A 57,671-nucleotide genomic window follows, 5' to 3' on the forward strand; every position below is an offset into this window, starting at 1 on the left:
ACTGACGACACGCCTAAGCGTTTCGAAGCGTATGGCTGGCACGTTATCCCTGCTGTTGATGGTCACGATGCTGATGCAATCAATGCGGCTATCGAAGCTGCGAAAGCAGAAACAGGCCGTCCTACGCTGATTTGTACCAAAACCGTTATCGGTTTCGGTTCTCCAAACAAAGCAGGCACGCACGATTGCCACGGCGCACCGTTGGGCGCAGACGAAATCGCAGCTACCCGTAAACAGCTTGGTTGGGAACACGGCCCGTTTGACATCCCTTCGGATATCTACGGTAAGTGGGACGCAAAAGAAGCGGGTGCAGCGAAAGAGTCTTCTTGGAACGAGAAACTGGCTGCGTATGAAGCGGCGCATCCAGCGCTTGCGGCTGAATTCAAGCGTCGCGTAAACGGCGAATTGCCAGCGGAGTGGGATGCAAAAGCAAACGCAATCATCGCTGATCTTCAAGCAAACCCTGCGAACATTGCATCACGTAAAGCCTCTCAAAACGCGCTAGAAGCGTTTGGTGCGATGCTCCCTGAATTCATGGGTGGATCTGCTGACCTTGCACCGTCAAACTTGACCATGTGGTCGGGTTCGAAAGCGGTAACAGCTGAAGACGCATCAGGCAACTACATCCACTACGGTGTGCGTGAGTTTGCAATGACAGCGATCATCAACGGTATCGCGCTGCACGGTGGTTTTGTCCCTTACGGTGCAACCTTCCTGATGTTCATGGAATACGCACGTAACGCAATGCGCATGGCTGCACTGATGAAAATTCAGAACATCCAAGTGTACACGCACGACTCGATTGGTCTGGGTGAAGATGGCCCAACGCACCAACCTGTTGAGCAAATCGCATCGCTACGCCTAACGCCAAACATGAGCACTTGGCGTCCATGTGACCAAGTGGAATCTGCGGTTGCGTGGAAACTGGCGATTGAACGTAAAGATGGCCCAACATCACTGATTTTCTCGCGTCAAAACTTGGCTCAACAGCCACGTGATGCAGAGCAAGTAGCAGACATCGCGAAGGGCGGTTACGTCCTGAAAGATTGTGCAGGTAAGCCTGACCTTATCTTGATCGCGACAGGTTCTGAAGTGGAACTGGCAGTCGAAGCTGCTGAACAATTGGCAGCTAACGGCACACAGGTTCGTGTTGTGTCTATGCCAGCCACTGACGTTTACGACCAACAAGACGCGGCTTACCGCGAGTCAGTGCTTCCTTCAGACGTGACTGCACGTGTTGCGATTGAAGCGGGCATTGCTGACTTCTGGTACAAGTACGTGGGTTTTGACGGCCGTATTATCGGTATGCACAGCTTTGGCGAATCTGCGCCAGCTGGCGAACTGTTCAAGATGTTCGGTTTCACCGTAGAAAACGTGGTTGAAACGGCAAAAGAACTGATCGCGTAACAGCACGACAGTGATAATGAGAACCGAGCCAATGGGCTCGGTTTTTTTTCGTTTGAAAAAGAGCAGAGCGCAATGGCACTGCGTATGTAATTTAAAGAGAAACAGCGCGCTAAGGCCTAGCCATTTTAATGAAAGCGCTTGCTTCTAACAGATACGATTCTACGGATGCGATTGTGATCCGTATCATGTAATATCTAAGACAATAAATTCGTGTTAGGACACAGGGTGCAATGCTTAAGGTAGCGATCAATGGATTTGGGCGTATCGGCCGCAATGTTTTACGCGCCGTATACGAAAGCGGAAAAAGTCAGCAAATTAAAGTGGTGGCGGTGAATGAACTTGCCCAGCCTGATGCGATGGCTCATCTTCTGCAATATGACACCAGTCATGGGCGATTCCAGAAAAAAATCACCAATAATCAGGAACACCTCTATGTCCATCACCAAGATGGTGATTACGACACCATTCGCCTTCTTCATTTACCTGATATTGAATTGCTTCCTTGGCGAGACCTAGACATTGATATCGTGCTCGATTGTACCGGTGTATATGGTAACCGAGAGCATGGTCAGGCACACATTGATGCAGGCGCAAAGAAAGTGCTGTTCTCCCACCCAGGTAGCAATGACCTTGATAACACCATCATCTTTGGTGTTAACGAAGATTCATTGACCTCATCTGACGTGATCGTTTCAAACGGTTCTTGCACCACAAACTGTATTGTTCCCGTGATAAAAGTACTGGATGAGCAGTTCGGCATTGAGTCGGGAACAATCACAACAATTCACTCTTCGATGAATGATCAGCAGGTGATTGATGCATATCACCCAGATTTGCGACGCACACGTGCTGCAAGTCAGTCTATTATTCCTGTCGACACAAAATTACATTTAGGAATTGGAAGAATATTTCCGAAATTTTCTGACAAATTTGAAGCAATTTCAGTTAGAGTTCCTACCATAAATGTCACAGCGATGGATTTGAGCGTCACAGTTAACACAAAAGTGAAAGTTAATGACGTAAATCAATCACTCGAAGAGGCTGCTCGGTGTACATTGAACGGCATCGTCGATTATACCGAGGCACCGTTAGTCTCGATTGACTTTAACCATGATCCCCACAGTGCCATTGTCGATGGCTCGCAAACACGGGTGAGTAACCACAACTTGGTGAAAATGCTGGTGTGGTGCGATAACGAATGGGGATTTGCTAACCGGATGTTAGACACCGCGTTAGCCATGGATGCAGTTTCCAGTGGCTCGAAGGCTTGAGTCACGGCTTTTACTCCGTAAGAGCTAAAGCAAATTTATTAATTTTTGCAACTTTAGAGAGAGGACGAAAATGTCTGTAATTAAGATGACTGATCTGGATCTGGCTGGCAAACGCGTATTTATCCGTGCTGATCTGAACGTACCAGTAAAAGACGGCAAAGTAACTTCTGACGCACGTATTCTAGCGTCAATCCCAACCATCCAAGCCTGCCTAGATGCTGGCGCGAAAGTGATGGTAACTTCTCACCTAGGCCGTCCAACTGAAGGTGAGTACGCGGAAGAGTTCTCTCTACAACCTGTTGTTAACTACTTGAACGACGCGCTTGATTGCGACGTTAAACTAGCAAAAGACTACCTGAACGGCCTAGAGCTGAACGCGGGTGAGCTAGTGGTTCTAGAAAACGTTCGCTTTAACAAAGGCGAGAAGAAGAACGAAGACGACTTGTCTAAGCAATACGCTGCACTGTGTGACGTATTCGTGATGGATGCATTCGGTACTGCTCACCGTGCTCAAGCGTCTACTTACGGTGTAGGCGTATTCGCACCTATCGCGTGTGCGGGTCCTCTTCTTGCCGCTGAACTTGAAGCACTAGGCAAAGCAATGGACAACCCAGAGCGTCCATTGGTTGCTATCGTTGGTGGTTCTAAAGTATCTACTAAGCTGACTGTTCTTGAGTCTCTGTCTAAAATCGCTGACCAATTGGTTGTTGGCGGTGGTATCGCGAACACCTTCATCGCAGCGGAAGGCCACAATGTGGGCAAATCACTGTACGAAGCTGATCTAGTAGACACTGCTAAGAAGCTAATGAAAGACTGTGCGATTCCAGTCGCGACTGACGTTGCATGTGCAAAAGCATTCGATGAAAACGCAGAAGCTGAAATCAAAAACGTTGCTGACGTTCAAGATGACGACATGATTTTCGACCTAGGTCCTCAATCAACTGCAGCACTTGCTGAAATCATCGGTGCAGCGAAAACTATCCTTTGGAATGGCCCAGTTGGCGTATTCGAATTCAAGAACTTTGAAGCGGGTACTGCAGGCATTTCTAAAGCAATCGCTGAATCTGCAGGTTTCTCTGTAGCGGGTGGTGGTGACACATTGGCAGCTATCGACAAGTTCGGTATTAAAGCTGATGTTTCTTACATCTCAACTGGCGGTGGTGCTTTCCTTGAATTCGTTGAAGGTAAAGTTCTTCCAGCAGTAGAAATGCTAGAAGCGCGCGCTAAAGCGTAATTCATGAAGCGGAGGTTAATAGCCTCCGTTTTTTTATGTGTCTTTCGCCGAGAATTACGCGCGAAGATGCATACACCAAAGACAAAAACTAATGTGTTTGGTGAGACGTTTGGGTACAATGCGCAGCGCTGATCGCAAACGTTTGCCGATTTAGCCGAGTTGGTTGGGATATAGCCAGCTTGGTACTGATTCATTCAAAGACTACAGAGTAAATAGGACTATTGTCATGTCTAAGATTTTTGATTTTGTAAAACCTGGCGTTATCTCTGGTGACGACGTACAGAAAGTGTTTGAAATTGCTAAAGAGAACAAGTTCGCTCTTCCAGCGGTAAACGTAGTAAACACAGATTCAATCAACGGTGTTCTAGAAGCTGCTTCTAAAGTGAAAGCACCCGTTGTCGTTCAGTTCTCTAACGGTGGCGCAGGCTTCTTCGCTGGTAAAGGCGTTAAGCTAGAAGGTCAAGGTGCACAAATCCTTGGTGCTGTTGCTGGCGCGAAATACGTTCACGCAGTAGCTGCTTCTTACGGTGTTCCAGTTATTCTGCACACTGACCACGCTGCGAAGAAACTTCTTCCTTGGATCGACGGCCTTCTAGACGCTGGTGAAGCGCACTTCGCTGAAACTGGCAAGCCACTGTTCTCTTCTCACATGATTGACCTGTCTGAAGAGTCTCTAGAAGAAAACATCGAAATCTGTGCAGCTTACCTAGCGCGCATGGAAAAGATGGGCATGACCCTAGAAATCGAATTGGGTTGTACTGGTGGTGAAGAAGACGGCGTAGACAACTCTGATATGGACGCGTCTGAGCTATACACTTCTCCAGAAGACGTTGCATACGCATACGAGAAACTGAGCGCTATCAGCCCACGTTTCACTATCGCAGCATCTTTCGGTAACGTACACGGTGTTTACCAAGCTGGTAACGTTGTACTGACTCCTACTATTCTGCGTGATTCTCAAGCTTACTGTGCTGAGAAATTTGGTATCGCACCAAACGCATTGAACTTCGTATTCCACGGTGGTTCTGGTTCTTCTGAAGCAGAAATCCAAGAGTCTATCGGTTACGGTGTTATCAAAATGAACATCGATACTGATACTCAGTGGGCAACGTGGGACGGTATCCGTACTTACTCTGCAGACAACTTTGATTACCTGCAAGGTCAAATCGGCAACCCAACTGGCGAAGCTGCTCCAAACAAAAAATACTACGATCCACGCGTATGGCTACGTGCAGGTCAAGCGTCAATGGTTACCCGTCTAGAGAAAGCATTTGCTGACCTAAACGCAATCGACGTACTGTAAGTTCGTTTTTTAAAAAAACGGATTACAAATCTCTCAAAACCCGCTAAATTTAGCGGGTTTTTTTGTGGCTGAAATTTAGTCATATGACCAAGCCAATTCTGATTGTTGGAAACAGCAGACGGGGTTGGCTTGTGTGATCTTAAATTGAGAGAAAGAAATGACTGAGCAAAATGCGATGCTAGCTGTTGAAGAAACAGCAAATGAAGCAATGAGTTGGTTGGCGTCAAACCATGAACTGATGATTCAGTATGGCGTGAATATTGTTACCGCAATCATGATCATGGTTGTGGGTAATTGGGTTGTTAAGAAAGTCGCTGGCTCTGTAGCCGTTGTTCTGAAAAAGCGTGAGTTGGACCAAACGGTTGTCGATTTTATCGAAAACTTGGTTCGCTACGTGATGTTTACCATTGTACTGATTGCAGCTCTAGGCCGCGTTGGTGTTGAAACTGCGTCTATCGTTGCGGTGATTGGTGCGGCAGGTTTAGCCATCGGTCTAGCGCTTCAAGGTTCACTGTCGAACTTTGCTGCAGGCGTATTGATTGTGACGTTCCGTCCATTCAAGTCTGGCGATCATGTAGAAGTGGGCGGTGTATCAGGTTCGGTTGCGTCGATTCAGATCTTCTCAACTATCTTGACCACTCCAGACAACAAAATGGTTGTCGTGCCTAATGGCACCGTGATTTCTAGCCCGATCACGAACTACTCACGCCATGATACTCGCCGTATTGATTTCGTTATCGGTGTGTCTTACAAGGCTGATCTTAAGAAGACCAAAGAAGTGCTAACACGCGTTGTTAAAGCTGACCCTCGTGTTCTGCAAGATCCTGAGCCAACCATTGGTGTGCATGCATTGATGGATTCTTCAGTGAACTTTGTGGTTCGCCCTTGGGTAAACACAGCGGATTACTGGGCAACGTACTTCGATTTGATGCAAGCCATCAAAGAAGGCCTAGATGAAGCGGGTATTGAAATTCCATTTCCACAAATGGATGTGCATTACCATGCAGCGGCTGCAGAAGCGAAAGCAAAAGCCGCAGATAGCAGACAGTTAGCAGAAGCCGTTTAATTACGACTGAGCATCAAAAAGCCCTACTGAAAAGTAGGGCTTTTTTCTTTTGGAGGATCAGATAAGTCACAAAAAGATCAGTTCGATTGTTTTAAATTTGAGACAGCTTTCAATGCTGCTTAAACTGTAAACTCTCTCCTGATTTTTACCTGCGTAACTGAGTCAGGTAATTGAGGTGCATCGGCTCTCGGATGTATTTCAGGAAGGTTTAGTTAATTAAAATTATCAAGGACATAGCAATGGAAGATGCAACTCAAGGAGCGGTTAACTGGTTTACAGAAAACCAAGACATCCTACTGCAATATGCAGTGAACACACTGTCTGCACTCGTTATTCTCATCGTCGGTAACTGGGTCGTTAAAAAAATCGCGAACACTGTGGCGAAGGTTTTACGTAAGAAGCAACTTGATGAAAGTGTTATCGAGTTCGTTCACTCTTTTGTTCGTTACCTACTTTTCGTTATCGTTATCATTGCGGCACTTGGCAAACTGGGCGTTCAAACAGCGTCAGTGGTTGCTGTTATCGGTGCGGCAGGTTTGGCGGTTGGTCTTGCACTGCAAGGTTCTCTTTCTAACTTCGCAGCGGGTGTGTTGATTGTTGCATTCCGTCCATTCAAGTCTGGTGACTACGTTGAAGTGGCTGGTGTTGCGGGTTCTGTTGAATCTATTCAGATCTTTTCAACCGTGCTGACCACGCCAGACAACAAAATGATTGTTGTGCCTAACGGTGGCGTTATCTCAAGCCCAATCACTAACTACTCACGTCACAACACACGTCGTATCGACTACGTGATTGGCGTGTCTTACAGTGCTGATTTGAAGAAAACTAAAGAAGTGTTGGCGCGTGTTATTGCTGCAGAATCTCGTATTCTTCCAACGCCAGAGCCAACCATTGGTGTGGTTGAGCTTGCGGATTCTTCTGTAAACCTTGTTGTTCGCCCTTGGGTGAAAACAGCAGATTACTGGGGCGTGTACTTTGACCTTCTTCAAGCCATTAAAGAAGAGCTTGATAATGAAGGTATCGAAATTCCGTTCCCGCAAATGGACGTTCACGTTCAGAAAAACGACGCATAATGTAGTCTGTTTTTCCTAGAAAAACGCCAGCTTCCTCTTTGGGGGGCTGGCGTTTTTTTGTCTGGTTTTTACGCAGAGGTGGTGTGTGTAAACATTATGGCTTTGTTGCTCCAGTGGTGCTTTGAGGGATTAACCCTTGATCGAGTTAAAACAATTGAGGGCGCGCTAAGGAATTTTCTTGCGTAGACGCGAAGGCTTTCCTAATTTGCGTATCTGAGGTGATGTCCCTAGCTTCTTTGAGGTGTAGGCTTCCGTTTGAAGTGTTGAGCTTGATCATCAAGCATGACTTTGATGTGGTGGTGGGATCGTCGACGGCACACAGTTAAGAGATAGCAGCGCGTTTACATAGAAGGAATTTGATTTATGAGCAATATCCCATCTGAGCTGAAATTTACGGCCTCTCACGAGTGGGTACGACCTGAAGGTGACGGCGTATATTCTGTGGGAATTTCAGACCATGCACAGGCCCTACTTGGCGATATGGTGTTCGTTGATTTACCCGACGTTGGTGACACGGTTGATGCGGGCGATGATTGTGCCGTTGCAGAGTCAGTTAAAGCAGCATCAGATATATACACACCATTGACGGGCGAAATCGTTGCAGTGAACGAAGATTTGGACGGTTCGCCTGAATTGGTTAACTCTGACCCATACGGCGATGGTTGGCTGTTCCAGATCCGCATCTCTGATAGTTCAGAACTTGATGAGTTGATGGATGCTGAAGCGTACACCGATGCCATTGAAGAAGACGACGAATAAGGTTGTTTTCTTAGAATAAAAAAACACCGCGGGCTCCGCGGTGTTTTTGATCAAGCGATGTGTCCAAATGGACACTCAAAGTTTGGCGCTCCGCGCCCCTAGTGCTGCTGTTTCAGACGTTTAATTTCAGCATTGATCTCACTGACCGTGCGGTAGTGCTCAATGTCTGCATTAGACTGTGCTTGCACCATTCCCTGATGAAATTCGAAATCTCCTCGACCGTCGATATAAATACGTCCTTGAAACAAACGGTAGACGTGTTTAGCTATCATGGTAGGGACATAACGATTAAACATCCGCATTACGTAATTCCTTTTTCGTTTTTATGTCCGTGCCTCACGGCACTGCTAGCCAACCGCTTAAAGTGCAGAGTAAGATTCTGCATTTTTGGCGGGCGGCATTATAACGATGCAGTGATGACTACAATGTGACATACAAGGCACTTAGCCCAAGAAAAATAGAAAGACTTGTACGAATAAGCGATTGGTCACATTCCAGAAAGTTAGACAGGCGTTGTGTTATCTAGCACGTAAATCTGCCACTTGCTGGATGACAGTGCGCTGAATGGTTTGGCGGATCCACGTATTCTTCGCGTTATTGTCGTGTTTCTTGTGCCAAATCTGACGGATAACGAAATCGCTGACGTTAACGGGGGCTGGGCTGATTGCCAAAGTGTCGTTGAACATTTCGAGTTTTGCCATTAATTCGGCAACGGTGCAGAGTAGGTTGCGGCCGGAGAGCAAATGCCTCACCGTGAGGAAGCGTTGTGAGCCCATGACGACTTGTCGGTCACACCCTAAGGCACGCAATGTGTCGTCCACAGGGCTACTGAGTTGACCATCAACGGTCACAAGGGCGTGCGGTGTTGATGTGTAGCTCTCTAAGCTCAGAGGGCTTGAGAGGCCGGTAGAGCGCGGGTCAAACAGGCAGACATGTCGCTCAGTGTACAAATCTTCCATGATAAGCGCCGTGTCTTGTGGCTCTACTGCCCCTAATACGACGTCGACATGATCTGATTTAAGCGCTTCGCGATAGTTCACGCGATCAATAGGGCGGCAGCTTAACTGGCAATGTGGCGCTTGGCGGCGGAATTCATCAAAAAGCACTGGGGCAAAAACCAGTTCGGCGTAATCGGTCAGCCCGATGCGAACTGGCCCATCATAGTGCTCGGGTTCAAAACGTACTGGTGTCAATATGTCGCTGGCGATGGTTTCAAGAAGCTGTTCGACGACAGGTACGAGTTCTAACGCTCGGGTCGTCGGGAGCATTTCATTCCCTTGCCGATGAAACAAAGGGTCATCAAGCAAGGTGCGTAAGCGAGACAGGTTGTGGCTCATGGCAGATTGGCCGATAGACAACTTTTCAGCCGCGCGGGTCACGCTGCGTGATTCCATCAATGCAGAGAATGCGACCAACAAGTTGAGGTCGACGCTGCGCCAATTTACCTGCTTCAAGCAGAGTTAGCTCGCGTCTTCTCGTCGAATATCTGCAACGATAGGGTTGCACAACTCGACAAGATCTTGATAGGCCATTTCCACGCCCGCCATAGGCGAACCGCTGCTGATATTGATCAGCTCAAATTCACTGAGTGCCGCATCAAAGATGATGGGGTACATCTGATTGACTGCCACAGGCGTGACCATGCCTGGCGCATAGCCTGTCATGGAAATAACGTGTTTGCTCTCAACACAGGTCATGCGTCTAAGCCCCATGACGTCGCGGACTTTGTTTGGGTCAACCGATGATGTTCCCGGAACACACGCCAACACGATATTGCCACCCATGTCTTTCATCAACATGGACTTCACCATTTGGCGAGGGTCAACACCGCGCTGTTGAGCGGCATCGGCAATGGTGGTTGCTTCTGCTTCATGAGGCAAAATGCGGTGTGCAATCTCGTGATAGCGAAGCACCGATAAAATCGGTGTATCAAAATCTGTCATTCTAAAACCGTGAACTCTCTAAGTTGGTCTGTCGATTACGCGTCTTCTAGGCTGTACGGCAGCGGCAATTTCTGCCAAATCTCCGATGCATCAGCAAGGCGGAATTGGGTGTCATCGTCGAGGTTGTTTGGCATAACAACCAGAGCCAACGCTTGACCATTGTCGAACTGATAGCCAGACAAAATCGTGCCGCCTGAACGCCAGTTTTCCCCCACGCTTCGCTCCATTGCATCCCCCGCTTTAGGTGCCGTGCTTGCTTCACCTTGCAGTAGGTAGGTCGCGCGTTTGTTGATGCCACGATATTTAGCGCGCGCCACGGTTTCTTGGCCGGTGTAACACCCCTTCTTAAAGCTGATGGCATCCAAGGCTTGTAGGTTCAATGACTGAGGAATGAACTCGCTGGAGGTTGACGCTGAAAGGGCAGGGATTGCAGCACGAAGCTCTAGCAGATCCCACAGGGCCGCGTCGCTTAACGTTGCGCGCTCGCCAAGCTCTGACAACAATTGGTCCGCTTCAGATGCTTCAATGGCCAACATCCAACGGTTTGGCGCAAGACGAACAGCGGTGCCGGTTTGCGTTGCGCGCACATCACCGTCACCAATGTAACGAGATAGCATGGCGTTATCGGCTTTCTCACCGGCTACGCCGAGCAATACCAGTTCGCTTGTTTCAAACGTCACTTTAGAAAAAATGCCGTATTTTTTAATTTCGGTAAGCTGCTTTTCTGCGATAGAAGAGGGCTGGGTATAAGCAATACCATCTAGATGGTGGAACATTCGCAGTGCAGACCACACCTTACCTTTTGCATCACAGTGTGCTGCAAGGGTTGACGCGGTTTTATCGAGAGAAACCAAATCACACGTTAGCTGACCTTGAAGGTAACTGATGGTGTCATCACCTTTTGCGGTGATCAGCGTGAGCGTATCAAGCGCGATCACTGACAGTGCTGGTAACTCGCTGTCCGGAGAAAGTGGCAGGCGTGGGAAGTCGTGCTGTTGGTACCAGTTTGTCATGGTATTTCTCGCTTCATTTTCAATGCTGTTATGTTAATGCTGCCATGGCGTAAAGTCAGCACTTTACATCTTCTAACTTTTTAAGTGAGGGTGAGTTAACTAGATCACAAGGTCTAAAGGTGTCTGATAATGGAAATAGCGCCGCACGCAAGGCACTGATACTATTTGTGTCAGAATTTTTATTGATGTTTAACGAGGTAATCATGCTGACCGCAGAAGATAAAGCGCGGGTCAAATGGGCATGCCGTCGCGGTATGTTGGAATTGGACGTTATCATTATGCCTTTCTTTGAAGAGTGTTTTGATGATTTGACCGAAGCCGAAAAACGAGATTTCGTTGCTTTACTTGAGTGTGATGACCCTGACTTATTTACATGGTTAATGGGACACACACGCAGTGAATCACCCGTGTTGTCAGCGATGACGGACAAGATCATTGCTCATAACCGAAGCAAGTTGCGTTAATACGTCTATCGGTCAATCCCGCTGGCTTGCACGCAGTGTGGTGGTGGGATTTGTGCTGACGGGAACACTTCTGTTCTCCGTCAGCGCCTTACCTATTGAAGCCAAAGCGCTTTGTATTCTCTTCCTTTCTAATGAGTATCGCCGTCTTTCTTGGCGACTGTCATCGACAGAACTCGTTACGCTTCAACTTGATACACAAGGCCGTTGTTTGCTGAATAGCCATGTGTGGCATGTCCATCGTGTTCACTTCCTTAGTGGTTGGTTGATGGTGGTTGATCTTCATAATGGTCAGCAACGACGCCGACTCCCTTTCTTTAAAGATGCCTTTTCCGAATCCACCTATCGCCACCTCAGTCGGGTATGTTTGGCAATAAAGGTGTGACTTTGATCTCATAACCTTGTCGTTTATCGTATAACGTCCCTAAAAAAACTAATCACTATGTCGATAAATGGGGATGCGTTTGTGAACACTCACGCGCCCCAAGACGTTTATAGGGAAGACACACGATGAAAATAAGAACCAAGCTCTACGCACTTACTGCATTCTCTGCTGTGTCCTTGATACTGTTTGCAACCATAGGGTGGCAGGCTTCTGACAGGTTGGTTGAACTCAAAACCAAACAAACACTCATCTCCGATCTAGAAGTGCGTTTATTGAATTTAAGGCGTAACGAGAAAGACTTTTTAGCGCGATTGGATGAAAAGTACGTGGATAGGTTCGCCAATAACGTGGCGACATTTGATCAAAATCTAGAGACGCTAAACCAACAAGCGAAAATGCTATCCCTTGATTTACCGCAATTGAGTGCCGTTTCTCGTGCCATGGAAAGCTACAGCAATGGCTTTAAAACATTGGCGAGCAGTTATAAAACACTGGGTTTGCGTCGCGACTCAGGCACGTGGGGCGAGCTCACCAAGGTGAATACCGCACTGCTTTCTGAGCAACCCAATAACGCAGACATCGAGCATGCGGTAACGCTTGCTCGTTTGTTGGTTGCTGATACAACAGAAACGCGTTTTGACGAGTACCTATCATCATTGGACGAAATCGCATCGCGCATTAATGCACCTAAGCTTGATGAGCAGCGTGCATTGGTCTCACGTTACATGCAATTAAAGCGTGATGTCGGGTTGAACCATAAATCAGGTTTGCTTGGTAGCATTCGCGGTCAAACCCATCAGGTTGAAGCTGACTTTGATTCAATGCGCACACAATTGAACCAAGAATTGTCCTCTTCAGAGAAAAGTCTGGTTGTGTCATCTGGCAGTGTGCTGGTGGTGATTTCACTTCTGCTGATCGCGTGTTGTATGTGGCTAAACCGAGACATTCAAGCACGTTTGAAAACGCTGACGAATACCATGGAAAAAGTGGCATCAGAGCGAGACCTCACCCTTCGTGCCAATGAATCAAGCAATGATGAAATTGGTTTGGTGGCGAGAGATTTCAATACCGTGCTTCAGCATTGTCAGACGCTTATTGCTGGTGTGAAAGTGTCGATCACCACGTTAAATGCAACGGCATCCGATGTGCGTTCAAGAAGCAGTGATGCAGAGCGCGCGCTTGATAAGCAGCAATCTGAGGCTGAAATGGCGGCGACGGCAGTGAATGAAATGGAAGCAACCATTCGTGAAATTGCGTCGAACACTGAATCCGCTGCGGCTAACGCAGATCAAAGTCTGTCTCGTGCTCAGAAAGGGCACAAAACCGTGCAGGCAACGCGTGATGCCATTGTATCGCTTTCTGACGGTTTAGGCTTGGCAAATACTGATATTCATAGCCTTGTTTCACTTTCCCAAGAGATTGGCAGCGTGGTGGATGTTATTCAAGGTATCTCAGAGCAAACCAATTTGCTTGCGCTGAATGCGGCGATTGAAGCGGCACGCGCGGGTGAGCAAGGGCGTGGTTTTGCCGTGGTTGCGGATGAAGTACGCTCACTTGCAACACGTACTCATAAATCGACGGAAGAGATTGGCACTATGATTACCTCGCTTCAGCAGCAAACCAATCAAGTGGTGGCGCGTATCGCGACATGCCAAGAGCAGAGTAATACGTCGGTCAACTATGTGGAAGATGCGGCTTCTGAACTGGATAACATCATCATCGATATGCAGCAGATCATGGATGTGAGCACGCAAATTGCGGCGGCAATTGAAGAGCAAAGCATGGTGGCGAGAGAAGTGAACGTGAATGTGCACTCTATTCAAACCATCACATCTCAAAATACTGAAACGACAGGTGAGAACGCACGCGCTGCTTATCGTGTCGCGGAGCAAAGTGAAGAGCTGGAGCGTTCGATTGCCGCCTTCCGATCTTAAGAGATAGCCGTTACTTGCATGTGTCAGTAAGACATGAAAAAGCCCTCATTCGAGGGCTTTTTGCTACCGTGGCGTTGGCCATTTACCTTTTAGGAACATGGCAACTCAAAAGCTCAACAAGGAAAGTCAGGCACCAAAATCGTTGGACCACTGTTTTCAAGCTTATCGGGATAATCGATGGTGTAGTGCAGTCCTCGGCTTTCTTTTCTCGCCATCGCACAACGCACCATCAGTTCAGCCACTTGCAACAAGTTTCGCAGTTCCAACAAGTTGTTAGAGACACGGAAGTTGCTGTAGTACTCATTGGTTTCTTGCTTGAGCAATTCAATGCGTCGGAGTGCGCGCTCGAGACGCTTGGTGGAACGCACGATGCCCACGTAATCCCACATAAACAGGCGCAATTCATGCCAGTTATGCTGGATCACCACCTCTTCATCGGAGCAACAAACAAGGCTGTCATCCCAATGGGGGAGGGAAGGTGGCACTTCTGCTTCAGACGCATGTTCGCCAATGTGCATCGCCGCTGCCCACGCGTAAACCACGCATTCGAGCAGTGAATTAGACGCCATGCGGTTTGAGCCGTGTAAGCCAGTGTAGCTGACTTCACCGATGGCATATAAACCACTCAGATCTGTTTGACCATTCCTGTCTACCATCACGCCACCACAGGTATAGTGTGCGGCTGGCACAATAGGAATGGCATCTTTGGTTAAATCAAACCCGAAGGTCAGTAGTTTTTCATGGATGGTCGGGAAGTGCTTGGACACAAACTCAGGATCTTTATGGCTGATGTCGATGTACATGCAGTCTGCACCCAAACGCTTCATCTCGTAGTCGATAGCACGTGCCACTACATCACGAGGGGCAAGTTCCGCGCGCTCGTCAAAATCAAGCATGAAACGGGAACCGTCTGGGCGGCGCAAATAGGCGCCTTCGCCGCGCAGGGCTTCTGTCAGCAAGAAGTTACGTGCGTCTGGGTGAAACAAGCACGTTGGGTGGAATTGGTTGAATTCTAGATTGGCGACACGGCACCCTGAACGCCATGCCATGGCAATACCATCGCCGGAAGACACGTCAGGGTTAGAGGTGTATTGGTAAACTTTGGATGCGCCGCCAGAGGCTAATACCACGAATTTCGCTCGTACTGTTTCTACCGCTTCTCGGTCGCGGTTCCAAACATACGCACCTAACACACGGTTCGCACCAGAAATGCCAATTTTCTTACGCGTGATCAGGTCAAGGGCGTTGTGGCGCTCAAGCACGGTAATGTTTGGGTGTTGGTGAACGTTTTCTTGAAGTGACGTTTGCACCGCCATGCCTGTGGCATCGGCAGCATGCAGAATGCGGCGGTGACTGTGTCCACCTTCTCGCGTTAAGTGGTACTTTGGCGAATCATCGTTGTCGTTCTCTTCGCGGTCGAAGGGTACGCCACCATCAATGAGCCACTGCACACAATCTTTTGCGTTCTCAGCAATGAATGTCACCACGTCTTCGTCACAAATGCCGTCGCCAGCAATTTGAGTGTCTTCAACGTGTGATTCCACGGAATCGCTTTCATCGAAAACGGCAGCAATGCCGCCTTGCGCGTAGTAGGTCGCGCCTTCGTTTCGAGGTCCTTTACTTAACACCATGACTTTTTGCGTTGGCGCGAGGTGAAGCGCCAAAGAAAGTCCTGCTGCGCCGCTGCCTATAACCAGCACGTCACAAATATGTTCTTGGTGATTGCCCATCGATTATGTATTCCTTTCACTCGAACGAATTGGCACCCGCATTTCCTGTGTCCGTCCGAGACAGCGTGATTTATTCTGAGATATCAAGCCAGTTTACACGAAACCGTGTAAACGGAGAATGTTCACATGCTAGAGACATTCGCATGACACAATGCTTTACTGTGGGTATATACCTAGACCACGCAACATTGAAGCGAATGATAGGCACTGAACCCTTCATCTTGAGGTTATTGGGTGTATCGCATGTCATGGTTTGACGGTTACAGAGTAGCCGTTCGATCTGGTAGACTTTGCGAGCTGGATCAGATCACGAGATGATTTCAGCGTCTAGTGGGAACTTTTCATTTTCTGCAAACTCTGACAATGTGCTCATTCATAAATGACTCGCTGTAAATATTATGCAGCAGAGCGCAGTGGCATAAGAGCATAAAGAAATACCAAACACAGACATGATGTCGATGAAGAACTGTAGGTTATGCATTACGCAGTACCTCTAGTGTATTGGTATCAATAATAAGGAGAAGGCGCTCGAATGAGCGAGCAGTTTACTGATCAAGCGCTAATCGAACGCGTACAAAACGGTGATAAACAAGCGTTTAATCTTTTGGTCATCAAATATCAGAATAAGGTGTGCAACCTTATCTCTCGCTATGTAAACAATAGCGGTGATGTGCCAGATGTGGCTCAAGAAGCCTTTATTAAAGCGTATCGTGCCTTGCCGGGTTTTCGCGGAGAAAGTGCCTTTTATACGTGGTTGTATCGCATTGCCGTCAATACAGCGAAGAATTATTTAGTCGCTCAGGGGAGACGTCCGCCAGCCAGTGATATTGATGCAGAAGATGCAGCAAATTACGAAAGTGGTGGGGCGCTAAAAGAAATATCGAACCCTGAGAACCTTATGTTGTCAGAACAATTGAAACAGGTCGTTTTTAGTACAATCGAGGCTTTGCCTGACGACCTGAAAACAGCAATTACATTGCGTGAAATCGATGGCCTAAGCTATGAAGAGATCGCAGAAGTAATGGACTGCCCGGTAGGAACAGTACGTTCGCGTATTTTTCGCGCCAGGGAAGCAGTGGATAAACGTGTTCGTCCGTTGATGAACCACTAGCGAATGACCTGTTTAATAACGGTGAAATAAATGGCTGAAAAAGAAAACCTATCTGCATTGTTTGATGGTGATACGACAGATCGTCGGCTGATTGATGCCCTCGAAAGCGATGTGTCGGCGCAAGAAGCATGGAAGAGCTTCAGCGTCACCCGCGATGTGATGCGTGGCGATGCCCCTCAAAGTCTTAATTGGGATATCGCCGGCAGTGTTGCCGCTGCGTTGGAAAATGAGCCGACATACTCAGGTGAAACAGCAGAAAACGTTGTACCCATGCATGTCTCTCAACCAACACCAGAGGTTGCGCGTAGCGGTATGCCATCTTGGCTTCAGCAAATGACCCAAGTGGGTATGGCCGCTGCGGTTTCGTTGGCAGTGATTGTTGGTGTGCAGCAATACAATGGCGGCTCGGTAACGGATCCTGTATTAGCCGGTGCACAGCCTCCAGTGCTGCAAACTATTCCATTGTCTGGTTCTGCAGAACCTGTCAGCTTGAGTCGTGAACCTTTGCAATCCACGTCTGACGAAGCTCAACTGATGGAACAACGCCGCCGTGTAAACGCGATGTTCCAAGACTACGAACTGCAGCTTCGCTTAAATGCTGATGATATTGCTGATAAAAACGATCTGCTAACCCCGGAAGTGAGCATACAAGATTGATGAAACCCCTCCTGATCGGTGTCGTTGCACTGGTCAGTCTGGTTGCGAATGCCTCGACGGATGAAAGTCCGGCCGAGGCATTGTTGCATCAAATGGGCCAGGCTACCGAGCAACTAAATTACGAACTCTCGTACATCTTGGTTCGAAAGAACAGTATCGAACCGTTGCGCTACCGCCATGCATTGGTGGAAGGCGAATCCTTTGGGCATATTGCCTACCTAAGCGGTCCCCCTCGAGAAGTGATCCGTCGGGGTGACGAAGTCAGCTACTTCGAGCCAGGCGTTGATCCGTTTACGATTAAAAGCGCACAGATGGTTGCGCCTTTGCCTTCTATTTTGCAAACCGACGTGAACCACCTTGCCACCATGTACGACTTTGTCCCGCTAGGGCGTGCTCGTGAAGCGGGTCTTGCGTGTGATGTTGTGCGTGTGTCACCAAAAGACGGTGCGCGCTATTCTTATGTAGTTTGGATAGATCAAGGTTCTCGCTTGCTGGTTCGCGCAGATTTGCTCGACCGCGATGGTGATCCTATCGAGCAATATCGCGCATTGTCATTGGTGGTTTCACCGCAATTGAGCGATGCCATGAGCAAACTTGCTGCATTGGAATTGCCGCCAGTGGTGCAAGTCCCTAAGCAGCAAAAATCGGAATTACGTTGGCAGGTCACCGCACTTCCTAATGGCTTTAAACCGATCTATAGCAATCGTCATCGTTTACTGTTGACGGAGCGACCTGTTGAAAGTCAGATGTTCAGCGATGGGTTGTTTAGCTTTTCTGTGTATTTAGCAGAAGCTGACAAGATGTCGGTACGTGAACAACTTGTTCGTAAAGGCGGGCGCACACTGCACAGCCATGTGTCAGGCAACGCTGAAATTACTGTGGTAGGCGATATTCCGCCTGCAACGGCAAAGAAAGTGGCTGAGTCCGTGCGATTCAATCCACCATCAGATGAAACCGCAACGGATGCGATCGCAACCGAGGCGAAAAGTCCATGATGACAGCATTGGCTGAAGTGACGGGCAGTGGAGACGGTTATCTCACTGTTCGTTGCCAGCAGAAAACCAGCTGTGGCAGTTGCGCGTCAAAAAGCAGCTGTGGCACGGGAGTGGTGAGCAACGCGTTACCAGGTAAAGTGCTCGATATTCGCGTGCCTTCATCTGAGCCCGTGCCTGCCGGAACCTTGGTCGAAATTGGCTTGGAAGAACAAACCGTGCTGAAATCTGCCATGCTGGTGTATGTCTTGCCGCTGATGTTTGCCATTGGCGGGGCGTTCGTCGGGCAATTTTTATCAGACTTATTGGAAAGTGGCGAAGGGATAATCATTTTATCTTCCTTGCTTGCTGGTGGCCTAGGTATGGGCCTAGCACGCCGTTTTTCCCGTAAATTGGAACAAGATACCGGGTCAACACCGTCACTGATTCGGGTTATTGGGGCTTCCGTTGCAGGGGCTGCGGTGATAAATGCCGCAACTGAGGATAGCGACTAGCCATTAATTTCGGTAGAATCCCGCCACTTGATCTATTGATCGTCAAATTTTCACTAACGAGTTAGTCACACCATCTATGAAGCACATTCGTAACTTTTCGATTATTGCCCACATTGACCACGGTAAGTCGACGCTGTCAGACCGTCTTATCCAGGTTTGCGGTGGTCTATCAGACCGTGAAATGGCCGCACAGGTTCTGGATTCTATGGATCTAGAGCGCGAACGTGGTATCACCATCAAAGCACAGAGTGTGACGCTGAATTACACAGCCAATGATGGGGAAACCTATCAGCTGAACTTCATCGACACCCCAGGACACGTTGACTTCTCTTACGAAGTATCACGTTCTCTGGCGGCCTGTGAAGGTGCTTTGCTGGTGGTTGACGCGGGTCAGGGCGTAGAAGCTCAGACACTAGCTAACTGCTACACAGCCATTGAGATGGACCTTGAAGTGGTTCCAGTTCTCAACAAAATTGATTTGCCAGCTGCCGATCCTGATCGTGTTGCTGAAGAAATTGAAGACATTGTCGGTATTGATGCCACTGAAGCTGTTCGCTGTTCTGCGAAAACAGGTTTGGGTGTTGATCTTGTCCTTGAAGATATCGTGAAAAATATCCCTGCGCCAGAAGGTGACCCAAAGGCACCTTTGCAAGCATTGATCATTGATTCATGGTTCGATAACTACTTAGGTGTTGTTTCCCTCGTTCGTATTAAACATGGCGAATTGAAGAAAGGTGACAAGATCAAGGTGATGACGACGGGTCAAGTCTGGGGCGTTGATCGCATCGGTATCTTCACACCAAAACAAAAAGATACTCAAGGGCTGCGCACTGGTGAAGTGGGCTGGGTTGTATGTGGTATCAAAGACATTCTTGGCGCACCGGTTGGTGATACGCTGACTCACGCGAAAAACGGTGCAGAAGCTGCGCTTCCTGGCTTTAAAAAAGTGAAGCCACAGGTGTATGCGGGTTTGTTCCCTATCTCTTCGGATGATTACGAGAACTTCCGTGATGCGCTAGGTAAGCTTAGCCTGAATGATGCATCACTATTCTACGAACCAGAAAGCTCTGCTGCTCTAGGTTTCGGTTTCCGTTGTGGTTTCCTTGGCATGTTGCACATGGAGATCATTCAAGAGCGTCTTGAGCGTGAATACGATTTGGAGCTGATTACAACAGCACCAACCGTAGTGTACGAAGTGAAGAAAACAAATGGCGATATCTTATATGTCGATAGCCCAGCGAAATTGCCTGCGGTAAACGACATTGAGATCATGGGTGAGCCGATTGCTCGCTGCCATATTCTAGTGCCTTCTGAATACCTTGGTAATGTGATCACATTGTGTGTCGAAAAACGCGGCATGCAAGTGGACATGGTTTACCACGGTAAACAAGTTGCATTGACGTACGACATTCCAATGGCTGAAGTGGTTTTGGACTTCTTTGACCGTCTGAAATCAACGTCACGTGGCTACGCGTCACTGGATTACAACTTCCAACGCTACGAAGCATCAAACATGGTGCGTGTTGACGTGCTATTGAACGGCGATAACGTCGATGCGTTGGCGATCATTACGCACAAAGATCACGCTCAGAATCGTGGTCGTGATCTGGTTGAGAAGATGAAAGAATTCATCCCTCGTCAGCAGTTTGATATCGCGATCCAAGCAGCGATCGGCACACACATCATTGCACGTTCAACCGTGAAACAATTGCGTAAGAACGTGATTGCAAAATGTTACGGTGGTGATATTAGCCGTAAGAAAAAACTACTGCAGAAGCAGAAAGACGGTAAGAAACGCATGAAGCAGATCGGTAACGTCGAGCTGCCACAAGAAGCGTTCCTCGCAATTCTGCATGTAGGCAAAGACAAATAATAAAAAAGGATTAAGGGTTAAGGGAACACTATGGCAAATACTTTCTCACTGATTCTGGTGCTGGTCACCCTATTGACTGGGATTATCTGGGCACTGGATAAATTCAGATGGGCACCACGTCGCGCCGAACAAGCGGCAGAAACGCTCAATCTGGCAAGTGGTGAGATAAGTGAAGAACAGATCGCACAAGTTGCCCCTCAGCCTAGCTGGGTGGAAACCGCCGCTTCTGTGTTCCCTGTTATCGGCCTTGTATTGGTATTGCGCTCGTTTATTTACGAGCCTTTCCAAATTCCTTCAGGCTCTATGATGCCTACTTTGCTGGTGGGTGACTTCATCTTGGTTGAGAAGTTTGCTTACGGCTTGAAAGATCCGGTGTTCCGTCATCAGCTTGTTGAGACGGGACAACCAGAACGTGGTGATGTTGTGGTATTTAAATACCCACCGCAACCGAGCATTGATTTCATTAAACGTGTAGTCGGTATGCCGGGCGACATCGTGCGTTACAGCGAAGACAAGCGCCTTTGTGTTCAACAAAAAGGTGAGTCTACGTGTGAATTGGTCGCTGTGGACGATGTCCACGAAAGCCCGTTTACGCAGCGCGGTGTGTCGCTTATTCAAGCGCAAGAACAGCTTGGCCAAGAACCACACCAAATTTTGGTTAACCCTTACATGCCGAATCAGGCGGGTCAGTACTACCCAACCCCAGGACAGGGTGAGTGGGTTGTACCTGAAGGGCAATACTTTGTGATGGGTGATAACCGTGACAACAGTAAAGACAGCCGATTCTGGGGCTTTGTCCCAGAAGCCAATTTGGTGGGTAAAGCAGTAGGTATCTGGACCAGTTTTGAATTTGATGAGCAAGGCGATAGCTTCTTGCCATCATGGGTACCTGTCGGCGTGCGCTTCGAGCGTATCGGCGGCATTGATTAACTTGGAACAACATGACAACACCAACAAATAAATTACAGCGTCGTATTGCGTATGAATTTCGCGATATGGCGCTTCTTAGTCTTGCCCTTACTCACCGCAGTGCTAGTGGTCAACACAACGAGCGTTTAGAGTTTCTGGGTGATTCTATTTTGAGTTTCGTTGTTGCTGACGATCTCTACCATCGTTTCCCGAACGTTGATGAAGGTGACATGAGCCGCATGCGTGCGACCTTGGTTCGTGGTAATACTCTGGCTGAGCTAGGCCGTGAGTTCGAACTGGGTGATGTATTGCAATTGGGGCCGGGTGAGTTGAAAAGTGGCGGTTTCCGTCGCGACTCTATCCTTGCTGATGCTGTAGAAGCAATTATCGGCGCAATCTACCTCGACAGCGATTTGGAAACGGTCCGTGGGATTGTTTTGGGTTGGTATAAAGAACGCTTGGACACCATCATGCCCGGCGCGAACCAAAAAGACCCGAAAACACGGTTGCAAGAATTCTTGCAAGGACGTCGTAAGCCATTGCCTGCCTATAATGTAACGAAGGTACAAGGCGAGGCGCACAACCAGCAATTTACGGTTGAATGTGAAGTGGCAGGTCTGGAACGACCTGTAGTAGGTAAAGGCAGTAGTCGTCGCAAGGCTGAGCAAGCGGCTGCAGAACTAGCATTAGAAAAGCTGGACTCATGACAGACACGCACGAAATTCACCACTGTGGCTTTATCGCCATCGTTGGCCGCCCTAACGTGGGTAAATCGACACTTCTGAACCGTTTAGTGGGTCAGAAATTGTCTATTACTTCTCGTAAACCGCAAACCACGCGTCACCGCATCATGGGTGTCGATACGCGCGAAGGTTTCCAAGCGGTATACGTGGATACGCCTGGGCTTCACATTGAAGAAAAACGCACCATCAACCGATTGATGAACCGCGCAGCATCAAGCTCATTGACCGATGTTGAACTGGTACTCTTCCTTGTTGACGGTACACACTGGACTGACGATGACGAAATGGTGCTGAACAAGCTCAAGAAGTCTGAATTACCCGTTGTTTTGCTGATCAACAAAGTCGACAACGTAAAAGAAAAAGCGGACTTGTTCCCACACCTTCAAGCATTAAGCGAGAAGATGGACTTCGTTGATGTTGTGCCTGTTTCTGCGAAGAGCGGTAAAAACATCGATGTGGTTGAGAAACTGGTGCGTGCGCATTTGCCTGAAGGCGATTGGTACTTCCCAGAAGATTACGTGACAGACCGTTCACAGCGCTTTATGGCGTCTGAAATCATCCGTGAAAAGCTGATGCGTTTTACGGGCGATGAACTGCCGTATGCCGTCACCGTTGAGATTGAGCGCTTTGACTACAACCCAGACACTGATGGCTTTGAAATCAATGGCCTGATCTTGGTTGAGCGTAATGGTCAAAAGCGCATGGTGATCGGCAAAGGTGGCGACAAAATCAAAACCATCGGTCGCGAAGCCCGCCTAGACATGGAAGATTTGTTTGAACGCAAAGTCTACCTAGAGCTATGGGTGAAAGTGAAATCAGGTTGGGCAGACGACGAACGTGCACTGCGCAGCCTTGGCTACATCGACGATCTTTGATCGCCGAACATTCAGAATAAGAAAGGTGGGATATGGAAGGCTTGCAGCGTTGCTTTGTCTTGCACTCTCGCCCTTATAGCGAAACCAGCCTTATTCTGGATGTCTTTAGCGAAAATCACGGGCGCGTTAGCCTTATGGCAAAAGGCGCTCGTGGTAAACGCTCTCCCCTAAAAGGCGCACTTCAGCCTTTTACCCCGCTTTTAATGAAATGGTCTGGTCGCGGTGAGATGCATACGATGCGTCACGCTGAAGCTATGGGCCTTGCTATTCCTCTTTCTGGTAACGCTCTCTTTTCTGGTTTCTACCTCAATGAAATTCTCAGTCGCGTGGTTGAGCCTGAAACGGCGTATCACCAATTGTTCTTCGACTACGTTTCTGCATTAACAGAGCTCGCACAATTCGAAAACCCTGAACCTGCACTACGCCGATTTGAGTTAGCCTTGTTGGAATCGTTGGGCTATGGCGTCGATTTTCTGCATTGTGCCGGCAGCGGTGAACCCGTTGGGGAAGGAATGACATATATATTCCGAGAGCAAATGGGATTTGTTGCCTCGCTCATGAAGAGCCACAACCTTGCATTTCAAGGCAGTGACTTAATTGCGCTCTCAAGTCGCCAATTCTCGACCACTGAACAGTTAAAAGCCGCCAAGCGCTTTACACGGCTGGCCCTCAAGCCTTATCTTGGCTCAAAGCCTCTCAAGAGCAGAGAGCTATTTTTGTTACGAACAAGGAAATCTACGCAATGAATACCATTTATCTGGGCGTTAATATTGACCACGTGGCAACCGTTCGAAATGCACGCGGCACCAAGTACCCTGATCCTGTCCATGCCGCTGAAATTGCAGAGCGTGCAGGTGCCGATGGTATTACAGTTCACCTCCGTGAAGACCGTCGCCACATTAAAGATCGCGATGTTTACTTGCTGAGAGATACCCTGCAAACACGCATGAACCTTGAAATGGCAGTGACAGATGAGATGGTCGCTATCGCGTTGGATGTGAAACCTGCTTATGTTTGCTTGGTGCCAGAGAAGCGTGAAGAGCTGACCACTGAAGGTGGACTGGATGTGGTGGGGCAACTTGAAAAAGTGAAAGCGGCTACTCAAACACTGACGGAAGCAGGCATTAAAGTGTCACTGTTTATCGATGCTGATCGCGAGCAGATTGATGCTGCAAAAGCCTGTGGTGCACCTTACATCGAGCTTCATACGGGTCACTACGCCGATGCTGAATCTGATGAAGACATGCAGGCTGAGCTGAAAAAAATTGCAGCCGCCGCGAGCTACGCAGCTGATCAAGGCATCAAGGTAAATGCGGGTCATGGCCTGACATACCACAACGTGACGCCAATTGCGGCTATCCCTGAAATCTACGAGTTGAACATCGGTCACTCGATTGTGGGCCGTGCCGTGTTTGATGGCCTGTCAAAAGCCGTGGCCGACATGAAAGTGATCATGCAGGACGCGCGTCGCTAATGTCGGTTGTGGGTCTAGGGACAGACATTGTTGAAATCGCGCGATTTGATGACATCATCGCGCGGAATCAAGATGCCTTTGCCAAGCGTGTGCTCACGAACTCTGAGCTCGAAAAATATGGCGCGACCAAGTTTCCAGCCCGCTACCTTGCGAAGCGTTTTGCGGTAAAGGAAGCAGCCTCCAAAGCCTTAGGCACAGGCATTGCCTGTGGCGTAACGTTTCACGACTTTGAAGTCTCTAACGATACCTTGGGTAAACCTGTTGTGGTCTTCTCAGGTGTTGCTAAGCAGATGGCTGACGAGCGCGGCGTGACCAATATTTTGCTCACCATTGCTGATGAAAAACGCTATGCCGTGGCGACGGTGCTATTAGAGCGTTGATGAGTCTACGCACAAACATAAAAATGCCCGCACATTGCGGGCATTTTTGTCTCTGGCTCTTTTTAAACGTAAAGAGACCGAGTGCGTTTACGCTTGGAAACGCTTAAAGATCAGGGAGGTGTTCACACCACCAAACGCAAAGTTATTGCTCATGATGTAATCGCAATCAATATGACGGTTTTCACCTCGGATGTAATCAAGGTCGCCACAGGCTGGATCGATGTTTTCAAGATTTAGTGTCGGGCTAAAACGGCCTTCATTCATCATTTCGATAGCAAGCCAGGCTTCAATCGCACCGCATGCGCCGAGCGTATGGCCAAAGTAGCTTTTCATCGAACTGATTGGCATTTGGTTGCCAAAGACGTTTGACGTTGCTTGAGATTCAGCAATGTCGCCTTTTTCTGTTGCTGTGCCATGCGCTGAAACATACCCAATTTGAGAGGGCGTTAAGCCTGCGTTTTGCAGTGCCATTTCCATACAAATTTGCATGGTTTCCATTTTAGGCTGTGTCACGTGGGCAGCATCGCAGTTGCTGGCAAAACCGACCAATTCAGCCAAAATCGTCGCGCCACGAGCAACCGCATGCTCGTAATCTTCCAGCACCAAAGTACCTGCACCTTCGCCGATCACAAGGCCATCACGGTCTTTGTCGTAAGGGCGCGGTGACGTTTCAGGCGCATCGTTTCTCAAGCTTGTCGCAAAAAGGGTATCAAACACGGCAGATTCGGTTGGGCAAAGCTCTTCAGCGCCGCCTGCAACCATGGCCGTTTGATACCCATGTTTAATGGCTTCGAACGCATAGCCAATGGCTTGGCTGCCTGACGTACATGCACTGCTGGTTGGAATAACGCGGCCTTTAAGGCCAAAGAACAGACCCACGTTAACCGCCGTGGTGTGTGGCATCATTTGTACATAAGTGGTCGCGGTAATGGCTTTGGTGGTTTTATCATTCAACATGACACCAAAGGCACCGATAGCGGGCGTGCTGCCCGTAGAAGAGCCATACGCGATACCCGTGCGGCCATCGGTGAGCGTGTCATTGCCAATCAAACCACTTTGCAGTAATGCATTTTCTGTCGCCACGGTGGAGAGTTTAGAGACTCTGCCCATGCCGCGAAGTTGCTTGCGGTTGTAATGAGAAGGCACGATAAAATCGTCGATCGGTGCAGCGAGTTTGGTGTTTAGTCCGTCATATTGTTCGTAATCTGGCATGTAACGTACGGCATTTTTAAGCTCATCAAGCTTCGCGCTAACGTCTTTCCAGTTATTACCAAACGCAGTGACACCGGACATACCAGTGACAACAACTCTGCGGTTCATATGAGGCCTCCATTGACTGAAATAACTTGTCGAGTGACATAACCTGCGATGTCTGACATCAGATAGCTAACAAGGCCTGCGACTTCTTCAGGTTCGCCCATGCGACGCAAAGGAACTTGTGGCAGCGCATGTTCTTTTACATGCTCGTCAATCATGCCTGTATCGATCAAACCGGGTGCGACGCAGTTAACCGTGACTTTTCGCTTGGCCAACTCCAATGCCAGTGCTTTTGTTGCACCGATAATACCTGCTTTCGCCGCGCTGTAATTGGTTTGACCGCGGTTGCCCATCATACCGGAAACAGACGCCATGGTAACAATGCGCCCGCCTCTGCGGCGTTGAAGCATCGGCATGATGCATGGGTGAAGCACGTTGTAGAAACTGTCTAGGTTGGTATGAACCACGCCATCCCATTCTTCCGCTGTCATCGCTGGGAAGGCGGTATCTGCGGTAACGCCAGCGTTGTTCACAACGCCGTAGTAGCCACCGTGTTCTGCAATATCGGCTTCTAAAGTTTCACTGCATTGTTCACGGTTGCTGATGTCAAAACTGATGAGGCGACCTTGTCCATTTTCAGCTTGAATAGCAGCGAGTGTGTCTTCTGCGCCTGCTTTATCTCGGCCATAGTGCACCACCACAGAAAACCCATCTTTCGCGAGTTGCAGCGCAATCGCTTTACCGATGCCTTTGCTGGCACCCGTTACCAGTACATCTCTGTTCATTGGGTATCCCTGTTCATCATCTGTTCGAGTTTTTCTTTTGGCGGTACAAATGCGTTGAGCTGTGCGGTGGCAATCTCAACGCCGTCATGTTCTATTCGGCAAGCAAAAACGGCCATGCCGTTGCTTTCCATCATGTGATCAGCATGAATATCTAGCACCTGCCCAGCAGGAAATACGCTGGTGTCAGTGTTGTAGCGACGACTGCCGAGCAAGAAGCCAACAGGCGGTTCGCCGCCTTCATTCCAAGCGTGATACCCCGACCACGCAGCAATGGTTTGGGCCATCAACTCAATGCCGACCCAACCAGGGATCGCTTTTATCTCTTGATCAAAAAAGAGGTTGCTCTCTTTTGAGGTAACGCGGCAGTGAATGTGTTTTTCACCCACATCGATCATGTCGTCGATCAAGATCATGGGTGCTTCGTGAGGAAGCAAGTCATTCACGTGAGGTACTGTTTTCATACGTGTCCAAAAATCAGGCTGATATTGTTACCGCCAAACGCAAAGGAGTTGCTCAAAATGGCCGGTTTTTCCAGTGTATCGCCGAGCTGTGCCAATCGAATCGGCGCAACATCCGTTGCATGCGCTTGTTGATGCTTTGATACGGGTAGCGGCAGTGAATGCTTCAATACATGCCAACAAATGCTGGCTTCAATGGCACTGGCTGCGCCTAACGTGTGTCCCGTCAGCGGCTTTGTCGAACTCACAGGTACGTGTTCACCAAAGGTGCGTAAAATGGCTTTAGATTCCATCGCATCGTTCAATGGCGTAGACGTACCGTGCGCATTCACATAACCAATGTCATTCGCGGTGAGATGCGCATCCTCCAGCGCGTTTCTCATTGCTCGTTCAGCACCATCCCCTTCGGGGTGGGGCGCTGAAATATGGTGCGCATCAGAACTGTCTCCCGCGCCGAGTAATGCAATGTGAGGAAAGTCAGAAGGCTGCTCAAGCGAGAGAAGCATAAAGGCCGCTGCCTCACCAATATTGATTCCGTTTCGGTTCTCTCCGAATGGGTTGCAAAGCTCTGGAGAGATTGAATCCAACCCATGGAACCCATTCACTGTTAACGCACACAAGCTATCAGCACCGCCAACGATCACCGCATCGGCAAGCCCCGCTTTTAACAAACGTTTCGCGGTGAGAAAAACGCGGCCGCTGGATGAACACGCAGTCGATACCGTATAGCGTAATCCAGTGAGCCCAAAATAATCACTGACGAAGTCTGATAGGTTACCGAGTTCTTGCTGGTGGTAATGGTAAGTTTTTGGGAATTCACCCTGATCAATGTGATGTTTTAACGCGCGTTCGCCATCTGAAATCCCCGAGGTGCTTGAACCTAAAATCACCGCGATGCGATCAGGACTGAACCGTGTTTTGGCATTGTTCACGGCATCAGACAGTTGCAACAACGCAGAAAGTGCCAATTGGTTATTACGCGTTTGCTGATGCGAAGGTACGCCTTCTAATGAAGGGAGCTCTCCCATTGCACGGCCTACGGTTGCCAGGGTGTCATCGTTCAATCGAAAGCGGTCGCTAGACATACCTGGGCTAATGCCACTTTTTAAGCTGGAATGAATCTCATCAAGAGTGCTGCCAAGTGCGGAATGCGCACCGCAGGCATGTATGTAAACGGGAGTCATGAAGTTTACCGCCTTGGTGTTGAAATTAGCGTCCGTTCGGGCTTAGGGTGTTAATCGTAATGCGATAATGTTGTTGTTTGTGTTCGTACTGGATGAAGGCTGGCACCGTCCCCAATCTGAAGGGGTCATCATACTGTATTTCAACCACGGTTTCGCCGCTCGCATCGCGTAAGATGCGATGCTTATCTTGTTCGATCAGCGTCCAACCAATGGGCTTGAGATGCGGTGCCCACGCTTCAACAGGCCAGAGTGCAATCATCAAATTCATCAATATTTGTCGGCTGTCTGGTAGCACAATGCCGAGGCCGGCCAATGCATCTTCTTCAATACCACCATCCTGATAAGTGGCGGTTATTAGGCGCGTTCCCCATGCGGAAAATCCGACCAACACAACACGCTCAGAAGATATTTCTAAATGCACCGGAAGCGTGTGAGCTTCACTTTCCCAGTCTGCGTTAATGAGTTGGCTAACACTTACACTGCTGCCAAATTCTGCGGGGGTAGGCAAGGTGACCGACGCCCCTTTTGCTAATTCAACGTGGTTGTTAGATGCAGGCGTGCCAAAAAAGGTGGAACAGCCCATAAGGCTCATGGACAAGGCGATGAGAAACGCAAATCGTTTGATCATTTAGCGATAACCTTATTGTTTGCGCGAATCGCGATGGGGGAAAGGAGCCAAGCGGCACTGATACCCACGAGCACCGTAATGCCAAAGCTGTGAATGGCTTCTGTGTTGCTAAGGGACAGCAGACCAAACGCGAGCAAGGTGGTGAGCGCCGCTAAGGTGTTTGCTACCCACGCGCGAAGGCTGTCTTTCTGCTCGGCAAAGAAGAGGGCGTAATCAATGCCGATGCCCATCACCAGAAACAATGCCAGCAAGTTGAACAAGTTCATTGGCACACTGCTCAATGCCCCTGCGGCCAAGCCAACGCCTGCCGCCAACACGGGGGCGATAAGGATTCGGCACGCGTTTTTCACGCCAAAGCGAAGGCTAAGTACGATAAGAATGACGATGCACGACAACCCAATGAGCACGCTGATGCGCTGGCGGTAATCGCCAAACAGACGCGACACTTCCTCGGCTTTGTTGAGCCAACTGACATGGGAGTGATGAGCAAGGGCGGCTTTCACATTGGCAGGCGAAGACACATCTTGGAGCAACACGAGCGCTGCGGATTGATCGTCAATGTCACCGAGCCAAAGCGGTTGAAATTCACGGCCACTCGGTGACTGTAAAAAATCACGGAGTGTGAATGGTGTAAAAGCCTGTTTGAGTGTCGGAACCTCAGCCAAGCCGAGCTGCGTCGCCAGTTTTTCTGCCTGTGAGGCATAAAGCGCTTCGACGCGTTGATAGTTGTCTTTTTGTATCGACAAGGGCGGCACATAGTCGGCGAGGGTTTGGTAACCACTGATATCACCGAAGGCTTTAAGCGCATCAAGAGACGGCCTTAATGCATTGAGTGACGTGAGCACCGCCTGTTCGCTATTGCCGCGCACCAACAGCATAGGCTGACTGCTTCCCAGCCCTGCAATATCTTGAATTCGTTGTTCTTGTTGTTTGAGTGACGGTGGCAGTGACTGCAACTGCTGAATGTTGTCATCGTAATCGGCATACCCTAACCCGAGCGCGCCAATACCCAGTGCAATGCACACTACGCCCCGTTGCCATGAGGCGTTTTGCCAAGGCGCGAGACACCACGCCGCTGCGCGTTGCCATGGCAGCGTTCTTTTTTTTGCCGGCTTCGCGGCAAGTAAGGGATACCAGCACATCACGCTGAGGTATGCGCCAATGAGCCCTGCCGCTGAGAACACGGCAAGTTGCTGAAGGCCAGGGAAAGGCGCGGCAAACATACTCAGGTAGGCAATTAAGGTTGAGGCGAGGCCAAACGTGATAGGAACGGCGACCGCGCGCCAGCCAGCGTTGGCGTTCCATTTGTCGCCCATTGCCATTCTTTCGGTTAAGAAATGGAAAGAGTAATCGATGGAAACACCGATCAAACTGGCTCCAATGACCAGGCTGAATAAGTGAATTTGTCCAAAGACGAGCAAGCTGACAGAAAAGGCAGTGATAACCCCAGAACCAATGGAAAGCAGCGCGAGGTTAACGGGCAAAAGGCTGCGATAAACAAACAGCACCAAGAGCAAAATGCCTACCATGGACCCAATACCAATGGTGCTGATTTCAGACCGTGCACTCTCTGCGCCAAAGGCCGCGTAAAACACCGCCCCGGTATGCAGAACATCCACACCGTACTGCGTTTTCAGCTGCGCTTCTGCCTGATACAAATCTATGAGCTGTTCTTGTATTGGCACACTGTAGGCGCTGCCAGAAAGGTTTGCTCGTAGCAGCGTGTAAGTCTTGCCTTCGAACAGGGTCGTGAGCACATTGTCTTTTAAGGTAAAACGGCTATTTTGTGCACCGAGGTGTAATAAAACATCGCGGAACAATAAGAAAGGATCGTGTGCGAGCTCTGCCCCCGTGACGCCTGAGAAGGGGTTGTAGATAGATTGAATGACATACGCTGTTTGTGCGGCAGGGCTGTCTGTGAGCCTTTGATGTTGTTCTGTCGTCAGCAGTTGCGCTTTCACCGGCGCAAAGACAGTGCCCCACGAGTTTTGCTCATCGTCAGAAATCTCTGCTGTGACGCTATCAAACAACGGAAGGTGTGTTAGCTGGGAGGCAAGTGCTTTTGTGGCTTCAATGGCAACACTTGGCGACGCGTGACCGACAAGAATAACAACCTGATCTTCAATGTTCTCGGCCGCTTGTTGGAACGCCTTTTGTGCCAATGGGTCTTGTTGGTTTTTAGGCAGAAGATTGAGGACATCAGTGTCCAACATTGGCAAATCACTAGGCTGGCGCCAAAGTGAGGTTGCGAAGAGCAAAACAAGAACAAGCAACCAGCCTGTTGCTTTAGTCAGCAAATTCACCTAGTTCTTCTTCTGTCAGGTTCGTGGGTGTGAAGGTCACATTGGTAAAGCGAATCTCTGAATGATCACCTCTGACTTCGTGCAAGGTCAACATATCGATGTGCTCTGCGCCTTGAAGCGTGATTTCTTTAAATACCTGAGACAACGGCGGTTGCTTTGGGGTTAACACCAAATTCCACTTCTCTGTGGTTCCCGTTAGCTGCAAATCAAACTGCGCTGCTAGAGCGTCGGTATCACCTTGGAACAGAGACAAAAATAAACGACTGAAGTAGAACACCATCGGATTGTCATCCGCATTGACGATGTTGTCTGCTTGCCCAGGGATGCGCTGTGTCAGGGTTTTCCCTGTTAATACCAAGGACAGCGGAAAGGGTGTTGCTTGTTGCCACAATAGGCCGTCGGTCTGGCTCAATAGGAATGCACCTTGTGACACCAATGGCATGTCCAACATGGCGAGATGACGCGTTTGGGTAAAATCACCACGTGTGATGTCATGTGCTGAAAGGCGTGTCTGTAAATCAGACAAGGTTAATGCGTGCGCAGGAAAGACACACACAAACAGCAATAGCGCGGAGAACAAACGGCGGCATTTATTGAGCACTCAGGTACGCCTCGAGTTTTTGGGTAAAGACGGTCGGAGAGACAAAACACATCTCTTCTGTGTCGATGCTGACGGCCACTTGAATGGTGTGGCCTTTGGTTAAGCGTTTGCGGGTGGCTGCATCGTAAATCACGTAATCAGTGCGAAGACGGTTTTCCCATTCAGTGAGCTTTGCGGTAACGATGATGGATTGGTCAAACTTGATGGGTTTAACGTAGCGCACTGCCGCATCAATGATTGGCCACATGTAGCCTGACTCTTTCATCGCCATGTAGCCATAATCGAGTTGTTCCATCATGGCGCGACGGGCTTCTTCGAAAAAGCGGAAATAGTTTCCGTGGTAGATCACACCCATAGGATCGGCGTCCTGAAACGCCGTCCTTAGAGTAACCTCAGCCTGTAAAGTGGCTTCTGGCATACTAGTAAAGCTCCCAACCTTGATGCTGGATACGATCGATAAAGCGACGTAAATCCTGCTCCAACGGGCGGTCTTCAACCACGAAATCAAAATCGCTCTGCACGTCTTTCATCATCTGACGAAGTGCTGGGCTTAAGTGATTCATGTTGAGTTCGCCTTTGCGAATGCGAATTTCAAGCGCCTGTGTCGCTGCAAGCAAACTTGCGGCGGTGACTTGCTCTGTCAATTCCAGCACACGAAGACAATCGCGCGAGGCGATGGTGCCCATGCTGACTTTATCTTGGTTATGACATTCAGTGGAACGCGAAAAGACACTGGCTGGCATTGTGTTTTTCAGCGCTTCCGCTGTCCATGCTGAAATGCCGATTTGTACCGCTTTAAAACCATGGTTAATTGGCTTTCTCTCGCCTTCAGCGCCCGTGAGGTTAAACGGCAGTCCGTTGTTGAACTTGTAGTCCATCAATTGTGCCATTTGACGATCAAGCAGATCGGCGATGTTTGCTACCGCGGTTTTCAGTGTGTCCATTGCCATGGCAATGTGGCCACCGTAGAAGTGTCCGCCGTGTAGTACGCGCTCGTTATCACCATCAATGATGGGATTGTCGTTCGCGCTGTTTAGCTCGTTTTCGATCATTTGGCGCAGCCACGGCAGGGTATCTTGAAGCACACCGATGACATGGGGTGCGCAGCGCAGCGAATAACGGTCTTGCAGACGATCGCTGTTTCGTGGCGGACGATCGGCTTGCAGATCATCGCGCAACCAAGCCGCAATTTGCTGCTGACCTGGATGCGGTTTTACGGCAAAAAGGGCTTCATCAAAGTGGAAATCGTTGCCTTGCATTGCAAGAGAAACCATGGCGGTAATGCGCGTTGAAAGCTGGGTCAGGTACTCCGCACGTTTGAACGCAAGACACGCGAGTGCCGTCATGACTGACGTCCCGTTCATCATCGCCAAGCCTTCTTTGGGCTTGAGTTTGATGGGCTTAATGCCAAGCTCAGCAAACACTTCCGCCGTTGGGCGAATCTCACCTTTGTAAATCACTTCACGCTCACCGATAAGGGTCGCGGCAACATAAGAGAGCGGCGTTAGGTCGCCACTTGCGCCTACGGAACCTTCTTGAGGAATGCGCGGTGAGATGTCGTGATTGATCAAAGCAGTAAGTTGATTAAGCAGCTCCATGCTTACGCCAGATACGCCTTGGGTTAAGGAGTTCAGGCGCGTTGCCAATACAGCGCGGCTTTGGGCGTGGTCTAGGTTTTGTCCCAATCCACAACCGTGAAAACGCGTGAGGTGAAGGGGGAGTTCATCAACAAGAGAAGGCGGAATCGCCACGGTACAAGAATCCCCGTACCCGGTGGTGACGCCATAAATCACGCCTTCTTCTTTCAACAAACGCTCCAAGAACTTGGTGCCGCGGTCAATGCGCGCGCTGAATTCAGGATCGCTGTTTAATGCAGCGTGTTGTCCATTCGCGATGGCGACAACAGACTCGATGGTGAGCTGATCATCCCCAAACACAATAGGGTTGTCAGAAATCTTATTCATTATTTTTACCCGCTAACTGCCAGAAATTGAAAAAGTTGTACCATTGGAGTGGTGCTAAAAGGGTGTAGTGTTCCAAACGCGAAGCGTATTGTTGTACTACGTCTTGAAGTGCTTCTTCTCGCCTTCCGCGAGGCAGTACAATCGGGTCATGAAAAGGTTCGAAGTAGACGTTGAAGTGCGGACCGCTTTCGCTTTGGGCTCTGAGGCCAAATAGAAGAAAGACGGGGGCTTTCAATACCGACGCGAGCACAAAAGGACCTTGTGGGAATGGCGCAGGTTGACCAAGAAAATCGGCCATCACAACGCGCCCTTCGCGGGTCACTGATGTCCGGTCTCCAACGATGACAATCCATTCCCCTTGATCGATTTTCTGTTGCAACATGATCGCGGTGTCAGGGCCAAGGTTGGTCACTTGAATCAGGTTCACGGCGGAGTCTGGGTTAACAGCTTCCATTACCGAGTTAAATTGAACTGCATGTTCAGTAAACACCAAGGCGTTTATTTTCACACCTGTGTGTCGACGGCTCAACGCTCTACACAGTTCAATATTTCCCAGATGCGAGCCTAATAACACTGCACCTTTGCTTTGTGACACAGAGTCATGAAAATGTTCCGCGCCACTTATAGTTAAATTGCTCTCGTCGAAGTCACCTTGCCATGCCGCGAGTTTGTCGAGCATGGTTTCTCCGAAAGATAACAAGTGCTTATACGATGTCATCTTTTCAGGGAACGTGATGTTTTGCTCCACACCGTAGGCATTCAATCGCGCTAAATATTGCTCAGATGCGCGCTTTGCGGATTTGCCCGTTAGCCAGTAGTACGCCATGACGACGCGCAGAAGCAGGCTGAAAAACCCACGCCCTAATAAGCGGTAAGATCCGAGCAGGATTTTAATGCCGAGGATGGTGCCACGTTCTTTTTGCGTTGACCAATGCTTGGCTTTTCGACGCTTTCTGCTGAGCAAATGCGGAATTTTAGGAAACATCGAGAAGAACAATTTGCTGTGCATTTTGCTGATGCGCACGTTGTCTTTCAACGCATCGAAATGCGAGATGCCATCTTCTGGGTAGATCACCCGCGTATCAACAAACAAGATGTCAGTGTCGCCCCAGTAGAGGCGCACCATGATCTCAATGTCAAAATCCATGCGAGTGCCAATGGCTGCACCGTCGATGACTGCCAGCGTTTGCGTCAACGGATAGGCGCGAAAACCGCACATGGTGTCTTTGACGGAGGTCGAGAGGGTTTCTAACATCACCCAGAAGTGCGTGATGTAGCGACCATAGCGACGAGACGCGGGAATGGACGCATCATAAATCGGTTTGCCTGAGACCAAAGCATTCGGGTTGTTTTCCGAGGTGTGGATAAGCTCGGGTAATGCCTGCGTATCATGCTGCCCGTCGGCATCAACTTGAATTGCATGGGAGTAGCCCAGTCTCTGCGCTTCTTTCAGCCCAGCCATCACGGCGCCACCTTTGCCTTGATTTTCTTTCAAGGTCAGTAGGGTGACGTTAGGTAAAAGGGCGCTATAGGCCAGGGCGGCTTTGGTGTCAGCATTGCTACCGTCATCCACCAGCAACACGTCAAAACCAAAGGGCATCAACTGCTGAACAACACCATGCACCGTATTGCCATGGTTGTAGCAGGGGATCAGAAAACAGGGTCGATAACTACTCATACGACGTTAATCACTCATTGTGCCTGACGAAGGGTCACTCGGCCTGATGAGTGCGCAGTGGTGCCTGATTGATAGCTGAAATGCAGCTTTTCTTTATCGGGATGCCACGTGAGTGTTAGATCAACGGTTGCATCGGGCAAAATAGGCTCTTGGAATTTGATCACATCCATTCCGCCGAAGGTGCCATTAACGCCTAAGGTATAGCGCGCATAGCGCATCGCCAGATCAATTTGAGTCACGCCAGGGAGAAGTGCGAACACAGGAAAGTGGCCTTTAAAGTCTTCAAGGCTTGCGTCCACTTTCAAGGTTAATGTGGCGGTGTTCTCACCCAATGTTGTATTGAGTAAAGTGGGTTTTCTTTGCATGGTTTACCTGTTACTCGTTCGTCGACAATGCGGGTGAAAATAAAGATTCAATCACCTGTTGCTGTCGTTTTCCCTGACTATTTTGCGGTATTGCGTCAACAAATCGGAGTTGGCGAGGGATCGCAATCGGCTCTAACCAATCTCGAAGTTGTTGCCTCAGTGCGAGCTGAAATTTGCCTTTCCCAACGTCGGCAACCTTCCGCTGTCCTTCCGGGGATAATACCACGACTGCGGCAACAACTTGGCGCTCATCAAGTGACAAAACCAAAGAAGCAGCATCAGAAATCCATGTGTTTTCGCAAAGTCGTTGTTCTATCTCAGATAATGAGACGCGCTTTTCTTCCAATTTTATGACGCGATCTGCGCGGCCTTTCAGCACGAATTGGGTGTGATTGATGAGCTCGCAAAGATCAGCGGTTTGGTACAACGCATTGGCATCAATGTAGGGAGACAGTAAGCGCAGGCAGCCGTGCTCATCCAATTCGACACGAATGTCATCAAACAAGTGCCACGGCTGCGTTGAACTGGTTTGTTGTCTAAAGCCAATACCGCCGGTTTCTGTGCTGCCATAGACCTCGACGGGGCGCTGACCGAGCAACAGCTCACTGTGCGTTGAAGCATCAAAAGGAAGTGGGCCGCCAGAAGAAAATACCGCGCGATATTCGCCGTGTTTATGTTGGTCTTCTAAGCGTTTTAGCAACGCCGGGCTACTGATCAGCGTGGCATCAGATTGCGCCGCAGCGGTGACTTGTTCAGGGTAAACCAAGTCGCTGCATGAGAAAGCGCGGCCGGCGCTTAACGGCCAAAGTACGCGGAACAACAAGCCGTAAATATGCTGGTGGGATACCGTACTTTGAACGCGGGTGTTCGACAGTGATTCCCCCCATTGAAACTCAAGCTGGTTGAGCTCTGCTTGGAGCTGACTGAGCTGTTTCACGATGGCCTTTGGTGTCGAACTTGACCCTGATGTAAACAAGGTCAGCGTGACGCTATCGAAAGGGCTTGGCAGTGCACAATGAGCGTGAGCGTTTATCTCTGCGTTTGGAAGAGAGACAGCAGGGGTGTTTGCGAGCAGTTGAATGCGCTCATCATGCACAATGGCATCGAAATGCGGACGCAGTTCATTGAGCGCACCGGGCTGGAGGTTTCCCGGTAGCACAATGTTTTTTCGTGCGTGGCAAAGCGCCAAAAAAGCGGTCGCAAACAGGTAGCTGTCATCAAATGCCAAGGCCCAACGTTGTTCTTCTTTGGCCTCGAAGTGTGCAGAAAGTGACGACACGTCATGTTGAAACTGTGCCCATGTTGCCGTGTAATTATCACTGAACGCAACAGGGTGATCATGCGGGCGTTCACACGCCAGCAACTGTGTAAGAGGAATGAGAGACATTAGGACGTCTGAACCCTTTTTCTGACCACAAACTCAATGCCGAACAAAGCGCCCGCCGCAACATAGCTCAATAAGCCGTTGTAGAGTGTCCAAGATGTCAGGGGCATAAAACAGGTTGCTAACGCAATGCTGCCATTCACCAGAAAAAACACACACCAGATTTTGGTGACGTTACGGGTATAACGCACACCGGAAGGTGGGAGGTCGGGATCTTGCAACCGTGCGAGTCGTTCAATCATGGATTGAGATTGAGTCAGACTATAGGCAAACGCTGTCAGCATGACGCTATTGACGGCAACCGGGTAAAATAGCAGCCAATCGTGTTGTCGAAACAGATAGCCGAGAGACACGAGCACAATACCGATTGCGCCAGTGACGACAGCGAGGTGTTTCAATGGTCCACGATTGGCGAAATGACCAGAAGCGATGCGAAACCCAAAAAGGATGACGAGCACAAGTGCGAGGGGAGCGATCCCGAAGTTTGATAGTCCTGCGTATACCGCTAGCGGATAGGCGAGTAATAGCAAGCCCGCTAAAACGGTAAGTAGCCTCATTGGGCTTCAGAAAGAAGATTAACCACGGAATCAACAACGTCTTGTACTGTGCGTACTGATTTAAATTCTTCAGGTTTAATTTTTTTACCTGTGAGATTTTGCAGATGAACAACCAAATCAACCGCATCAATACTGTCTAAATCAAGTTCTTGGTACAGGTGGGTTTCCAGCATGATATCCGCCGGATCGAGCTCAAACAGCTCAACAAGAGCGTCACGTACCTGTTCAAACACTTGGGTTTTGCTTACTTCTGTCATTTTTTACTTACGCTTTGTTGGCAGAGATGAACGTAGCCAAGTTAGCGACAGAAGCAAAATGCTCGCGGGTGTTGCTGTCATCAGCATCCAGTACCACGTTGTACGCTTTCTTAATGGCTAGCCCAAGCTCTAGGGCATCAATGGAATCAAGCCCAAGTCCTTCTCCGAAAAGAGGGGCATCGGTTTCAATATCGTCAATAGTCAGATCTTCAAGGTTCAATGCCTCGATGATCAACGTTTTTAGCTCGTTATGTAGTGTATTCACCATAGCCTTCTTATGTTGAGTGTTGATGTTTGGAATTGTCAGTGTTTGGAAATAGTGCCGATGCCAGCGTTTTATTCAGCCGGCGGGCAAGTGTCGCTTCCGCTACATCACAATCTGTGAATTCACTCGCGACTATCTTACCTTTCACCTCCACATGAAAAAAGGGTCTCGTGTCTGGAACTTGATACCATTTCTTCTCTTTTGTGAGAAAACTGGGTGTGACGGTGATATGAATGATGCGGATATCTGTTTGTGTTCTTACGGCAATTTGTGAAGCGCCACGTTGCAACACGGACCGTTCATTGGGTGCGCTGCGCGTACCTTCAGGAAAAATGAGCAACACGTTACCGTCGCCAAGGCGTTCACTGCAACGTGAAAAAAGGTCATCGGGGCTGTTATTGGGTATGTAACCTGCGGCTTTGACGATGCCCTTCATAAAAGGGTTATGCCAGATGGCCGATTTCACCAAGCAATCACATTGTGGCAATTGCGATGCGATAAGTACGTAATCGATCAAGCTCGGATGGTTGGCGAGGATCAGGCAGTTTCTGTCTTCCTTTAGCTTCTCGCCACCCGTGATACGAAAGTCGATCGCACCTGTGTATTTCATGATCAAACAAAACAACAAGAAGGTTTTTTGAATAATCCGTTGAACGCGCTTTTCTCTGTCTTGAGGATCTTTTGCGGTAAAAGTCATCACAGGAAAAACGAGGAATGTCAGCAGTAATGCGCCAAACCCAAACAGGCTAAAGCAAAAACCAGTAGCAAAAACACGCCATCCTTTACTGACGGCTGTGATCATTTTTCTACCTGCTTGATGTGCCAGCGCCAAGATTGGCGTGCGCTTTCAATCTCAAAGTGGGTGCGTTGGTCAAGCCACTGTGAGTAGAAGGCAAGCCCTTGTGGTAAGTCTTTCTCTTGCGTGTGAGTAGCATTGGCATCATGGATTGGGCGTCGCTCAATACAGATGTCGTCACCTTTCGTTAGCAGCAGCCCTAGAGCGTAAGGCTTGAACACTTGCTGTTCAAATTCGCCATACGGTTCTGGTACGGGCGCATCAAAATCGATGACTAGCACGCGGTGTTCTGGGTGCTCGCTAAGGTAGATCGCCGCTTCCGTTAGGGCGCAGTGAAACGTATCTTCTCCAGCCGCCAATGAGGTGGCTGGCACAGGCGTTTTGGTAGCGATGGTGAACAAGCCTGCAGCCGTATTGTGAACCGATTGTGAGAACGCAGTAGGAGACGCGGGCTCTCCCAACTGGATGTCTTTTAACAAGGTCACTGTACGTTGCAGTTCGCCATGACGGCTTGAAAATACAACAAAATCAATGTGCTCATCGCGAGATAGCTCTGTGGCAACTTGCACGGCTAACTTGCTGATTGGGCTCATTCTTCGCTTCATCATCGCGGGAATGGCGTCAGTTCTAGGCACTGGTACATCGGCTGGCCAAGCGTGATTTTTCTGACACCAATTCTCCCATGCCTCAGTGTTTTCAAGGCCTGGTGACAGTGCATTTAGTCGTTGCAGATTGAATTGAATACTACTCATGGGAGGTGCTATAACGTCGTTGATTATGTTATTGATCAATTTTCTTACGGTTCGATCAATGTTGTAATGCATGATCATATCGTAATCTTCGGTATAGGTAATCAGCCCGCCTGTGAAATAACAAGGAGTGTGTCGTGAAAATTCAAAAATATCTGGTTTTACTTACTTTATCTGTCTTGTTAGTTGGTTGTGGTCGCGTGCAACCGATCAGAAATGTTGAAAATGCCCCTATCGCGTATAACCTGCCAGCGGCAACCGTGAAGCAAGCCATTCTTGAGTCTGGGTCAAACCGTGGATGGGTGATGACTGAGATTGAACCTGGCGTTATTCGTGGTGAGTTATTTGTACGTTCGCACAGTGCGGTGATTGATGTGAACTATAGCGATAAAGTGTATTCCATTCACTATGTCGACTCTGACAATTTAAAATATAGCGATGGCAAGATTCACCGTAATTACAATCGCTGGATCAACAACCTAGATGTAGATATTCGCAAAAAGCTCTCAATGCTGTCTGCATCTCAAAAGTAACTGATGTTAAGTAGTAGGTTTTAATTTGAATTCTTTTGATGTGGATACCATTAGCGCGTTTGATGCTAAGACCGAGGCGCAAAAGCTTGCTTTTGCGCCGATTGTTTTTCATACCGCCAGAACATTACGTGATTTGGGTATTTTGAAAGCGTTGGATGATGCAGATGCTGAAGGCTTGGATGCAGTGCGCCTCTCTGAGGTAACGGGTGTGTCTGAGTACGGCGTGAAAGTGCTGCTCGACATGGCACTGTGTGCAAAATTGGTGACGTGGCACGACCCACAGTACCGAATCGCGAATATTGGCCACTTTGTGCTGCATGATGGCATGACGCGCGCCAATATGGATTTTACGGCGGACGTTTGTTACGCCGCAATGGCGCACCTCACGGAGGCTATCAAAGAAGGCAAACCTGCTGGATTGAAAGAGTTGGGTGAGTGGAGCACGATTTACGAAGGCTTATCTGAATTGCCTGAGAAGGCCAAAGAAAGCTGGTTCCAATTTGATCACTTCTACTCTGATCGCTCTTTCCCATTGCTACTTAAAAAAGTGTTCGCACGTTCGCCGAAGAAAATTTTCGATATTGGCGGGAATACCGGCAAATGGGCGATGCAATGCTGCCGCTATGACGACAATGTTGATGTCACCATCATTGATTTGCCTAAGCAGATTAATATGGCGTTAGAAAACGCCAAGCAACAAGGATTTGAAGGCCGTATTCATGGTCATCCTTTTGATGCATTGAACACCTCACTGGCGCTGCCGCAAGGGGCGGATGTGTGGTGGATGAGCCAGTTCCTTGATTGTTTTTCACCGATGGAAATCTTGAGTATTCTCCGCCGAGTGAGACAAGCAATGGCGCCGGATGCGGTGGTGTATATTCTTGAATTGTTTTGGGATGCGCAAAAATATGAAGCTGCGTCGTACAGTTTGAATGCGACCTCGCTATATTTTACGTGCCTAGCAAACGGGAATAGCCGTTTTTACCGCTGCAATGAATTCCTTCAAATTGTGGAGGAAGCCGGTTTTGAGGTGGTGGAGCAAATGGACAATATTGGTTTGGGTCACACGTTGTTAGAATTAAAAGCACGCTAGAAAAAATGTGAGAGCACGTCGTGTAGAACGGCGAGAGCGTTGGTTTTATTGGTCATGGTTTTATTAAGGAGAGATTTGTTGAACCGTGAATCCACAGAGGTGGTCATTATTGGTGCAGGGCCGTCTGGTTCTATCGCCGCTGCTTTATTGCATCAACAAGGCGTTAAGACGCTGGTGTTAGAAAAAGTGACCTTTCCTCGATTCTCTATAGGGGAGAGCCTTCTTCCTGCTTGTATGGAATCGCTTAAAGCGGCCAACATGCTCGATGCGGTGAATAACGCCGGTTTCCAATTTAAAAACGGGGCGGCGTTTAACTGGCAAGGACAGTACACCGCCTTTGATTTTACCGATAAGTTCTCGCTTGGTGAGGGCACGACCTATCAAGTGCAACGCGCGCAGTTTGATAAAGTGCTCGCTGATGAAGCGGAGCGCCAAGGCGTTGAAATCCGTTACCAGCACGAAATACTCTCGGTTGATCTTTCTTCTGATGCTCCGGTTCTGCGTGTCAAAGACGAACACGGATTGGAGTATGACGTTGAGGCCAAGTTTATTCTTGATGCGAGCGGCTTTGGGCGCGTATTGCCGAGGTTACTCGATTTGGAATCGCCGTCTTGCTTGCCGCCACGCAAAGCCATCTTTACGCACATCATCGACAATATCGAAGATGAAGAATACGACCGCGAAAAAATCCTTATCTCTGTCCACCCCACCTCAAAAGATGTGTGGTACTGGCTGATCCCATTCAGTAACGGCTCTTGCTCGTTTGGCGTTGTTGGCGAGCCAGATTTCTTTGACCGTTATCCTGAAAACCATTTAGAAGCCTTGGCTGAACTTGCTACGGAAGAGCCGCGCTTAAACGCGTTGTTGAGTAAGGCAGACTATCCGAACCCTTCAGGCACCATTGGTGGCTATTCCGCGAATGTATCTACTTTAGCGACGAAGCAGTTTGCATTGCTTGGAAATGCCGGCGAGTTCCTTGACCCTGTTTTCTCTTCTGGCGTGACGATCGCCATGAAATCTGCAGAGTTATCGGTTGCTGCGCTTTTGCGCCAATTAAACGGTGAGTCTGTAGACTGGCAATCAGAGTATGCAGAACCCTTATTGACGGGTGTTGATACCTTTCGCTGTTATGTGGAAGGTTGGTACAAAGGCACGCTACAGAATGTGATTTTCTACCCATCGCCAGATCCAAAGGTTAAGCAAATGATTTGCTCAATATTGGCAGGGTATGCATGGGACACCGATAACCCGTATGTGAAAAGCCCTGAGCGACGATTGAATACGCTTGCCGAGATATGTGCGGCGGAGTGAGATGAATAAAACAAAAAGCCACTGTTTCCAGTGGTTTTTTTATGAGTGCTATGTGGGCGCTAATCGCACTAACGACAATTGCCTCGGCGACAATCGCTCAGACGTTAGTTGCAGAGAGCAGACAGCCTTAGTTGCTTTCCAAGTAAGGTTCGGCTTGCTGGCGAATGTTGTCCAGCTCATCCAGCAATTCAAGCAATTCTGGCTCCACGTCTTCGATGGAAGCATTGGCTTTCAGAGCGCTTTCTAAATCAAAACAAAGTTTCTTCAATTTAGGCACACCGCTATACGCACAGCTACCATGCAGCTTGTGGATCACTGGGAGCAAATCAATCACCTCGCCGTTCAAGCTGCGCTGAACAATGTCTTCCACCGCAGAGAATGAGCGCACCAACATGTGCAGCATTTCTTTTGCTAAGGCTTCTTTACCAGCAGCTTGCTTCATAGCAAGAGACCAATCAACGCTGAGCGACATGTTGCCGTTGTTCGAGGCTATCAGCGGCGTGGTGGGCTGAAACGCTTCGGCATGCGTGTGCGTCCACTGGTGCAGCACTTGTTCAAGAATGTGCTCTTCAATCGGCTTGGTGAGGTAATCGTCCATGCCTTCTGAAATCAATCGCTCACGTTCGCCCGACATTGCATGCGCCGTCACGGCCACGATCGGGGTGTACTGATTGAGCGGCGTTTTGCGAATTTCCTGACTTGCCGTCACGCCATCCATTTCAGGCATTTGAATGTCCATCAGGATCAAATCGAAATGGCGCTCTTTGGCTTTTTCTAGCGCAGTGGTGCCGTCTGAGGCGGTAACAACATGAGCGACGCGCTCTTTGAGCAGCGCCGTGATCAGTTTGAGGTTGGCGGGGTTATCATCCACGGCCATGACTGTCACAGGCGTTTTGCTTAAATGCACCTCGGTCACAGGTGGCAGTAGTTTCGGTTCTTGAACCGGCCCTTGAAGCTGTTCAATTAACTTACGTACCGAGAGCGGTTTCGCTAAACAAGCAGCAACACCGGATTGCAGAAGTTGCTCTGATAGCGCCAGCTCTGTCGTCGGCAAACAGAAGATCACTTTCTCTGCAACGTCGTCGGCATTGCTTGCCCAATCGAGCAATTGCTCGGGTTCAGGCACATCGTTAGCATCAATGCAGTAAAGCGCGAAGGTGGTGCGTTCGAAGGTATCAGGCCGCTTCGGGTAGCTATGAACGACCAGACCAAGCTGGGTCAATCGCTCGCTCAACACATGGCGGCTTTCGCCATCGGGTTCAATTAAGAGCAGTGATTTTCCTTGAAGGGCAGTGCTATCAATGGGCTGAATCAATGGCAAATCGGTGTGCATCAGCGACAGCGTAAACCAGAAGGTTGAACCTTGGTGTAGTCGGCTATTGAAGCCGATGTCGCCGCCCATCTGCTGTACCAGTTTTTGCGTGATGACAAGGCCAAGTCCTGTGCCGCCGTAGCGGCGACTGATGCTGGTATCAGCCTGACGGAATGCTTGGAACAATTGGGCTTGTTGGCGCTCAGAAATACCGATGCCGGTATCGCGGATCACGAACTGTAGTTCCAGGTTTTCGTCGCGATGTTGTTTCAATTCCACGCTGACATTGATGTGCCCGCGCTCGGTGAACTTGGTGGCGTTACCTATAAGGTTGGTTAGCACTTGCTGGATACGCAAAGGATCGCCAATCACACCCGGTGGGATACGAGGATCAATACGAAGGTTAAGTTCCAACCCTTTTTCATGGGCCATTGGCGCAAGAAGACGCATGACTTCATCGAGTGAATCTTCAAAATCGAACGGAATGTTTTCCAGCAGCAGCTTGCCCGCTTCGAGTTTAGAGAAGTCGAGAATGTCATTGATGATGGTCAGCAAGTTGTTCGCCGATTTTTCAATGGTCAGGAGGTAATCTTGCTGGCTGCTGCTGAGTTGGGTTTTCAGCATTTGACGCGTAAAGCCGATAACGCCGTTCAACGGTGTGCGAAGCTCATGGGACATGTTCGCCAAAAATTCAGATTTCACCCGCGCAGCTTCTTGCGCGTTCTTCTTCGCAATGTCGAGCTCGACGTTTTGAATCTCTAGTTGCTCAAGGGTCTCACGAAGGTCTGACGTCGCTTGGTCGATGCTTTGCTGCATTTCCAAATGGTATTCAGACAACGAGATGGCCATGGCATTGATACCGTTCTTCAAGGTATCCAGTTCACCCAATAATTTGCCTTCAATCCGAACATCGAGATGCCCCCGACGGATACGGTCGATCATATTTACCATTTGGGTGATGGGATGGGTGACATCCATCAGCAAGCGATAAGCGAAAAAACTCGAAAGGATGATGCCGAGGAGCAGTACAACACAGACAGCAATCACTTCTTGGTATTGCTGCAGTCGCACGGAGGAGAGATCCATCTCCATGGCGATGTAACCAATGGGCTGCTCGTTATCAAGGTTGGTATTAAAGCGACCGATTGCGCGGATTGGTGCCCGCAGTAACAAGCTATCTTGAAGGCGAACCACTTGAAGTTTGCTTGGTATTGGCAAGTCTCGCTGTACGGCGAGAGAATCAAGGTTGTGGTGATAATTCGATGTCACGAAGAGATCATTTTGCCCCGAAAACACCGCGATACTGCGCACGTACTTGCTGAACTGCTTATGAGTGTGGCCGATTAAGCGACGCACGTTTTCTCGGCTTTCATTGGCAAGGCCGATTTCACTGGCGATGGCCAACGGCTCAATAATGGCCTGACCCGTCACACTGAGTTGGTTCTCAAGTTCTTGATAGCGATTTGAAATGAAAATCGCACTTAGCAATACACCGACAATCAGGGTCGGTGCAATCGTGAGGGTTATTACTCTGGCGCGAAGTCCGTATTTGGTCATGCTGCTTGTTCTGTGGGAGAATTGACGTCATTTTTAGACGTACCTGAGTTATATTCTAACCCCTTGGTAGAAGTCTATGCCAAAGCTGTCGGCGATAATTCAGCAGGTTATCACAACTGTTTGGTCGTCAATACACGAATCACTGCTGTCAGCCTGATACATTTTGGGCTGATTTGACGAAGTTGGAACACATACATGGCGCGTTTTTTTAAGCCAGAGAAGAAAAAATCTCTCGATACCAAACACAAATCACTCAAGGTTGAGCGTCTTGATCACCAAGGCGATGGCGTCGCTTTCGACGGCAAGAAGCCGGTCTTTATTGCAGGCGCTTTGCCGGGAGAAGAGGTGTTGGCGCAATTGACGGAAGATAAACGTCAATTCGCTCGTGCTAAGTTGATCAAAGTGGTATCGCCGAGCGCAAAACGTGTCGCCCCTTTTTGTAAACTGTATCGCCAGTGTGGTGGGTGCAACCTTCAACACCTTGACCATGACGCACAGATCGCAGCCAAGCAAGATACCTTGTCGCAACTGATGAAGAAGTTCGCTTCTGCAGAGTTGGTTCAAGACGCGCCCGTGGTTTCTCATGGTGAAGGTTATCGTCGTCGTGCGCGTTTAAGCGTAAAAGTCAGCAAATCCGGCGAGCTTGAAATGGGCTTTCGTCAGCGAAGCGCGAAAGACATTGTTACGGTTAAGCACTGTCCGGTGTTGGACGTGAAATTGGATGCGTTGCTTCCGCCGTTGTATGACGTGATCAACGCATTGCGTGGGCGCCGAATTATCGGTCACATTGAGCTGGTGGATGCGAACGCAGAACGTGTTCTTTTGGTGCGTGCGGTGAAACACTTGCATGACGAAGACGTATCTCGCCTTCAATCTTTCGCAGATGAACATGCACTGACGTTCTACCTTCAGCAAGGTGATGATGAACCTGAGCGTCTGCGCGGTGATATGCCCGCTTACACCCTCGATGACCTGACGTTGGCGTTTGAACCGCAAGATTTTATTCAAGTGAACGCGAACATCAATGAACAGATGATTGCACAATCACTGGCGTGGTTAGCGCTAGCGCCGACAGACAAGGTGCTGGATTTATTCTGTGGCCTGGGCAATTTCAGTTTGCCGATGGCGAAACACGCGGCCTCGGTTGTGGGCGTTGAAGGTGTAGATGCCATGGTGCAACGCGCAAGCGATAACGCACAGCGCAACGCATTGACCAATGCCGAGTTCTATCACGCCAACCTTGAGTTAGACGCCAAGGACACAGCGTGGGGCAAGCAGCGTTACAGCAAAATTTTGCTCGATCCAGCACGTGCTGGTGCTTTAGGGGTTATGCCATATGTGGCACAATCACGCGCTGAGCGAGTGGTCTATGTGTCTTGCAACCCAGCGACGCTGGCAAGAGACAGCCAAGTGTTGCTCGAAAATGGATACAAGCTGGCTAGATTGGGCATGTTGGACATGTTCCCACACACCGGGCATTTAGAGTCGATGGCGCTGTTCGTCAAAGCCTAAACCGCTCGACACCGGCGACCATGAAGGTTGCCGGTTAAAGGATAAGAAAAAACAGGATAGTAAAATGGTCGCAATTCGTGGCGCGCACCTTAATGACAATAAAGAATTTGTTCTTGAAAGCTGGGTAAAAAGCCTAGCACAAGACTCCGCGGTCTCTCAGGCGCTGACCGATACCTATCATTATGGCCAAACCCTTGGTGATGAAGATGCGCTTGCACTGCCTTTGTGGTGCGGACGCGAGATGATAGAAATCCTCGTGACGCTGAGTATGGACAAGGAAACGTTGGTATCTGCATTGCTCTTTCCCGTCGTGGAAGAAGGGCTGCTGGATAGCGCAACGTTGGCAGAGCACTATGGCGCAACCATTGCCAAGATGGTTGAAGGCGTGCAAGAAATGGCGGCAATCCGTCATTTAAACGCGACAACAGAAGAAGCCGCCACCTCTGCACAGGTCGATAACGTTCGACGCATGTTGCTGTCGATGGTGGATGATTTTCGTTGCGTGGTGATTAAGTTGGCTGAACGTATCAGCTACCTTCGCCAAGTAAAAAACGAACCTGATGAGGTTCGACAATCCGTTGCGAAAGAGTGTGCGAACATCTACGCACCGCTGGCAAACCGGTTGGGTATTGGACAGCTAAAGTGGGAAATCGAAGATTACGCTTTCCGCTATCAGCACTCGGCGACGTATAAACAAATCGCGAAGCAACTGGCTGAGCGCCGCATTGATCGCGAAGAATACATCGATACCTTCGTGACCGATTTGCAACAAGCGATGGGTGCGTCAAACATCAATGCACAAGTGTATGGCCGACCAAAACATATCTACAGCATCTGGCGCAAAATGCAGAAGAAGAGTCTCGACTTCGATGAACTCTTTGATGTGCGTGCTGTGCGGATTATCGCAGACCAACTGCAAGACTGTTACGCCGCCTTAGGTGCGGTGCACACCAAATATCGCCACCTTCCCAAAGAGTTTGACGATTACGTCGCGAACCCGAAACCCAACGGCTATCAATCGATTCATACCGTGGTACTTGGGCCGGAAGGCAAAACCGTTGAAATCCAAATCCGTACCAAGCAAATGCATGATGATGCGGAGTTGGGCGTGGCAGCGCACTGGAAATACAAAGAAGGTGCCTCTGCGAGCGGTCGTAGTGGCTACGATGAGAAAATCACCTGGCTGCGTAAGCTGCTTGATTGGCAAGAAGAGATGTCAGATTCCGGCGAGATGCTGGATGAGCTCCGTAGCCAAGTCTTCGATGATCGTGTCTATGCCTTTACACCTCGTGGTGATGTGGTCGATTTGCCGATTGGCGCGACACCGCTCGATTTTGCTTATCACATTCACTCTGAGGTAGGACACCGCTGCATTGGTACCAAAGTAGAAGGGCGCATTGTGCCGTTCACTTACCACCTGCAAATGGGTGATCAAGTTGAAATCATCACGCAGAAAGAGCCAAACCCTTCTCGTGATTGGCTGAATCCAAGTCTGGGCTTCGTCAATTCGGGCCGTGCTCGCGCCAAAATCAACGCATGGTTTCGCAAGCAATCACGCGAAAAGAACATGATTGCAGGTAAAGAGATCCTCGATACCGAACTGGCGAAAATAGGTGCTGTCAGCAAAGATGCCTCGTTGGCCATGAAGCGCTTTAACATGAACAGCTTGGAAGAAGTGTACGCGGGTGTCGGTAGCGGCGATTTGCGTATCAACCAAGTGGTGAATTACATCAACTCCTTGGTGAATAAACCCACCAAGGCGGAAGAAGACCAACAACTTCGCGAAAAACTCGAACAGGCTGACACGTCGACAGCGCCGAAAAAACCGCGTCGTGATGCCGTGGTGGTGGAAGGGGTTGATAACCTCATGACGCACCTTGCGCGTTGCTGTCAGCCTATCCCAGGGGATGTGATTGAAGGTTACGTCACACAAGGCCGTGGTATTTCTGTTCACCGCGCTGACTGTGAGCAACTTGCAGAGCTTCGCCATCATGCGCCTGAGCGTTTGATTGAGACTGTATGGGGTGGCGGATTTGTTGGGAGCTATCAAATCAGTGTGCGTGTGTCTGCGACTGAGCGAAATGGATTAATCAAAGACCTCAGCAGTGTATTGACGAACGAAAAAGTGAAAATCGCCGGTATGCAAAGTCGCGTTGATTACAAAAAACAAATGTCGATCATGGACTTTGATTTGGAACTCAGTGACTTGGAAGTGCTGAGTCGCGTGATAAGCCGATTGGAACAAGTCAAAGATGTGCATGAGGCAAAACGCCTGCACTGAATAATCAAAACATGAACAAAGGGAAAGCATCGGCTTTCCCTTTTTCTTTAAAACGACATATTGGCTCTGCATAATCGCTTGAAGTGATGAGCAAAGCGTCGTTTACGAAGGATTAAAAAGATGAAAAATGCGTCGCGAATGCAAGAATTGCTCGAAATTATGACCACGTTGCGAGACCCAGAAAACGGCTGCCCGTGGGACAAAAAGCAAACCTTCGACACCATAATTCCTTACACCATCGAAGAAACTTACGAAGTTGCGGATGCGATAGAGCGCCAAAATTGGCCGGATGTCCGTGATGAACTGGGCGATCTTCTGTTTCAAATTGTGTTCTATAGTCAACTCGGTAAAGAGCAAGGCGACTTTGATTTTGATGATGTCGTGGACGCAATCAGTGAGAAATTGGTGCGTCGCCACCCTCATGTGTTTGGTGAGAAAGATCAAGATGGGAACCCACTCGTCGAGGCGGATTGGGAAGGCATCAAAGCCAAAGAGCGTGAATTAAAAGCAGACGCTCCCGAGCATGTTAGCGTGCTTGATGATGTGCCAAACAGCTTGCCAGCGCTTGGTCGTGCCACGAAATTGCAAAAACGATGTGCGCGCGTTGGCTTTGATTGGGATGCTGTTGGCCCTGTTGCTGAGAAGGTTCATGAAGAGCTGGATGAGGTGATGGAAGAAGCATTGATGGTCGATGCGGACCAAGCGCGCGTCGATGAAGAAATCGGTGATTTATTATTTGCTGTGGTTAATTTAGCAAGGCATCTCGGCACAAATCCTGAAATTGCGTTGAGGAACGCAAATCGAAAATTCGAAAAACGTTTTCGCAACATTGAAACGAAATTACGCGAAAATGGTAAAAACTTGCAGGAAAGTGGGCTAGATGAGCTAGAAATGCTTTGGCAAGAAGTGAAACGTGACGAAGGCAACACAGCGTCGTAAATCACTGAATTGATTTACGACAAAAAAAAACGGCGATCTGTGTGATAGTTTTCACGTTGTGGGAAGTTTCGGGCTCTGGTAACATGTCGTCCCGTCCAGATTTCCAATAATTTCCCCTAAATCCAACTCTCAGGTTTAGCATGACAACGAATTACATTTTTGTAACGGGCGGGGTGGTTTCCTCCCTCGGTAAGGGTATTGCAGCAGCGTCTTTGGCAGCAATTTTAGAAGCACGTGGTCTTAATGTGACCATGATGAAGCTTGACCCATACATCAACTTGGATCCGGGCACGATGAGCCCAACCCAACACGGTGAAGTATTCGTTACGGAAGACGGTGCAGAAACTGACCTAGATTTGGGTCACTACGAGCGTTTCATCCGTACCAAGATGACCAAGCGCAACAACTTCACATCTGGCCGTGTATACGCCGATGTATTGCGTAAAGAGCGTCGTGGTGACTACTTGGGTGCAACCATCCAGGTTATCCCACATATCACCAACTCAATTAAAGAGCGTGTGCTTGCAGGCGGCGAAGGTCACGACGTAGTTATCGTCGAGATTGGCGGCACTGTTGGTGACATCGAGTCATTGCCATTCCTTGAAGCTATCCGTCAATTGGCGGTTGAATTGGGTCGCGAACGTACCATGTTCATGCACCTGACTCTGGTTCCCTACCTTGCGGCAGCAGGTGAAGTGAAAACCAAGCCTACTCAACACTCAGTAAAAGAATTGCTGTCTATCGGTATTCAACCAGACATTCTGGTGTGCCGTAGCGATCGTGCTATTCCTGCTAACGAACGTGCGAAGATTGCGCTTTTCTGTAACGTACAAGAAAAAGCCGTTATCTCCATGAAGGACGTAGATTCAATCTACAAAATCCCTTCATTGATTCGTTCACAAGGCTTGGATGATCTTGTTTGTAAACGTTTTGGTATTGAAGCGCCAGAAGCAGACTTGGCTGAGTGGGAACAAGTTATTTTTGAAGAAGCTAACCCAACCGGTGAAGTTGTTATCGGCATGGTTGGTAAATACATCGAACTGCCAGATGCATACAAATCTGTTAACGAAGCATTGAAGCACGCAGGCCTGAAAAACCGCCTGACAGTGAAAATCAAATACGTTGACTCACAAGATGTCGAAAGCAAAGGCGAAGAAGCATTGCTTGGCTTAGACGCAATCCTTGTACCAGGTGGCTTCGGCGACCGCGGTGTTGAAGGTAAAATCTTGGCAGCGAAATTCGCACGTGAAAACAAAATTCCTTACTTGGGCATTTGCCTAGGTATGCAAGTTGCGCTGATCGAATACGCACGTAATGTTGTGGGTATGGAAGGCGCGAACTCTACGGAATTCAACAAAGAAAGTAAGTTCCCTGTTGTTGGCCTGATCACTGAGTGGGTTGATGAAGAAGGTAACGTTGAAGAACGTAGCGAAAAATCTGATCTAGGCGGCACCATGCGTCTTGGCGCACAGCTTTGCCACCTAGCTGACGGCACGAAAGCACGTGAACTGTACGGCAATGCCACTATTCACGAGCGTCACCGTCACCGTTATGAAGTAAATAACGTATTGCGTCCGCAACTCGAAAAAGCAGGCTTAGTTGTATCTGGCCTGTCAGCGGACAAAAAGCTGGTTGAGATTATTGAAAACCCTGCGCACCCATGGTTCGTGGCGTGCCAGTTCCACCCTGAATTTACCTCTACGCCACGCGACGGCCATCCGCTATTTGCGGGCTTTGTTGCTGCGGCAGGTAAAAATCAGCGCGGTGAGCTGTAACTGAACAAAGAAGCGGTCGCGATGGTTTGTTGTGCGACCGCTTTTTCGCATTTTTAAGCTATATGACATACGAGAGGAAACACAATGTCTAAGATCGTTAAAGTTCTAGGTCGTGAAATTATCGATTCACGCGGTAACCCAACTGTAGAAGCAGAAGTTCACCTAGAAGGTGGCTTCGTTGGTATGGCAGCTGCTCCATCTGGCGCATCTACCGGCTCTCGCGAAGCTCTTGAACTGCGTGACGGCGACAAAGCTCGTTTCCTAGGTAAAGGCGTACTTAAAGCAATCGGCGCAGTAAACGGCGAAATTGCTAACGCTCTTGAAGGTAAAGACGCGAAAAACCAAGCAGAAATCGACCAAATCATGATCGACTTGGACGGTACTGAGAACAAATCTAAGTTCGGTGCTAACGCAATCCTAGCGGTATCTCTAGCGAACGCTAAAGCAGCAGCTGCTGCTAAAGGCATGCCACTGTACGAACACATTGCTGAACTAAACGGCACTGCTGGTCAGTTCTCTATGCCTCTACCTATGATGAACATCATCAACGGTGGCGAGCACGCTGACAACAACGTTGACATCCAAGAGTTCATGATTCAGCCAGTTGGCGCTGCAACGTTGAAAGAAGCTGTTCGCATGGGTGCTGAAGTATTCCACAACCTAGCGAAAGTATTGAAGTCTAAAGGCTACAACACTGCAGTTGGTGATGAAGGCGGTTTCGCTCCTAACCTGAAATCTAACGCTGAAGCGCTAGAAGTTATCGCAGAAGCTGTTGCAGCTGCTGGTTACGAGCTAGGCAAAGACATCACTCTTGCTATGGACTGTGCAGCATCTGAGTTCTTCGACAAAGAAGCTGGCATCTACAACATGAAAGGCGAAGGCAAAACCTTCACCGCTGAAGAGTTCAACCACTACCTTGCTGGTCTCGTTGAGCAATTCCCAATCGTTTCTATCGAAGACGGTCTGGACGAGTCTGATTGGACTGGTTTCAAACACCAAACTGAGCTTCTAGGCGACAAGATCCAACTAGTGGGTGACGATCTGTTCGTTACTAACACTAAGATCCTTGCTCGTGGTATCGAAGAAGGCATCACTAACTCTATCCTGATCAAGTTCAACCAAATCGGTTCTTTGACTGAAACGTTGGCTGCAATCAAGATGGCTAAAGACGCTGGTTTCACTGCAGTTATCTCTCACCGTTCAGGTGAAACTGAAGATGCAACTATCGCTGACCTAGCTGTTGGTACTGCTGCAGGCCAAATCAAGACGGGTTCTATGAGCCGTTCTGACCGTGTTGCTAAGTACAACCAACTTATCCGTATCGAAGAAGCTCTGGGCGAACGCGCACCTTTCAACGGTCTGAAAGAAGTTAAAGGCCAAGCGTAATCGCTTAGCACTTCATTCAGTCGGCGATATGCTGATTAAGATATGAAAACGGCTCCCTCGGGAGCCGTTTTTTTTATTATAAATTGTATTATTTATTCTCTTACAATAACGATGTCCCAATTACCATTAGAAACATTGTGCCCTCCAAAATAGTAGGTGTTTTCTGAGATAATGAATTTTGAGGTGTAACTAGTATTAAAGGAAATTTCATCTAAGGACTCATTGAAGTTATTTGAGTCAATGGCCCACAACTGTCCATCCATTTTAGCGTCTGAGAAAAGCACGTAAACGATACCAGTCTCTGATTCAACTAATGGATTTAAACGGTTATGATGTCCGGAACTTGTTTTGTGAAGTAACTCAAGATGACTTCCATCTCTAGCGATAAAGCTAACTATAGAGTCAGAAGATCGCTCCATTTGGCCATGTATTACGTAGTTTCCGTTTGATAGTTCAATAGGTGTAGCAGCGTTAAGGTGAGAATACATTTCATTCAAACTGATGCTATCCCAAGTGAAACGTTCGTTTAAGCCCGAATTAACCGCAAGAATATAAAGACCAATATTACTTGAATCGCTATTTGAGTTAGCCGTGCCAGCTATTAGAAGTTCACCTGATGTTGAGGCAATTAGGTGGTCAGCAGACTGAATATCTATGCTTGCAGAACTTGTTATGAGTGTGCCTGTTGATAAGCTTCCACTTGCTATATCTAATGTGTGTAAAAAACTGATGCCGTTACTATGGGTGCAATCAACACAGCTATCGCTGTCTTGTTCATTAGCAGACACAAAGAGAGTACCATTAAACTCCGCAATAGACGAAAATGTGTATGAGTAGGGGGAATAGGTAGGTGTAAACTCAGTCTCCCAAATAAAACTTCCGTCACTGTCGAGCTTTGCCACTGTAGCTTTTAAATTTATCTTGTTTTGCCCAAGTAGATAAACAGAACCATCAGTTGATTCGTAAATGTTACTGTAATAATGGTCGCCTTCTGCAAGCTTATTATATTGCCATACAACGTTGAGTTTACTATCAAGCTTTACAACCCAATCATCGCTATCAACAGAGCTTGGGACAAATTCTGGCGAGTTAGTACTAGCCAACATTAGCAGTGAATCTGAACTGCTAGTTATCATTTTTCTTAGAACGTCATCCCCAGAACCGTTGAAGTTTTTTTTAATAGAGAATTCGTAACTTGATTCATGACTAAGGCCTGGCTCTAATTGACTAGAGTTCTGAGAGTCACTCTCGCTTCCACCACATCCATTTAAAGAAAGAAGACCAAGCACATTCAATAAAAAATAGCGTCTCACGTTCACCCATCCCTCAGTAGACCCATGATAGTTCCACTTGATAGTAGTAGAATTGAGACGTAATTTTTTATTTGTGTCTTTTTTTTTGGATTTATGTTCCCTTTAAAGATCTTTTAGTTGAGCGTTAATTTCTAGTTTGTGCTTTTACAGGCAAGTCCCCACTTACCCCTAACGCACGTTTAATAAACTGCGTCTTAATGCCCGGTAGCGTCGCTGCGGCCATCAAACCAATACCACGAATCAATTTCTTCGCTGGGTTTTCACCGGCAAACAAATCTCTGAATGCCTGCATCGCAGCAATCATTTGAGCGGCTTCGGTTTTACGCCAGCGTTCAAACGCGCGCAGGTTTGCTTTCTCGCCGATGTCTTTGCCTTCATCGTGAAGACGCAGGATTTCTTGAGCAAGCGAAGCAGCATCGAGTAAGCCAAGGTTGACGCCTTGGCCTGCAAGCGGGTGAATGGTGTGGGCGGCATCGCCAATCAAGGCGACACGCTCAAGCACGAAGTCTCGGGCATAACGCATTTTAAGCGGGAAAGCTGCGCGTTCACCTTCGACCGCACACAGGCCCAGTTTCAGATCAAACGCTGCGCTGAGCGCTTTATTGAAATCTGTATCCGACAGGGTGCAACGTTCATCGGCAAGGTCAGGTGATTGAGACCACACGATAGAGCAAAGGTGTGGGTCTGAGAGCGGCAAAAATGCTAATGGGCCATCAGGTGTGAAGATTTGGCGTGCTACGCCACCATGAGGCTCTGCGGTGCGAATATTGGCAACGAGTGCGCTGTGACCGTAATCCCAATGTGTTAGCGGGATGGACAGTTGATTGCGCACCCAAGAGTTTGCGCCATCTGCACCAACCACCAATTTGGCAGTGATGGCATTGCCTGAATCTAGGGTTAGCCAGGCTTCAGTTTCACCAAACATCATGCTGGCGCATTTGTCGGGGCAGAAGATCGTCACGTTGTTCTGCTGTTTGACTTTGTCGAGCAGGGCGAGCTGAATGACGCGGTTTTCGACAATATAGCCAAGGTTGGGTTGCCCCAAATCCATGGCGTCAAATTCGATGGATGCAAAGCTGTCTTGTTCCCACACGGACATTTTTTGATATGGGCTGTTTCGACGGTTAAGAATACCGTTCCACGCGCCAATGTTTTTCAAAATGCTTTCGCTTGCGCGGCTGAGGGCAGATACACGAAGGTCGGGTAGGGTGTCGAAATCTGTGTTGGGGGCATTGCCTTCAATGATGGCAATGCGCAAATCGCTGTCTTCCAATGCAGCAGCGAGGGTAAGCCCTACCATGCCGCCACCAATGATCGCGATATCAACGTTCGTCATTTTCATTATCGTTCTACTAATCCCATCGCGCGTTGCAGTAAAGGCGCTTTTAATCCTTGGAATACAGACATACTGGCTAACCCGAGATTTCGACCAAGCGCGAGTGGTGCTGAAGTGTTTGAAAAACCGTGTACCAAGCCAGATGTCATCGCGACAGTGCTATCGCGATCCGGTGTTCTGCGGCGTTGGTAACGCAGCAAGGTGCTGATGTCGCCACAATCTTGGTTGCTTTCAAATGCTGTGGTGATTTCTTCTGCCAATGACACGACATCACGCAGCCCAAGGTTAAAGCCTTGTCCTGCAATCGGGTGTAGCGTCTGGGCGGCATTGCCCACAACGGCGACACGATGACTGATTAGCGTGTTGGATTGGCGCAAAATCAACGGATACATATTACGTTGACCCACATGAAGCAGATGACCGAGACGCCAACCAAAAGCACGCTGTAAGGCATCAAGGAAGGCATGATCGCTAAGGGCTAATAAATCAGGAGCATCTTCTGGTGGAACGCACCATACGAGCGAACTGCGCCCTTCTGACATTGGTAAGAGTGCGAGCGGGCCAGATGCGGTGAAACGTTCAAATGCACGGCCTTGATGTGGCAGGGTAGTCGTGACGTTGGCAATCAGAGCGACTTGTTGGAAGTCATGCTCATGACGCTCAATACCTACCATGTCACAGCACGAGGAGGTTGCGCCATCAGCGGCCACCAGCAGTTTTGTGTGCAGTGTTTGACCGTCGTTTAAGGTCAGCGTCACGCCTTCTTGCGTGCGGTCAATCGTCGAGACCATGGCTGGGCAGAACAGCGTGACACGTTTGGCGTCTTCTAAAGAGCGATGAAAAACACGTCCTGCATCGGCCAGTTCAATGACATTGCCTAGGAAGGGGAGGCCTTCTTTGTCAGCATGCATTTCCGTTAAACCAAAATGGCCTTGGTCGGAGACGTGAATGTTCTTAATGGATGTAGCAAATGGAGAAAGGATGTGCCAAATGCCGATGCGTTCG

At 48.8% G+C, this 57,671-nt stretch carries 54 protein-coding genes and 1 pseudogene (1 of these 55 running past the window's edge); 29 read left to right on the forward strand and 26 right to left on the reverse strand.

The window, feature by feature from the left end; genetic code table 11:
* The 7 genes from BCT27_RS13215 to gcvH all read left to right on the forward strand — a co-directional run.
* The coding region (locus BCT27_RS13215) for a transketolase family protein (RefSeq protein ID WP_102396002.1) at nt 1-1,407 on the forward strand (1,407 nt) is incomplete at its 5' end.
* 230 nt (nt 1,408-1,637) lie between these two features.
* The gene (gene epd / locus BCT27_RS13220) at nt 1,638-2,678 is read left to right on the forward strand and encodes an erythrose-4-phosphate dehydrogenase (RefSeq protein ID WP_017011784.1); all 1,041 of its coding nucleotides are present in this window, start codon (nt 1,638-1,640) and stop codon (nt 2,676-2,678) included.
* A 70-nt stretch (nt 2,679-2,748) separates the two neighbouring features.
* Complete coding sequence (locus BCT27_RS13225; RefSeq protein ID WP_102318190.1) at nt 2,749-3,912, forward strand: phosphoglycerate kinase; 1,164 nt, start codon at nt 2,749-2,751, stop codon at nt 3,910-3,912.
* Between the two features lie 226 nt (nt 3,913-4,138).
* Nucleotides 4,139-5,215 (forward strand): class II fructose-bisphosphate aldolase, encoded by a 1,077-nt coding sequence (fbaA, locus tag BCT27_RS13230; RefSeq protein WP_016960320.1) that lies wholly within the window; start codon nt 4,139-4,141, stop codon nt 5,213-5,215.
* 157 nt (nt 5,216-5,372) lie between these two features.
* Complete coding sequence (mscS, locus tag BCT27_RS13235; protein ID WP_102318189.1) at nt 5,373-6,281, forward strand: small-conductance mechanosensitive channel MscS; 909 nt, start codon at nt 5,373-5,375, stop codon at nt 6,279-6,281.
* Between the two features lie 239 nt (nt 6,282-6,520).
* A complete protein-coding gene (mscS, locus tag BCT27_RS13240; protein WP_017011787.1) occupies nt 6,521-7,354 on the forward strand; it encodes a small-conductance mechanosensitive channel MscS in 834 nt (277 codons plus the stop codon).
* A gap of 363 nt (nt 7,355-7,717) precedes the next feature.
* The gene (gcvH, locus tag BCT27_RS13245) at nt 7,718-8,113 is read left to right on the forward strand and encodes a glycine cleavage system protein GcvH (RefSeq protein ID WP_017011788.1); all 396 of its coding nucleotides are present in this window, start codon (nt 7,718-7,720) and stop codon (nt 8,111-8,113) included.
* Nucleotides 8,114-8,211: 98 nt separating this feature from the next.
* Here gcvH and BCT27_RS13250 read toward each other — a convergent pair whose 3' ends face one another.
* From BCT27_RS13250 to ygfZ, 4 genes are all read right to left on the reverse strand, one after another.
* Complete coding sequence (locus BCT27_RS13250; RefSeq protein ID WP_017011789.1) at nt 8,212-8,415, reverse strand: DUF1107 family protein; 204 nt, start codon at nt 8,413-8,415, stop codon at nt 8,212-8,214.
* A gap of 216 nt (nt 8,416-8,631) precedes the next feature.
* A complete protein-coding gene (locus BCT27_RS13255) occupies nt 8,632-9,567 on the reverse strand; it encodes a LysR family transcriptional regulator (RefSeq protein WP_102318188.1) in 936 nt (311 codons plus the stop codon).
* A gap of 6 nt (nt 9,568-9,573) precedes the next feature.
* Nucleotides 9,574-10,056: an aminoacyl-tRNA deacylase gene (locus BCT27_RS13260; protein WP_102396003.1), complete on the reverse strand. Its 483-nt coding sequence runs from the start codon at nt 10,054-10,056 to the stop codon at nt 9,574-9,576.
* A 35-nt stretch (nt 10,057-10,091) separates the two neighbouring features.
* Nucleotides 10,092-11,069: a tRNA-modifying protein YgfZ gene (gene ygfZ, locus BCT27_RS13265; protein WP_102396004.1), complete on the reverse strand. Its 978-nt coding sequence runs from the start codon at nt 11,067-11,069 to the stop codon at nt 10,092-10,094.
* A 203-nt stretch (nt 11,070-11,272) separates the two neighbouring features.
* On the opposite strand from ygfZ, the gene BCT27_RS13270 reads away from it, so the two are divergent.
* The 3 genes from BCT27_RS13270 to BCT27_RS13280 all read left to right on the forward strand — a co-directional run bounded on the left by BCT27_RS13270 (nt 11,273) and on the right by BCT27_RS13280 (nt 13,849).
* Entirely contained in the window at nt 11,273-11,533 is a 261-nt protein-coding gene (locus BCT27_RS13270) for an FAD assembly factor SdhE (RefSeq protein WP_017011793.1), read from the forward strand.
* Nucleotides 11,505-11,915, forward strand: a complete 411-nt coding sequence (locus BCT27_RS25670; RefSeq protein ID WP_198597563.1) for a protein YgfX — start codon at nt 11,505-11,507, stop codon at nt 11,913-11,915. The genes BCT27_RS13270 and BCT27_RS25670 overlap by 29 nt, the downstream gene beginning before the upstream one ends.
* 125 nt (nt 11,916-12,040) lie before the next feature.
* Nucleotides 12,041-13,849 (forward strand): methyl-accepting chemotaxis protein, encoded by a 1,809-nt coding sequence (locus BCT27_RS13280; protein ID WP_102396005.1) that lies wholly within the window; start codon nt 12,041-12,043, stop codon nt 13,847-13,849.
* Nucleotides 13,850-13,962: 113 nt separating this feature from the next.
* Here BCT27_RS13280 and nadB read toward each other — a convergent pair whose 3' ends face one another.
* Nucleotides 13,963-15,579: an L-aspartate oxidase gene (gene nadB, locus BCT27_RS13285; RefSeq protein ID WP_017011796.1), complete on the reverse strand. Its 1,617-nt coding sequence runs from the start codon at nt 15,577-15,579 to the stop codon at nt 13,963-13,965.
* Between the two features lie 532 nt (nt 15,580-16,111).
* Between nadB and rpoE the strand changes: the two genes are divergently transcribed.
* From rpoE to acpS, 11 genes and pseudogenes are all read left to right on the forward strand, one after another.
* Nucleotides 16,112-16,690: an RNA polymerase sigma factor RpoE gene (gene rpoE / locus BCT27_RS13290; RefSeq protein ID WP_017011797.1), complete on the forward strand. Its 579-nt coding sequence runs from the start codon at nt 16,112-16,114 to the stop codon at nt 16,688-16,690.
* A 30-nt stretch (nt 16,691-16,720) separates the two neighbouring features.
* Nucleotides 16,721-17,347: an RseA family anti-sigma factor gene (locus BCT27_RS13295; protein WP_102318184.1), complete on the forward strand. Its 627-nt coding sequence runs from the start codon at nt 16,721-16,723 to the stop codon at nt 17,345-17,347.
* The gene (rseB, locus tag BCT27_RS13300) at nt 17,347-18,342 is read left to right on the forward strand and encodes a sigma-E factor regulatory protein RseB (protein ID WP_102396006.1); all 996 of its coding nucleotides are present in this window, start codon (nt 17,347-17,349) and stop codon (nt 18,340-18,342) included. Before BCT27_RS13295 ends, rseB begins: the two co-directional genes overlap by 1 nt.
* Entirely contained in the window at nt 18,339-18,833 is a 495-nt protein-coding gene (locus BCT27_RS13305) for a SoxR reducing system RseC family protein (RefSeq protein ID WP_102318182.1), read from the forward strand. Before rseB ends, BCT27_RS13305 begins: the two co-directional genes overlap by 4 nt.
* A 76-nt stretch (nt 18,834-18,909) precedes the next feature.
* Nucleotides 18,910-20,706 carry a translation elongation factor 4 gene (gene lepA / locus BCT27_RS13310; protein ID WP_017011801.1) on the forward strand — a complete coding sequence of 599 codons (1,797 nt, stop codon included), beginning with the start codon at nt 18,910-18,912 and terminating at the stop codon, nt 20,704-20,706.
* 30 nt (nt 20,707-20,736) lie between these two features.
* Entirely contained in the window at nt 20,737-21,636 is a 900-nt protein-coding gene (lepB, locus tag BCT27_RS13315) for a signal peptidase I (protein ID WP_102318181.1), read from the forward strand.
* An 11-nt stretch (nt 21,637-21,647) separates the two neighbouring features.
* Nucleotides 21,648-22,322 carry a ribonuclease III gene (rnc, locus tag BCT27_RS13320; protein ID WP_017014403.1) on the forward strand — a complete coding sequence of 225 codons (675 nt, stop codon included), beginning with the start codon at nt 21,648-21,650 and terminating at the stop codon, nt 22,320-22,322.
* Nucleotides 22,323-22,333: 11 nt separating this feature from the next.
* Nucleotides 22,334-23,233 (forward strand): annotated as a pseudogene (gene era / locus BCT27_RS13325) (GTPase Era); the annotation flags it as partial.
* Nucleotides 23,234-23,265: 32 nt separating this feature from the next.
* On the forward strand, nt 23,266-23,979 hold the full coding sequence (gene recO, locus BCT27_RS13330; protein WP_017011805.1) for a DNA repair protein RecO: 714 nt from the start codon (nt 23,266-23,268) through the stop codon (nt 23,977-23,979).
* Nucleotides 23,976-24,707 carry a pyridoxine 5'-phosphate synthase gene (gene pdxJ / locus BCT27_RS13335; RefSeq protein WP_017011806.1) on the forward strand — a complete coding sequence of 244 codons (732 nt, stop codon included), beginning with the start codon at nt 23,976-23,978 and terminating at the stop codon, nt 24,705-24,707. Before recO ends, pdxJ begins: the two co-directional genes overlap by 4 nt.
* Complete coding sequence (gene acpS / locus BCT27_RS13340; protein ID WP_102318179.1) at nt 24,707-25,087, forward strand: holo-ACP synthase; 381 nt, start codon at nt 24,707-24,709, stop codon at nt 25,085-25,087. Before pdxJ ends, acpS begins: the two co-directional genes overlap by 1 nt.
* Before the next feature lie 87 nt (nt 25,088-25,174).
* Here the strand turns inward: acpS and BCT27_RS13345 are convergent, their stop codons facing one another.
* From BCT27_RS13345 to BCT27_RS13425, 17 genes are read right to left on the reverse strand one after another with little or no spacing between them, the layout of a single operon-like run.
* Nucleotides 25,175-26,407, reverse strand: a complete 1,233-nt coding sequence (locus BCT27_RS13345; protein ID WP_102318178.1) for a beta-ketoacyl-ACP synthase — start codon at nt 26,405-26,407, stop codon at nt 25,175-25,177.
* Nucleotides 26,404-27,129, reverse strand: coding sequence for a 3-ketoacyl-ACP reductase FabG2 (locus tag BCT27_RS13350; RefSeq protein WP_102396007.1), 726 nt, complete (start codon nt 27,127-27,129; stop codon nt 26,404-26,406). Before BCT27_RS13350 ends, BCT27_RS13345 begins: the two co-directional genes overlap by 4 nt.
* Entirely contained in the window at nt 27,126-27,590 is a 465-nt protein-coding gene (locus BCT27_RS13355) for a hotdog family protein (RefSeq protein ID WP_102318176.1), read from the reverse strand. Before BCT27_RS13355 ends, BCT27_RS13350 begins: the two co-directional genes overlap by 4 nt.
* Nucleotides 27,587-28,771: a beta-ketoacyl-[acyl-carrier-protein] synthase family protein gene (locus BCT27_RS13360; RefSeq protein ID WP_102396008.1), complete on the reverse strand. Its 1,185-nt coding sequence runs from the start codon at nt 28,769-28,771 to the stop codon at nt 27,587-27,589. The genes BCT27_RS13355 and BCT27_RS13360 overlap by 4 nt, the downstream gene beginning before the upstream one ends.
* A 25-nt stretch (nt 28,772-28,796) precedes the next feature.
* Complete coding sequence (locus BCT27_RS13365) at nt 28,797-29,399, reverse strand: DUF3261 domain-containing protein (protein ID WP_102396009.1); 603 nt, start codon at nt 29,397-29,399, stop codon at nt 28,797-28,799.
* Nucleotides 29,396-31,702, reverse strand: a complete 2,307-nt coding sequence (locus BCT27_RS13370; RefSeq protein WP_241908572.1) for an MMPL family transporter — start codon at nt 31,700-31,702, stop codon at nt 29,396-29,398. The genes BCT27_RS13365 and BCT27_RS13370 overlap by 4 nt, the downstream gene beginning before the upstream one ends.
* Complete coding sequence (locus tag BCT27_RS13375) at nt 31,686-32,303, reverse strand: LolA family protein (RefSeq protein WP_102318173.1); 618 nt, start codon at nt 32,301-32,303, stop codon at nt 31,686-31,688. The genes BCT27_RS13370 and BCT27_RS13375 overlap by 17 nt, the downstream gene beginning before the upstream one ends.
* Nucleotides 32,293-32,721 (reverse strand): acyl-CoA thioesterase, encoded by a 429-nt coding sequence (locus BCT27_RS13380; protein ID WP_026024715.1) that lies wholly within the window; start codon nt 32,719-32,721, stop codon nt 32,293-32,295. The genes BCT27_RS13375 and BCT27_RS13380 overlap by 11 nt, the downstream gene beginning before the upstream one ends.
* Nucleotide 32,722: 1 nt before the next feature.
* Nucleotides 32,723-34,267 (reverse strand): HAL/PAL/TAL family ammonia-lyase, encoded by a 1,545-nt coding sequence (locus BCT27_RS13385; protein ID WP_102318172.1) that lies wholly within the window; start codon nt 34,265-34,267, stop codon nt 32,723-32,725.
* Nucleotides 34,260-35,945, reverse strand: a complete 1,686-nt coding sequence (locus tag BCT27_RS13390) for a glycosyltransferase family 2 protein (RefSeq protein ID WP_102396010.1) — start codon at nt 35,943-35,945, stop codon at nt 34,260-34,262. Before BCT27_RS13390 ends, BCT27_RS13385 begins: the two co-directional genes overlap by 8 nt.
* Nucleotides 35,946-35,959: 14 nt before the next feature.
* Nucleotides 35,960-36,310 carry an ApeI family dehydratase gene (locus tag BCT27_RS13395; RefSeq protein ID WP_102396011.1) on the reverse strand — a complete coding sequence of 117 codons (351 nt, stop codon included), beginning with the start codon at nt 36,308-36,310 and terminating at the stop codon, nt 35,960-35,962.
* A 10-nt stretch (nt 36,311-36,320) separates the two neighbouring features.
* On the reverse strand, nt 36,321-37,697 hold the full coding sequence (locus tag BCT27_RS13400; RefSeq protein ID WP_102396012.1) for an AMP-binding protein: 1,377 nt from the start codon (nt 37,695-37,697) through the stop codon (nt 36,321-36,323).
* The gene (locus tag BCT27_RS13405; RefSeq protein ID WP_102318168.1) at nt 37,697-38,251 is read right to left on the reverse strand and encodes a COG4648 family protein; all 555 of its coding nucleotides are present in this window, start codon (nt 38,249-38,251) and stop codon (nt 37,697-37,699) included. The genes BCT27_RS13400 and BCT27_RS13405 overlap by 1 nt, the downstream gene beginning before the upstream one ends.
* Complete coding sequence (locus tag BCT27_RS13410) at nt 38,248-38,508, reverse strand: acyl carrier protein (RefSeq protein ID WP_102318167.1); 261 nt, start codon at nt 38,506-38,508, stop codon at nt 38,248-38,250. Before BCT27_RS13410 ends, BCT27_RS13405 begins: the two co-directional genes overlap by 4 nt.
* Nucleotides 38,509-38,515: 7 nt before the next feature.
* Complete coding sequence (locus BCT27_RS13415; protein ID WP_181163560.1) at nt 38,516-38,773, reverse strand: phosphopantetheine-binding protein; 258 nt, start codon at nt 38,771-38,773, stop codon at nt 38,516-38,518.
* A 10-nt stretch (nt 38,774-38,783) separates the two neighbouring features.
* A complete protein-coding gene (locus BCT27_RS13420; RefSeq protein ID WP_102318166.1) occupies nt 38,784-39,575 on the reverse strand; it encodes a lysophospholipid acyltransferase family protein in 792 nt (263 codons plus the stop codon).
* Nucleotides 39,572-40,399, reverse strand: a complete 828-nt coding sequence (locus BCT27_RS13425) for a beta-ketoacyl synthase chain length factor (protein WP_102396013.1) — start codon at nt 40,397-40,399, stop codon at nt 39,572-39,574. The genes BCT27_RS13420 and BCT27_RS13425 overlap by 4 nt, the downstream gene beginning before the upstream one ends.
* 56 nt (nt 40,400-40,455) lie before the next feature.
* Between BCT27_RS13425 and BCT27_RS13430 the strand changes: the two genes are divergently transcribed.
* The 3 genes from BCT27_RS13430 to BCT27_RS13440 all read left to right on the forward strand — a co-directional run bounded on the left by BCT27_RS13430 (nt 40,456) and on the right by BCT27_RS13440 (nt 43,255).
* On the forward strand, nt 40,456-40,851 hold the full coding sequence (locus BCT27_RS13430; RefSeq protein ID WP_102318164.1) for a hypothetical protein: 396 nt from the start codon (nt 40,456-40,458) through the stop codon (nt 40,849-40,851).
* A gap of 25 nt (nt 40,852-40,876) precedes the next feature.
* Nucleotides 40,877-41,944, forward strand: coding sequence for a methyltransferase (locus BCT27_RS13435; RefSeq protein ID WP_102396014.1), 1,068 nt, complete (start codon nt 40,877-40,879; stop codon nt 41,942-41,944).
* 78 nt (nt 41,945-42,022) lie between these two features.
* Nucleotides 42,023-43,255 carry an NAD(P)/FAD-dependent oxidoreductase gene (locus BCT27_RS13440; RefSeq protein WP_198597564.1) on the forward strand — a complete coding sequence of 411 codons (1,233 nt, stop codon included), beginning with the start codon at nt 42,023-42,025 and terminating at the stop codon, nt 43,253-43,255.
* 127 nt (nt 43,256-43,382) lie between these two features.
* Here the strand turns inward: BCT27_RS13440 and barA are convergent, their stop codons facing one another.
* Nucleotides 43,383-46,124 carry a two-component sensor histidine kinase BarA gene (gene barA / locus BCT27_RS13445; protein ID WP_102318162.1) on the reverse strand — a complete coding sequence of 914 codons (2,742 nt, stop codon included), beginning with the start codon at nt 46,122-46,124 and terminating at the stop codon, nt 43,383-43,385.
* Between the two features lie 195 nt (nt 46,125-46,319).
* Here barA and rlmD point away from each other — a divergent pair, with 195 nt between their 5' ends.
* The 5 genes from rlmD to eno all read left to right on the forward strand — a co-directional run bounded on the left by rlmD (nt 46,320) and on the right by eno (nt 54,017).
* On the forward strand, nt 46,320-47,636 hold the full coding sequence (gene rlmD / locus BCT27_RS13450; RefSeq protein WP_102396015.1) for a 23S rRNA (uracil(1939)-C(5))-methyltransferase RlmD: 1,317 nt from the start codon (nt 46,320-46,322) through the stop codon (nt 47,634-47,636).
* 64 nt (nt 47,637-47,700) lie between these two features.
* Nucleotides 47,701-49,917 carry a GTP diphosphokinase gene (gene relA, locus BCT27_RS13455; RefSeq protein ID WP_102396016.1) on the forward strand — a complete coding sequence of 739 codons (2,217 nt, stop codon included), beginning with the start codon at nt 47,701-47,703 and terminating at the stop codon, nt 49,915-49,917.
* A 120-nt stretch (nt 49,918-50,037) separates the two neighbouring features.
* Nucleotides 50,038-50,856 (forward strand): nucleoside triphosphate pyrophosphohydrolase, encoded by an 819-nt coding sequence (gene mazG / locus BCT27_RS13460; protein ID WP_102396017.1) that lies wholly within the window; start codon nt 50,038-50,040, stop codon nt 50,854-50,856.
* A 140-nt stretch (nt 50,857-50,996) separates the two neighbouring features.
* The gene (locus tag BCT27_RS13465) at nt 50,997-52,631 is read left to right on the forward strand and encodes a CTP synthase (protein ID WP_017011832.1); all 1,635 of its coding nucleotides are present in this window, start codon (nt 50,997-50,999) and stop codon (nt 52,629-52,631) included.
* 84 nt (nt 52,632-52,715) lie between these two features.
* Nucleotides 52,716-54,017 (forward strand): phosphopyruvate hydratase, encoded by a 1,302-nt coding sequence (gene eno / locus BCT27_RS13470; protein ID WP_102318158.1) that lies wholly within the window; start codon nt 52,716-52,718, stop codon nt 54,015-54,017.
* A gap of 92 nt (nt 54,018-54,109) precedes the next feature.
* Here the strand turns inward: eno and BCT27_RS13475 are convergent, their stop codons facing one another.
* The 3 genes from BCT27_RS13475 to ubiH form a co-directional block, all read right to left on the reverse strand.
* A complete protein-coding gene (locus BCT27_RS13475; RefSeq protein ID WP_102318157.1) occupies nt 54,110-55,330 on the reverse strand; it encodes a hypothetical protein in 1,221 nt (406 codons plus the stop codon).
* Nucleotides 55,331-55,454: 124 nt separating this feature from the next.
* Complete coding sequence (locus BCT27_RS13480) at nt 55,455-56,672, reverse strand: FAD-dependent 2-octaprenylphenol hydroxylase (RefSeq protein WP_102396018.1); 1,218 nt, start codon at nt 56,670-56,672, stop codon at nt 55,455-55,457.
* Nucleotides 56,672-57,671: the 3' portion of a 2-octaprenyl-6-methoxyphenyl hydroxylase gene (gene ubiH, locus BCT27_RS13485; protein WP_102396019.1), read on the reverse strand. The gene runs 236 nt beyond the window's last position; 1,000 of the gene's 1,236 nt are visible here — the last part of the coding sequence; its start codon lies beyond the right edge, outside the window — the gene reads right to left on this strand; it ends in the stop codon at nt 56,672-56,674. The genes BCT27_RS13480 and ubiH overlap by 1 nt, the downstream gene beginning before the upstream one ends.

This window comes from Enterovibrio norvegicus (assembly GCF_002876705.1).
Lineage (GTDB): Bacteria > Pseudomonadota > Gammaproteobacteria > Enterobacterales > Vibrionaceae > Enterovibrio > Enterovibrio norvegicus_B.

Excerpts from the sequence above, each read along its gene's own strand:
- BCT27_RS13270 (WP_017011793.1), top strand. The coding sequence starts at position 11,273 with ATGCTGACCGCAGAAGATAAAGCGCGGGTCAAATGGGCATGCCGTCGC.
- BCT27_RS13410 (WP_102318167.1), bottom strand. The coding sequence starts at position 38,508 with ATGACAGAAGTAAGCAAAACCCAAGTGTTTGAACAGGTACGTGACGCT.
- gcvH (WP_017011788.1), top strand. The coding sequence starts at position 7,718 with ATGAGCAATATCCCATCTGAGCTGAAATTTACGGCCTCTCACGAGTGG.
- BCT27_RS13360 (WP_102396008.1), bottom strand. The coding sequence starts at position 28,771 with ATGACTCCCGTTTACATACATGCCTGCGGTGCGCATTCCGCACTTGGC.
- BCT27_RS13480 (WP_102396018.1), bottom strand. The coding sequence starts at position 56,672 with ATGAAAATGACGAACGTTGATATCGCGATCATTGGTGGCGGCATGGTA.
- BCT27_RS13385 (WP_102318172.1), bottom strand. The coding sequence starts at position 34,267 with ATGAATAAGATTTCTGACAACCCTATTGTGTTTGGGGATGATCAGCTC.
- BCT27_RS13260 (WP_102396003.1), bottom strand. The coding sequence starts at position 10,056 with ATGACAGATTTTGATACACCGATTTTATCGGTGCTTCGCTATCACGAG.
- BCT27_RS13395 (WP_102396011.1), bottom strand. The coding sequence starts at position 36,310 with ATGCAAAGAAAACCCACTTTACTCAATACAACATTGGGTGAGAACACC.
- mscS (WP_017011787.1), top strand. The coding sequence starts at position 6,521 with ATGGAAGATGCAACTCAAGGAGCGGTTAACTGGTTTACAGAAAACCAA.
- BCT27_RS13400 (WP_102396012.1), bottom strand. The coding sequence starts at position 37,697 with ATGTCTCTCATTCCTCTTACACAGTTGCTGGCGTGTGAACGCCCGCAT.
- mscS (WP_102318189.1), top strand. The coding sequence starts at position 5,373 with ATGACTGAGCAAAATGCGATGCTAGCTGTTGAAGAAACAGCAAATGAA.
- BCT27_RS13390 (WP_102396010.1), bottom strand. The coding sequence starts at position 35,945 with ATGAGTAGTTATCGACCCTGTTTTCTGATCCCCTGCTACAACCATGGC.
- rseB (WP_102396006.1), top strand. The coding sequence starts at position 17,347 with ATGAAACCCCTCCTGATCGGTGTCGTTGCACTGGTCAGTCTGGTTGCG.
- ygfZ (WP_102396004.1), bottom strand. The coding sequence starts at position 11,069 with ATGACAAACTGGTACCAACAGCACGACTTCCCACGCCTGCCACTTTCT.
- pdxJ (WP_017011806.1), top strand. The coding sequence starts at position 23,976 with ATGAATACCATTTATCTGGGCGTTAATATTGACCACGTGGCAACCGTT.
- BCT27_RS13405 (WP_102318168.1), bottom strand. The coding sequence starts at position 38,251 with ATGAGGCTACTTACCGTTTTAGCGGGCTTGCTATTACTCGCCTATCCG.
- eno (WP_102318158.1), top strand. The coding sequence starts at position 52,716 with ATGTCTAAGATCGTTAAAGTTCTAGGTCGTGAAATTATCGATTCACGC.
- relA (WP_102396016.1), top strand. The coding sequence starts at position 47,701 with ATGGTCGCAATTCGTGGCGCGCACCTTAATGACAATAAAGAATTTGTT.
- rpoE (WP_017011797.1), top strand. The coding sequence starts at position 16,112 with ATGAGCGAGCAGTTTACTGATCAAGCGCTAATCGAACGCGTACAAAAC.
- BCT27_RS13365 (WP_102396009.1), bottom strand. The coding sequence starts at position 29,399 with ATGATCAAACGATTTGCGTTTCTCATCGCCTTGTCCATGAGCCTTATG.
- BCT27_RS13305 (WP_102318182.1), top strand. The coding sequence starts at position 18,339 with ATGATGACAGCATTGGCTGAAGTGACGGGCAGTGGAGACGGTTATCTC.
- BCT27_RS13280 (WP_102396005.1), top strand. The coding sequence starts at position 12,041 with ATGAAAATAAGAACCAAGCTCTACGCACTTACTGCATTCTCTGCTGTG.
- BCT27_RS13225 (WP_102318190.1), top strand. The coding sequence starts at position 2,749 with ATGTCTGTAATTAAGATGACTGATCTGGATCTGGCTGGCAAACGCGTA.
- barA (WP_102318162.1), bottom strand. The coding sequence starts at position 46,124 with ATGACCAAATACGGACTTCGCGCCAGAGTAATAACCCTCACGATTGCA.
- BCT27_RS13345 (WP_102318178.1), bottom strand. The coding sequence starts at position 26,407 with ATGAACCGCAGAGTTGTTGTCACTGGTATGTCCGGTGTCACTGCGTTT.
- nadB (WP_017011796.1), bottom strand. The coding sequence starts at position 15,579 with ATGGGCAATCACCAAGAACATATTTGTGACGTGCTGGTTATAGGCAGC.
- BCT27_RS13355 (WP_102318176.1), bottom strand. The coding sequence starts at position 27,590 with ATGAAAACAGTACCTCACGTGAATGACTTGCTTCCTCACGAAGCACCC.
- recO (WP_017011805.1), top strand. The coding sequence starts at position 23,266 with ATGGAAGGCTTGCAGCGTTGCTTTGTCTTGCACTCTCGCCCTTATAGC.
- BCT27_RS13350 (WP_102396007.1), bottom strand. The coding sequence starts at position 27,129 with ATGAACAGAGATGTACTGGTAACGGGTGCCAGCAAAGGCATCGGTAAA.
- BCT27_RS13380 (WP_026024715.1), bottom strand. The coding sequence starts at position 32,721 with ATGCCAGAAGCCACTTTACAGGCTGAGGTTACTCTAAGGACGGCGTTT.
- lepB (WP_102318181.1), top strand. The coding sequence starts at position 20,737 with ATGGCAAATACTTTCTCACTGATTCTGGTGCTGGTCACCCTATTGACT.
- BCT27_RS13465 (WP_017011832.1), top strand. The coding sequence starts at position 50,997 with ATGACAACGAATTACATTTTTGTAACGGGCGGGGTGGTTTCCTCCCTC.
- epd (WP_017011784.1), top strand. The coding sequence starts at position 1,638 with ATGCTTAAGGTAGCGATCAATGGATTTGGGCGTATCGGCCGCAATGTT.
- fbaA (WP_016960320.1), top strand. The coding sequence starts at position 4,139 with ATGTCTAAGATTTTTGATTTTGTAAAACCTGGCGTTATCTCTGGTGAC.
- BCT27_RS13425 (WP_102396013.1), bottom strand. The coding sequence starts at position 40,399 with ATGATCATGCATTACAACATTGATCGAACCGTAAGAAAATTGATCAAT.
- rnc (WP_017014403.1), top strand. The coding sequence starts at position 21,648 with ATGACAACACCAACAAATAAATTACAGCGTCGTATTGCGTATGAATTT.
- rlmD (WP_102396015.1), top strand. The coding sequence starts at position 46,320 with ATGGCGCGTTTTTTTAAGCCAGAGAAGAAAAAATCTCTCGATACCAAA.
- BCT27_RS13295 (WP_102318184.1), top strand. The coding sequence starts at position 16,721 with ATGGCTGAAAAAGAAAACCTATCTGCATTGTTTGATGGTGATACGACA.
- mazG (WP_102396017.1), top strand. The coding sequence starts at position 50,038 with ATGAAAAATGCGTCGCGAATGCAAGAATTGCTCGAAATTATGACCACG.
- acpS (WP_102318179.1), top strand. The coding sequence starts at position 24,707 with ATGTCGGTTGTGGGTCTAGGGACAGACATTGTTGAAATCGCGCGATTT.
- BCT27_RS13420 (WP_102318166.1), bottom strand. The coding sequence starts at position 39,575 with ATGATCACAGCCGTCAGTAAAGGATGGCGTGTTTTTGCTACTGGTTTT.
- lepA (WP_017011801.1), top strand. The coding sequence starts at position 18,910 with ATGAAGCACATTCGTAACTTTTCGATTATTGCCCACATTGACCACGGT.
- BCT27_RS13250 (WP_017011789.1), bottom strand. The coding sequence starts at position 8,415 with ATGCGGATGTTTAATCGTTATGTCCCTACCATGATAGCTAAACACGTC.